Raw genomic sequence first — 55,535 nt, 5'->3', positions numbered from 1 at the left:
ACGCTCGCGCTCGGCGCGGGCGGCAGCCTCGCGTCGACGGGTACGGTGAACGTGAACGGCGCGGGCGCGACGCTCGACCTGAGTGGCGCGTCGGGGGCTCAGACGATTGGCGGATTGTCGGGCGTGGCCGGGTCGAACGTGAACCTCGGCGCGAATGCGCTGACGCTGAACAACACCGTCAGCAACACGTTCGGCGGCGTGATCGGCGGCACGGGCAGCGTCACGCTCACGGGCACGGGCACGGAGACGTTGACCGGTGCGAACACGTACACGGGCGGCACGACGATCAACAGCGGCACGCTCGCACTCGGCGCAGGCGGCAGCCTCGCGTCGACGGGCGCCGTGACGCTCGCCGGCGCGGGCGCGACGTTCGACGTCAGTGGCGCATCGGGGGCGCAGACGATCGGCGGCCTGTCGGGCACGACCGGCACGAACGTGAATCTCGGCGGCAACACGCTGACGCTGAGCGGCAGCGGCAGCAACACGTTCGGCGGCACGATCGGCGGCACGGGCGGGCTGACGATTGCGGGCGGCGGCACCGAAACGCTGACAGGCGCGAACACGTACACGGGCGGCACGACGATCGGCGGCGGCACGCTGGCGCTCGGCGCGGGCGGCAGCCTCGCGCCGACGGGGGCGGTCAACCTCGCCGACGCGGCCGCGACGCTCGACGTGAGCGGCGCGTCGGGCGCGCAGACGATCGGCGCGCTGTCCGGTGCGGCCGGTTCGACCGTGAACCTCGGCGCGAATGCGCTGACGCTGAACGGCAGCGGCACCAATACGTTCGGCGGCGTGATCGGCGGCTCGGGTAGCGTCACGGTGGCCGGTACGGGCACGCAGGTGCTGACCGGCACCAACACGTACACGGGCGGCACGACGATCGCGAACGGCAGCACGCTGCAACTCGGCAACGGCGGCACGTCGGGTAGCGTCGCGGGCAATATCGCTGACCAAGGCGCGCTCGTCGTCGACCAGTCGGGCAACGTGACGCTCGGCGGCGCGCTGTCCGGCGCGGGTTCGCTCACGCAGGCCGGCAGCGGTCAGCTCACGCTGACGGGCACGAGCACGCTGTCCGGCCCGACGACGGTCAGCGGCGGCACGCTGGCCGTCAACGGTTCCCTCGCGAGCTCCCCGGTGACCGTGCAGAACGGCGCGACCGTGACGGGCACGGGCACGATCGGCGGCCTGATCGTCGCGGGCGGCGGCACCGCGTCGCTGCTGCAGGCCGGGCAGGCGCTCAACGTTGCGGGCAACGTGACGTTCCAGCCGGGCTCGACGCTGCAGGTCGCCGTGAATCCGCAGCAGAGCGGCAGCCTCGCCGCGACCGGCAGCGCGACGCTGAACGGCGGCAACGTGAACGTGATTGCGAGCCAGGCGACGTACCAGCCCAATACGACGTACACGATCGTGAGCGCGGGCGGCGGCGTGCATGGGCAGTTCGCGGGCGTGAGCTCGACCTATGCGTTCCTCACGCCGACGCTCGGCTACAGCGCGAATCAGGTGACGCTGACGCTCGGGTCGAACGGCAAGTCGTTCACGTCGGCGGCAGCGACGCCGAACGAAGCCGCCGTCGCCGGCGCGCTCGGCACGCTCGGCGCGAGCAATCCGCTGTACAACGCGCTGCTCGTCACGGATGTGCCCACCGCGCAGAGCGCGTTCCGGCAACTCGACGGCGAGCTGTACGCGAGCGCGAAGAGCATGCTGCTGAACGACAGCCGCTACGTGCGCGAGGCCGTCACGGACCGCGTGCGCCGCGGCGTCGGCGCATCGTCCGGGCCGCTTGCCGCGCTGTCGGCGGGCGGCGCGGCACTGTGCGACGACACGGGCAGCGGCGCGGCGCGCGACAAGACGGTGCCGCCGGGACAGCACCTCGGCTCGCAGGCGAACTGCGCCGGCAATACGCCGTACCTTCCGGTGGTCTGGGGCCAGGCGTTCGGCGGCCGCAGCCGGCTTGCCGGCGACGGCAACGCGTCGACGATCAACCGCAGCCAGACGGGCTTCATCGCCGGTGCGGACATGGCGCTCGACGATCACTGGCGCGCGGGTCTCGCGGGCGGCGTGTCGCACGGCTCGCTCGACAACGACACGGCATCCGCTTCGTACAACAGCTACTACGTGTCGATGTACGGCGGCGCGCAATACGGCGCATGGGGCGTGCGTGGCGGCGTCGCGCAGACGTGGTACCGGATCGATGCCGAGCGCAATCCCGCATTCGCGGGCTTCAGCGACCACGACTCGGCCGGCTACAACGCGAACTCGACGCAGGTGTTCGGCGAAGTCGGCTATGCGCTGCCGGCGGGCGCGGTCGCGTTCGAGCCGTTCGCGGGCCTCGCGTTCGTGCGCCTGCATACCGACGGCTTTACCGAAAGCGGCGGCGCGGCCGCGCTGACGACCGGCTCCGATACGAACAACGTCACGTTCTCGACGCTCGGCGTGCGGGCGGCGACGGATCTCGGCCTGCTCGCGAAGGGCACGCTGACCGCGCGCGGAATGGCCGGCTGGCGGCATGCGTTCGGCAGCGCACAGCCGAACGCGACGTTCGCGTTCGCATCGGGCGGCGGATCGTTCCAGATCGCGGGCGTGCCGATCGCGCGCGACAGCGCGGTGCTCGAGGTCGGCGTCGATGCGAGCGTCACGAAGCACCTGACGCTCGGCGTGTCGTACAGCGGCCAGTTCGGCAGCGGCGTGCGCGACAATGCGGTGCTCGGCAACCTCCTGTGGAAGTTCTGACCCGCCAGTGACACAGCCCCGCACGGCATCGAAGCGGTGCGGGGCCGTGATGTGCGGCACGGCTGCCGCCCGGGCCGGCGGGACAACCCGGGCCGACGCGCATCGTCAGAACGCGGTCGACCAGTTCACGAGCACGGTGTCGCGCTGTTCGAGCTGATAGCCGTTCAGGCTCTGTGACACTGGCGTCAGGTACTCGACGCCGATCCGGTGGCCTTTCAGCGGCCCGGAGCGGAACACGGTGTTCAGGCCCACGCCGACTTTCAGCACGCGGCCGCCGTAGTTGCCGGTCACATCGTCCGGGCTCGCGCGATGAATCGGGCCGTTGTATTCGCCCTGGATCGCGCCTTGTGCGGTGTAGTTCAGGCGCGCGGACGCACTCAGCCACGGCAACACCCGATACGCGCCCCATGCATTGGCCTCGAAGCGGTTGCCGACGCGATAGCCCGACGTGTTCGCACCCTGCATCGGCAATTGCGCGAGTGCCTGCGCGCCCCAGCTCCAGCGATTGTTCTGGCCGGTGTAGGTGACGCTCGGGATCGCATCCCAGGTACCGGTGCCCATCTGCATCCCGTAATGAACGAACGTGCCGTCCGCGTTGCGGCGCGACACCGAGCCGGTCGGCATGCTGATGCCGAGACCCGCGTGCAGGTGATGGCGGCCGTCGTCGTAGAGGCGGAAGAGCCCGGCGACGACCGTGTCGCCGAGCCCGGATGCGCCGTGCGACATCTCGCCGGCCCCGTGGCCGTGCCCACCGTGCCCGCCGCCGTGGCCACCCGACAGCCCGCTCATCGTCATCGGCATGTCCATGAACATCGGCATCACCATCAGGTTGAAGGTGTCGCTCGGTGCGTACATCAAGTGCAGCATGTGCATGTTCATCTGCATGCCGGTCGGCTTCATCGAGTAGCCGGCCATCGCGAGCGCGTGGTCGTCGACGGTCTTGCCGCCGTGTTTCAGGTCGCCGCCCGTGGCGTTGTGCGTGAAGCTGTAGCCGATCATCCAGCCGCCTTGCTTGTGCATGTGATCGTACATCACGCCGGCGGGCGCATGGCTGTCGGGCGTCGGGCCGGCGTCGGGCGCGTCATGCGCGGCGGCGGGCGTTGCGGCGAAGGCGGCGGCGAGCGTGGCGGCCGCGGCTAGCGACAGGGTGTGGCGCTTGAGCGCCGGGGAAATCTTGAACATGGTTTCTATTTCGAATGAGACGGGGGTTGCAATGCCGGCGCGCAGCGCGGCCCGTGCGCAGGCGCGACAAGTCGCGGCGCAGCCGGGTGGCGCGAGGCCGGAAAATGAAGTGCCGGTGACGGCGCTGACTCAAACGGACGCGGGCGGGCCGCGCGAGAAGGCATGCTGCCGCGGCAGGAAATGTTTCGTCGTACGTTCTAATTCGGTGGCGGGAGGGTCGGCGAACCGCACATGCGCGGCGGAATCGGGCGGCAGCACGGGGAGGCCGAAGCTGCCTGCGTGCACGTGGCAGAACGGGCAGTCGCCGCCGTGGTGGAGGTCGTGCGCGGCGCCGTCGGATGGTGCGTGGCTCGTGTGCGCGTGCGGTGTGTCGTCGGGCGGCGCATGGTCGGCGTGACCGTGGGACGAACCGTCGATCGCGCCGCATCGTGCGCCGTGCGCAATCGGCCCGCTCGCGGATGATCGCGGCGTGCGTCCGTCGGCCACGAGTTGCCGCCCGGCCGGCGCCGTGCGATCGAGCGCCGCCTGCACCGACGTGATTGCCGGCGCGAGTGCGTTTAGCAGAACCGCGAAGATCGCGATCGATGCGGCGCGGTGGAGCCGGCGGCGGTGGGCGAACATGGCGACGATGCGTGCGTTGGCGTCGAGGCGGGTTTCAGCCGCCCATGCCGAGGTCGCGGCCGATCCCGTGGCCGATATCGGCGCGCGCGTTGCGCTCGGCGTCCAGGATCGCGCTCAGCTTCGACTCGAAGCCGAACGTCGACGTGACGAGGAAGCGGCGAGCGCGCGAGGGCGCAGGTTGCCGCGCACGAAGTTCGTAGTAGCCATCCCAGCGCTGATTGGCGCGCTGGAGCGCGAATACGCCGTATTCGCGGTCGTTGTACCGGACGAATTGCATTTTGCAGACCTTGGGAGGCGAGCGGCATGTGCAGGCTCGCCGCGATGGCGGGACGTGCGAGTCGCCGATCGGGATGCTGCCCTCGGTCAGGCGTCGGGGCGGCATCGTTGGACAGGACGCAATTTTTCTCGACGCGCGTCGAAGCGACCATCAATGTCAAGAAAGTCTCAATGGCACGCAGCCGGCGACGGGAGTCGGGATCGCGGTGGCTGCGCCTGCGTCGCGATCTGTCCTATCCTGTGCGAAATGCACGATGGCACGACGCGCGCCGCGCGTCCCGCACGAGACAGGAGCATCGATGGCGACTCGAACTGACGAATCGAACCCGGAAGCGGCACGAGCCGCGCCCGACTTCACCGCGGCTGCGCCGGATGCCGCCTTTATCGCGCCCGAGGCCGACCCGCAGGCGGCCGCGCGCAACAACCAGTATGTGCTGAAGGCCGGCGACGCGTTCGTCGTCAGCGACGCGCTGGGCGACGTCGGCGGGCACGACGACGGGCTGTTCGTCGACGACATGCGCGTGCTGTCGAAATGGCGGCTGACTTTCGGCGGGCGGGCGCCGTCGCTGCTGTCGGGCGCGGCGAGCGCCGACAACGCGTCGTTCACCGCGCACCTGACCAACCGGCCGCTGCCGCCGCTCGGCGGCCGCGAGACGCCCGAGGGCGTGATCCACATCGAGCGCACGCGCGTGCTCGCGAACAACGTGATGTACGAGGCGCTGACGCTGACGAACTACGGCGCGACCGAGGCCGAGGTGCCGCTGTCGCTGTCGTTCGCCGCGGATTTCAAGGACATGTTCGAGGTGCGCGGCACGCACCGTGAAACGCGCGGCACGATCGCGCAGCCGAGCCTCGACGCGAGCGCGGTGCGGCTGTGCTATGACGGCCTCGACCGTGTCGAGCGCGCGGTGTTCGTGCAGTTCTCGCCGGAGCCCGATGTGCTGTCGGTCGATCGCGCCGACTACTCGCTGACGATTGCTGCACAGGCGTGCGTATCGATCTACGTGAGCGTCGAGGCGACAGTCGGGCCGTCGCAAGGCGCCGCGCCCGCCTGCGGCCGCAACGCGTTGCGCACCGCGCTCGTCGCCGTGCACCGCTCGATGCGCGCGCGGCGCGAGACGATGGCCCGGGTGCACACCGGCAACCCGCTGTTCGACGCGTGGCTCGACCGCTCGCTGGCCGATCTCGGCCTGCTGACCACGAACCTCGATACGGGGCCGTATCCGTACGCGGGCATTCCATGGTTCTCGACCCCGTTCGGCCGCGACGCCGTGATCACGTCGATGCAGATGCTGTGGCTGCAGCCGTCGCTCGCGCGCGGCGTGCTGCGCTTTCTCGCGTCGCGTCAGGCGCAGGAGGTGTCCGCGTTCCACGACGCGGAGCCGGGCAAGATCATGCACGAATTCCGCAAGAGCGAGATGGCCGCGACGGGCGAGGTGCCGTTCGCGCTCTACTACGGCGGCGTGGACACGACGCCGCTGTTCGTCGTGCTCGCCGGCGCGTATGTCGAGCATACGGGCGACGACGCGCTGATCGACGAGCTGTGGCCTGCGCTCGAGCGCGCGATCCAGTGGGTGAGCGACAAGTGCGACCGCAATCCGTATGGGCTGCTCGATTACCAGCGCACGTCGGAGCGCGGCCTCGCGAACCAGGGCTGGAAGGACAGCCACGATTCGGTATTCCACGCGGACGGCCGTTTTCCCGACGGGCCGATCGCGCTCGTCGAAGTGCAGGCGTATGCGTGTGCGGCGTTCGACGCGATGTCGGAATGCTCGCGGCGGCGCGGCCATGCGGCTGACGCGACGCGCTACGCGCTGCGCGCGAAGCAGTTGCGCGAGCAGGTCGAGGCGCTGTTCTGGATGCCCGAAGCCAGCTTCTACGGGATTGCGCTCGACGGTCGCGGCGAGCTGTGCCGCGTGCTCGCATCGAATGCGGGCCATCTGCTCGCGTTCGGGCTGCCGGAGCCGGCGCGCGGCGCGGCGGTCGCCGACGTGCTCGGCTCGACGCTGTTCCAGACCGGCTGGGGCGTGCGCACGCTCGCGGCCGGCCAGCCGCGCTTCAACCCGATGGCGTATCACAACGGCTCGGTGTGGCCGCACGACAATGCGCTCGCCGCACGCGGGCTCGCGCGCTACGGCGACAAGGCCGCCGCGCTGAACCTGCTGGGCGCGCTGTTCGAGGCCGCGGTGAGCTTCGAGATGCGGCTGCCGGAACTGTTCTGCGGGTTCCCGCGCCGGCGCGGCGAGCCGCCGACCGCGTATCCGGTTGCGTGCCTGCCGCAGGCGTGGGCGGCGGGCGCGCCGTTCATGATGCTGCAGGCGTGCCTCGGCGTGAGCGTCGACGCGGCGCGCCACGAGGTGCGCGTCGAGCGCCCGGCGCTGCCGGAAGGCGTCGACTGGCTGCGGATCGACGGGCTCGCGGTGGGCGACGACAGCGTGTCGCTGACGTTCCGCCGCGTCGACGGGCAGGTAGTCGCGGCGGCGGAGCCGGGGCGCGTGAAGGTCGTCGCAGTGCTGTAGGCACGGAACGCGCTGAAGGTGCTGAAGGCGCTGAGGGCGCTGCAGGCCGGAAACACGCTGCCTGCGCGAACGTTGAGCGAAGTCGTGCCACGTTCGCGCGGGCGGCATAGAATCCCGACATGACCCTTGAACCCTCCCGGAGGCACACGATGACGACCGACAAGCGGCCCGACGACGGCGAGCAGAAGCTCGAGCATCTCGAAGCGGCGGTCAACCACGTGCACGAGTCGATCGAATCGCAGAGCATCGCGGTCGGTGCGGCGAAAGGCATTCTCTTCAGCCTGATCGAAACGCTCGGCGCGCTGATCGGCGATCCCGACCTGCCCGAGCATGCGCGCTCCGGTTACGAAGCGCTGCGCAACAAGGCGAACGAGTTGCGCAGCACGCTCGAGAAGCACTGAGTTAGCACGCGGCGGAGCGAACGCTTCGTCGCGCTTTCCCGAGCTTCGGCGCGTTCCCGCTTTTCCCTTCCGATTCTCCCGGCCGATATCTCGTGCCCGATTCTCCCGGCCGATTCTCCTGCCCATTTGCGCGCGTGCGGCGCAAAGCCCCGTGCGTTCAATGAGTTACGCCGCGCATGCGCAGGATATCCACAAGCTTGCCAACACATTCTGTGGAGAACGCACGCCGAGCGGGTGACGCGGGCGCCGCGAGTCGCGATCGACGCACGCGTGCCTTGCCGCTGCCGCGCCCGTGTCCGTGCACCGAATATCCCGTTGCATCAAGGTGTTACGCGATGCGTCGGCAGGATATCCACAGGCTTGCCAACAAAATCTGTGGAAAAGGGGCACGCAATTGTGTCGCCACGGTTGGCAATGTGCGGCACTTGCGCGGCGTTTTCCGCGCGGCCTGCCCGATGCGTGCATCGCGGCGGGAAATCATGCGCGATCAATGAGTTAGGTGCCGGGTACCCAGGATATCCACATCCTTGCCAACAAAAATTGTGGACAAACGGCCGATGCGGAGCGCGGTCGCGGGTTCACGCATGCGGCGCCGCGTCCGCCGCTTCGCCGACGATCCAGTCGCGAAACAGCGTCATCGCGGGCGTGAGGGGCTTCGACTTCAGCGACGTGAGCCAGTAGCCGCCCGCCTGCACGTCGATGTCGAGCGGCCGCACGAGCAGGCCGAGCTGCAGCTCGCGCGTGAACATGCACGCCGGGGCGAGCGCGACGCCCGCCCCCTGCATCGCCGCCTCGACCATCAGCCGCGACGAGTCGAACACCGGGCCGTTGACCGTCCACGGCTCGAGCTGCGCGGCCGCGAACCAGCCGAGCCACTCGTCGGTGCGGTACGAGCGCAGCAGCGTCTCGTTCGCGAGATCGTCCGGCCGCGTGACGCGCATGCCGATCTCCGGTGCGCACAGCGCGGTGAGCGGCGCGTCGAGCAGGCGCTCGTTGCGGGTCGCCGGCCAGTTGCCAACGCCGAAGCGGATCGCGAAATCGAGCCCTTCGGCGGCCAGGTCGACGACGTTGTTGTTGGTGCGCAGCCGCAGCTCGACGAACGGGTGGGTGTCGCCGAAGCGCTTCAGGCGTGGCATTAGCCAGCCTATGGCAAACGTGCCGACGACGCCGAGCGACAGCACCTCGTGGAAACGCCCGCCGTCGAACTGCTTGAGCACCGTCTCGATCCGGCTGAACGCGTCGCTCAGCACCGGCAGCAGCGCGCGGCCCTCGTCGGTGAGCCCGAGCCCGCGCGGCAAGCGCGTGAACAGCGTGCAGCCGAGCCGTTCCTCGAGCATCCGGACCTGCTGGCTGACCGCAGCCTGAGTCACGCTCAATTCGAGGCCCGCGCGCGTGAAGTTCAGGTGGCGCGCGGACGATTCGAACGCGCGCAGCGCATTGAGCGGAAGGTGGGGGCGGAGCTTCGTCATAAGAAAATCTTTCGTCAGCGCTCAATTATCGTTGCTTGTCAGCTAACCGTAAAGTCGGGATAGTTCGGGTCGCCGGGCCGGCATCGAACCACCATTCCACCACGAGACACACGACATGACCCATTCATCACAACGTCGAACCCTGCTGCTGGCCGCCGCGACGGCGCCGCTCGTCCTGGCCGTGAGCGCGTGCGCTTCGCCTCGGGCGGGCACGGCGTCCGGCGCGTCCGCGGAGTCCCCGGATGTATTCGCGGCGCTCGAACGTGAGGCGGGCGGACGCCTCGGCGTATGCGCGATCGACACGGCAACCGGCCGGCGCGTGCAGCATCGCGCCGACGAGCGGTTCCCGTTCTGCAGCACGTTCAAGGCGATGCTGAGCGCGGCCGTGCTCGCGCAGAGCGTCGAGCGCCCGGCGCTGCTGCAGCAACGCGTGACGTACCGGCAGGCCGATCTCGTCCGCTATTCGCCGGTGACGGAGCGGCACGTCGGCGCCGGGATGACGGTCGCCGAGCTGTGCACGGCCGCGGTCCAGTACAGCGACAACTCGGCCGCGAACCTGCTGCTGAAGCTGATCGGCGGGCCGCCCGCGCTGACCGCGTTCGCGCGCTCGATCGGCGACGATACGTTCCGCCTCGACCGCTGGGAGACCGAGCTGAACACCGCATTGCCGGGCGATCTGCGCGATACGACGACGCCTGCCGCGATGTCGGCGAGCCTGCGCGTGCTCGCGGCCGGCGACGCGTTGCCCGCGCCGCAACGGGCGCAGCTCGTCGACTGGCTGCGCGGCAACACGACCGGGGACAAGCGGATTCGCGCGGGCGTGCCGGCCGGGTGGCAGGTCGGCGACAAGACCGGCACCGGCGACTACGGGACGACGAACGACGCCGGCGTGTTGTGGCCGCCCGCGCGCGGGCCGATCGTGCTGACGGTGTACTACACGCAGGCACATGCGGACGCGAAGGCGAAGGACGACGTGATCGCGTCGGCGACGCGCATTGCGATCGCGGCGCTCGGTTGATCGACGCGTGACGCGCTGCGTGCCGCGCATCGTGTGTGCAGCGCCGCGCAGTGCCGTGCCGTGCCGCAAACCTGATGCATGCGTCGAAACGTTGTGAGATCAACCACTTAGGTCACGCATGCTCAGGATATCCACACGCTTGCCAACAAAAACTGTGGAAAAGACGCGGGCGGGTACGCGAGCATGCGAAGCACGAAGCACGAAGCACGAAGCACGAAGCACGAAGCACGAAGCACGAAGCACGAAGCACGAAGCACGAAGCACGACGCTCGTCGCGGGTCGACGGCGGGTGGAATCAGGTCTGCACGCCGCGTGCCTCATTCGTGACGATGCAAGGAAACCCTTTCCGATCAAGCGCTTGGTTGGGCTATGCGCAGGCTATCCACATCCTTGCCAACAAAATCTGTGGACAACCGACCCCGCCGCGAACATGGCGTCGTCCGCGAAGCGCAGGGCGATGTGTGCGCTGCATCGCACCCGCCGCGAGCGGTCCGATGCTTCGCAATGAACGGAGCAGTCAGTCGCGCCGGTCGTCGACGATGGGCCAGCGCGCGAACGCGAACACCCAGAGCATGATGATGTTCAGCAGCGGCACGATCATCGTCAGCACCCACCAGCCCGAGTGACCGGTGCGCCGGACGATGCGGACATACGGATAGATGCAGATCACGAAGATGACGAGCGTGACGAACAGCTTCACGGCGGAGAAATGGTGCATCGGGTGCATGGCCTTCCCCTCGAACAGGTGTTGTCGTTGTGCTGCGTGAACAAGGCGGGATGCGGTGACGGGTGTGTCGTGTGCGCCGCGAACGGGGCGATCGGCCGGCCGCGACTAGCGCGATCTTGACGCTCGCGCGTGCCAGCCGTCAAGCCGCTACGGTCTGAGCCGGATGCGCGTCGAATCGCCTGCGGCGTCGCCGCTCGGTGCGTTGCACTGCCGCATTCGTGACGCCGATCGTGTTTCGCTGCGCGATCAATGAGTTATCGCACGCTTGCGCAGGATATCCACAAGCTTGCCAACAAAATCTGTGAGTAAGTGCCGTGTTGCGCCATCGTGCGTGCCGGCGATGGCGGCGGGGGTAAGCAACGGTGCATCGCCGGCGCATCATGGTGCGGGCGAGGCAAACGCGGCGCGCGCCGGTCCAGATTCGCACGCAGCGCCTGCATCACGCGTGCCAAAGCCCGTCGGATCAAGGACTTGGCGAAGTGGTGCGCAGGATATCCACAAGCTTGCCAACAAAATCTGTGGACAAATCGCGCACCGCGTCGGCCTCAGGCCGGTGCGTCGAAGCGCACCGTGACGGTGAGGCCGCGGCCGCCGGCGGTGGTGGCGAGCGTCACCGCCGCGCGATGCTGCTCGGCGATCCGCTTGACGATCGACAGGCCGAGCCCGCTGCCCGAGTTCGTCGCCGTCTGCGCGCCGGTGCCGCGATAGAACCGTTCCCACACGTTCGCGTGCTCCGCTTCCGGAATGCCGGGGCCGGTGTCGGCCACCTCAAGCACCGCGGCGCCGCCGTCGATACGCGCACTGACGTCCACGCGCGCGCCGTCGCCCGCATAGCGGATCGCGTTGTCGACGAGATTGTTCAGCAGCACGCGCAGCGTGTCGGCGTTGCCTGCGACCTTGACGGGCGTCGTGACGATCGCGCCGAGATCGACGCGATGCGCGTCAGCGACGCGCGCGCGGTCCGCGACCACCGAGCGGCACAGCGCGGCGAGATCGACCGGCGCGAACGCGGCCGTCTGCGCATCGGGCTCGAGGCGCGCGAGCGTCAGCAACTGCTCGGCCAGGTGGCCGAGCCGCGTCGTGCCCGCATGGATCTGCGCGAGGATGCGCTCGCGTTCGTCCGCCGTCGCCGCGCGCCGCAGCAGCTGCGACTGGATCGACAGGCCCATGATCGGCGTGCGCAGTTCATGCGCGGCATCGGCGATGAAGTGCCGCTGCAGCGTGAACGAGCGGTCGAGCCGCGAGAGCAGGTCGTTGATCGCTTCGGCGAGCGGCTGCACTTCATTCGGCATCGCCGCGACGTCGACCGGTTCGAGATTGTTCGCGTTGCGCCGCTTGAGGCCGGCGGCGATCGCGGCGAGCGGCCGCAGCCCCGCGCCGATGCCGAACCACAGGCCGATCGCGAGCACCGGCAGCATCGAGAACACGGGCCACAGCAGATGCACGGCGATGCCGGCGATCGCTTCCCAGCGCGCGCGGCGCGCCTGCGCGAGACGGATCGTCGTGCCGCCGCGCTGCGTCACATAGGTGCGCCACGGCGCGCCGTCGACGTCGACGCTCGCAATGCCGGCTTGCGTCGGCGGCGGCAGCTCCGAATCGAGGTCGGTCGAGTAGACGAGCTTGCCATTGCGCCAGACCTGCAGCAGCACCGCGTCGGGATCGTCGACCTTGAAGCCGTGGTCGCCTGCCGCATGGCTCTTGAACGACAGCTCGCCGTTCGGGCCGACGACGATCTGTTTCGACATGCTGCGCATCTGGTCGTCGAGCAGATCGTCGAGTTCGCGCAGCGCGCCCCAGTAGGTGCCCGCGCTCGCGAGCAGCCCGATCACGCACGCGGCCGGCATCAGCCACAGCAGCAGGCGGCGCCGCAGCGACACGCCGCGCCAGCGTGTGACCGCGTGTTGCAGGCCCGTCATGCGCCGTCACCGATCCGGTAGCCGACGCCGCGCACCGTGCGGATCATGTCGTGGCCGAGTTTCTTGCGCAGGTTGTGGATGTGTACCTGCACCGCGTTGCTTTCGACTTCCTCGCCCCAGCTGTACAGGCGTTCCTCGAATTGCTCGCGCGAGATCACCGCACCCGGCTCGCGCATCAGTTCGTGCAGCAGCACGAACTCCTTCGGCGACAGCGGCACTTCGTCGTCGTTGAGCCAGACCTGGTGCTTGACGGGATCGAGCCGCAGCGGGCCGATCGCGAGCGTCGTCTGCGCGCGGCCCGCATGACGGCGATTGACCGCGCGGATGCGGGCGAGCAGTTCCTCGAGCGCGAACGGTTTCACGAGGTAGTCGTCCGCGCCGGCGTCGAGGCCGGCGATGCGGTCGGACAGGCCGTCGCGCGCGGTGATGACGATCGCCGGCAGGTTTTCGTCGCGGCGGCGCAGCGCGGCGAGCACCGATAGCCCGTCGCGGTTCGGCAGCCCGAGATCGAGCAGCAGCAGGCCGTAGCCGGTCGTCGTGCGCAGCGCGAGCGACGCGGCTTCGCCGTCCGTGACCCAGTCGACCGCGAAGCCTTCCAGTTTCAGACCCTGTTCGAGACCGCTGCCGATCAGCGGATCGTCCTCGACGAGCAGTACGCGCATGTGTTCGTGTTTCTCCATGGTGGCGCCGTACGGGCGCCCGGTCTGCCTATGATAAGCGCGCGCGTCTTAGGGGGAGCTTAAGCGTGGCGTGGGGCGATGGCGGGGGATGTCCGGCGGGCGGGGCGGAAGTGCGATCGATGTCGGTGGCGGTAGTCGTGCGTCGCAATTGGTCACCGCGTCGCCGGTTAGGTCGGAACATTATCCCGGGGCGATCATCTTCGAGCAACGTGCCGTCGGCTATCGGTCTCCATGCCAACGTGCGGCCTCAGAGATCGGTACCGGTCCAATGCGGCATCGCGCCGCGTCGCCGCGGCCTTCAGGTTTGCTTAATCTTACGGTCCGTAATCTTCGGTGGCCACGTTCATCGGGAACGCGGCGCCATCACAAGAAAAGGAACGACATCATGAAGCAACTCGCCAGAATCCTGACGATCGCGCTCGCCGCGCTGCCGGCCGCCGTCTACGCGCAATACACGGGACCGTCGACGCTGACGACAACCACCGTGAAGGAGCTGCTCGCGAACGGCAAGGACGATCAGCACGTGCTGCTGCAGGGCCGCATCGTCAAGCACGTCGGCGGCGAGGATTACGACTTCGCGGACGCGACCGGCACGATTCGCGTCGAAATCGACGACAAGCTGTGGGCCGGCGGCCAGCCCGTCAGCGACAAGAACGAAGTGAAGCTGACCGGCGAATTCGAGCGCAAATGGTCGGGCCGCGTGAAGGTCGATGCCGACCGGATCGACGTGGTGCGCTGACCGGCGCGCGCGGGGCCGGTGATACCATGAGCGACCGGTTCCCGTTCTCAACAAGATGGCTGCCAATTTCGACGAACTCGCGTCCCGGATCCGGGCGCAATTTTCCGTGCTGAGCCCGCAATTCCAGGCGGGCGCTGCGTTTCTGCTCGATCATCCCGACGAAGTTGCCGTGTCGTCGATGCGCAAGGTCGCGCAGCGCGCGCAGGTGCAGCCCGCGTCGCTCGTGCGGCTCGCGCAGCAACTCGGTTTTCCCGGCTGGAACGAACTGCGCGACCTCTGCGTCGCGCGCGTGCGCACGCGCCCCGAGCCGCTCACGCAACGCGCGCGCTCGCTCGTGCGGCCCGACGCGAAGGCGTCGCTCGCGCAGGATCTGCTGGCCGCGCAGCAGCACAATCTCGCCGCGACCGCCACGCAGAATGCGCAGGCGCTTGCCGAAGCCGCGAAGCTGATCCGCAAGGCATCGCATGTGCATGTCGCCGGTTTCCGTTCGTGCTATCCGGTCGCCTTCGGGCTCGTCTACGGCTACCGGCTGTTCCGGCCGACCGTGTCGCTGCTGGCGGGCGTCGCCGGTTCGCTTGAAATGGAGCTGCGCACGATCGCGAAGCACAGCGCGACCGTGATCGTCAGCTTCGCGCCGTATTCGGCCGAGGCGATGCGCGTCGCGCAGGCCGCGAAGGAGCAGGGCAGCCGGATCGTCGCGATCACGGACAGCGCCGTGTCGCCGATCGCGCTGCATGCCGATGCGCAGCTGATCTTCACGCATGACAGCCCGTCGTTCTTCCCGTCGCTCGTGGCCGCGCATGCGCTCGCCGAGGCGCTCGTCGCGCAGCTGCTCGCGCTCGAAGGCAGCGATGCGATCGCCGCGCTCGAACGCGCGGAAGTCGAGCTGCACGCGAAAGGGGCGTACGTGGTTTGAGGCAGCGGGGGCGGTAAAGCGGGGCTGTGAAGGGCGCTGTAAAGGGGGCAGTGAAGCGCACGCATCGATATTTCACCGCATCCCGAAACGTCGTCGCGGAGCACCCGCGTATGCTTGGGCTTCCCTTTCCGACGGAGCCCGCAATGACCCCCACGACGACTCATTCCGACCTTCAGGCCAGCCAAGCGCACGCCTTCCGCGCGCTGCACGCGCAACCTGGCGCATTCATCCTGCCCAACCCGTGGGACGCGGGTTCAGCGCGGCTGCTCGCGATGGCCGGCTTCCGCGCGCTCGCGACGACGAGCGCCGGCTACGCATTTTCGCGGGGCCGTCCGGACAATGCGATCGGCCGCGACGAAATGCTCGCGCACATTGCGGATCTCGTGGCGGCGGGCGGGCTGCCGGTGAGCGCCGATCTCGAGAACGGCTTCGGCGACGCACCGGACACGGTCGCCGAAACGATCCGGCTCGCGGCCGAGGCCGGCGCGGTCGGCGGCTCGATCGAGGACGCGACGGGCCGGGTCGATGCGCCGATCTATTCGCACGATGCGGCGGTCGAGCGCATCGCGGCGGCGGTTGACGCGGCGCGCGCGCTGCCGTTTCCGTTCACGCTGACCGCGCGTTGCGAAAACTACCTGCACGGCCGCCGCGATCTCGACGACACGATCGCGCGCCTCGTCGCGTATCGCGACGCGGGCGCCGACGTGCTGTATGCCCCCGGTTTGACCGATCCCGGCGAGATCGAAGCGGTGACGCGCGCGGTCGATGCGCCGGTGAACGTCGTGATGGGATTACAGGGCGCGTCGCTCAGCCTCGATGCGCTCGCCGCGCTCGGGGTGAAGCGCGTGAGCGTCGGCGGCGCGCTGGCGCGCGCGGCGCTCGGCGCGTTCCTGCGCGGCGTGACGGAGATGGTGCGTGACGGCACGTTTTCGTTCGCGGAAGCAGCGGTGCCGGGACGCCTGCTCAATCAATGGTTCGCCGCGGAGAACAATCCGCCCGTCTCGTTCGGGGAATGATGCCGAAAACCCGTGGGATCGATTCCAGCCCGGCCATCGATCGACGTGAATCAATTCAGATTGCTTTCGATTAAATGATGACTTAACAGATGGGATGCATGACACGTTCATTACATCCCGCTTTTTTTATTCCGGATTATTCTGAATTTCATGTCAATGGCCTTGACGCATCCTGAAAAAGTGCTTGTCGGGCGGGCATTTCCGGTATTTTTCGAGGTTTTTCGCATTCGGGAGTTGCCGGTTCATTTTGTGATTGATAATCTTCATTCCATCTGAAAAATACCGGCGCGCGTGCTGCCGGAAATCAATATAAACGTACTGAGAGAGCCATGACGATCCGAGATATGTTCCGTACCCGGTTTCGAGTCGGCGACGTCGTCACGCTGAAAACCGGCGGGCCGCGCATGACGGTCACCTACGCCGGGCCGGTCGTCTTCGACGAGGCCGACTGGCTGATCTGCCAGTGGTTCGACGACAGTGGCCACTTCCGCCAGGAGATGTTCCATCACGAGGTGGTCGTGCCGGAGCCGCGTGCGATCTCGGCCGGGCGCGTACGCGTGCGCATGCTGGGGCAGCGCTGCCGGTCGGCGGCATAAGCGGCGGCATGGCGGCCCCGGCGAGGGGATCGCACGGGCGGTGACGGCGGGCGCGTTCGGCGCGTGGCTGCGGCAGGGGGCTTGGGTGGCGTGGGCGGCACGGGCGATGTGCCGCCGCGCGACGCGTTGAGCTGGCGCTACCGGGCCTCGACCAACGTCAGGATGCCGAAGTTCGAGGCGGCAGCACGGTAAAGAACGGAAACGGGAACGGCGCTAGCGGCAGCCTTGCTTCTCCGCCCATTGCTCCTGGGCAGCGACGCGGCGCTGCACGCGTTCGACGAGGCCGGCGGAAAAGGTCCGCATGCTGATGCCGCGGCGCTTCGCGAGGATCGCCTGCGCGACGTCGGCTTGCGGGTTCGGCTGGCAGGCCCAGTACAGCGTCATCAGCCAGCCGATGACCGTCCATCCGAACAGCGCGTTGAACAGCGCGATCGTCAGCTTGTCGTGACGGCGGCGCCGGTCGGCGATGATGGCCGGCAGAAAGTAGAGTGCGATCGCGGCGACTGAACCGGCGGCTTGAATCAGGACTTCGGTCTGCATGTTGCTGCTCCATCCGGACTGCAATGCGGCTGATTGTCGCGCGATTCGCGTTTTCGTGCTGGCAACTAATTGTTGCGTTTTTGATCACGATCCGGCGGCTTCGGGCGCGGCCTCGGCCGCCGCACCGTTGCGGAGCCTGAAACCCTCGTCGAGCCAGCCGGTGACGCCGCCGATCATCAGCTTGACGGGCCGCCCGAGGCGCGCGAGGCGGATCGCGGCGCGGGCGGCGCCGTTGCAGTGCGGCCCGGCGCAATAGACGACGAACAGCGTGCCGGCCGGGTAATCGGCAAGCTTGCCCGCCACGATCTTGCGGTGCGGCAGGTTACGTGCGCCGGGCACGTGGCCGGCGGCGAACTGGTCGGGACTGCGGACGTCGAGCAGCACGAAATCGGGGGCGCCCGACGCGAGCGCGTCGTGGACGTCCCAGCAGTCGGTTTCGAAGCGCAGCGACGCTTCGAAATGCGCGAGGGCGGCAGGGCTGTCGGCGGCGGGGACGTCGGTAACGTACGACATGCGAAGGGTCTCCTGAAGGGCGTGCGGGACACGCTGAAAAGCACGGTGAAAAGTGCGGTGAACGGCGCGTTGAAGATGGGGCCAGTATCGCGGTTCAGCGCGTCGGACGGCAGTGGCGTGATCGACAAGTTCCGGTAACATCGCGCCATGAAAAATCATCTCGTCGTCGCGCTCGCCTACGATCGCCTCTGCACCTTCGAATTCGGCTGCGTGGTCGAACTGTTCGCGCTCGACCGTCCCGAACTCGGCGTCGACTGGTATCGCTTTGCAGTGTGCGCGAGCGAGCCGGGGCCTGTGCGCGCGGCGGGCGGCATCACGGTCGCCGCGCCGTACCGGCTCGCGATGCTCGATCGTGCCGATACGATCGTGATTCCCGGCTGGCGCGATCCGGACGAGCTGCCGCCCGAGCCGCTGCTGAAGAAGCTGCGGGCCGCGCACCGGCGCGGCGCGCGGCTGTGCACGATCTGTTCGGGCGTGTTCGTGCTGGCGGCGGCGGGCGTGCTCGACGGTCTCACCGTGACGACGCACTGGCGCTACGCGGATCGCCTGCAGGCGCGCTATCCGGCGCTGCGCGTGAATCCGGACGCGCTGTATGTCGACGAGGGGCAGATCGTCACGTCGGCCGGCTCGGCGGCCGGGCTCGACATGCTGCTGCATCTCGTGCGCCGCGACCACGGCGGCGCGATCGCGAACCGCGTTGCGCAGCGGCTCGTGCTGCCGCCGCATCGCGACGGCGGGCAGGCGCAGTTCGTGCCGCGCCCGGTCGCGCCGGGCGGCAGCGACCGGCTTGCGAAGCTGATCGACTGGATGCGTGCGCACGCGGCCGAACCGCACACGCTCGCGTCGCTTGCCGCGCAGGCGGCGATGAGTCCGCGCACGCTGCAGCGGCAGTTCGCCGACGCGACCGGTTTGTCGCCGGTCGCTTGGCTGATCCGCGAGCGCGTGAACGTCGCGAAGGACATGCTCGAAGCGAATCCGGCGCTGCCGCTCGCGCAGGTCGCGGCGCGCGCGGGGTTCGGCTCGGAGGAATCGCTGCGCCGGCATTTCCGGCGCATCGCGGCGACGAGTCCGGCCGCTTACCGGAAGGGGATGGATCGTGGCGTAAGATCCTGATTGCGCGTTCAGCGCGTATTGGCGTCGCTTGCGGGTTGCTTGATGCACGCGATCCGATACACGCCATCCTCGACCTCCACGCCATGCGTATCGTGCGTGAAGCCGGGGAAGCGCAGGTCGAACTGTTCGAGCGCCTTCAGGTAGCCGAGCAGCGGCCCGTCCGCCGGCCCTGCGTTCTCGCCCGGCATCAGCAGCGGAATGCCCGGCGGATACGGCACGACGCCCGTCGCGACGGTGTGGCCTTCCATCTCCGACAGTTCGAGCATCTCGATGTCGTTGTGCACGAGATGCTCGTACGCCTCCGCCGGGCTGTAGTCCGGCTTAGGCAGCGTCGAGAAGCCGCGCGACATCATCTCGGTCGTCTTCAGGTCGCTCATCGCGTTGAACATCAGGTCGCACAGGTCGCGCAGGCCGAGCTTGCCGTAGCGGTCCGGATAACGCGCGACGAGATCGGGCAGCGCCTGTTCGAGCGGCGCATTCGCGTCGTAGTCGCGCTTGAAGTCGAGCAGCGTGTTGACGAGCGTCCCCCACTTGCCCTTCGTCACGCCAAGCGAGAACAGGAACAGGATCGTGAAGTCGGTCGTCTTCTCGACGACGATGCCGTGCCGGTCGAGATACGCGGTCACGACCGACGCCGGGATGCCGACCGGCATCAGCCCGCCGTTCGGCGCGACGCCCGGCGTGACGATCGACACCTTGATCGGATCGAGCATGCAGTAGTCGTCCTCGATGTCGCCGAAGCCGTGCCACGCGTCGCCCGGATGCAGCACCCAGCACGACGGATCGGTGACGAGCAGCGCCTCGTCCGCTTCATGGAAACGCACGCGCCGGCCCGTCTTGCGGTCGACCACCATGTCCGGCTGCCAGCCGTCGAAGAACCAGTCGTCGTTCTCCTCGCATTCCGCATGCAGGCGGCCGAGCATCTGCCGGAACGCGACCGCCTCGCGGATCGCATCGGTCGTCAGCGCCTCGCCGCCGGGGCCGTCCATCATCGCGGCGCTCACGTCGTTCGACGCGATGATCGCGTAGTTCGGCGACGTCGACGCGTGCATCATGTACGCCTCGTTGAAGCGCGCATGCTCGATCGGGTTGCGGCCGTCGCGGATGTGGATGAACGACGCCTGCGACAGCGCGGCGAGCAGCTTGTGCGTCGATTGCGTCGCGAACACGGTCGGCTTGCTCGCGTCGTGCCGCGCGGGGTCGCCGTACATCGCGTGGCGGTCGCGGTAGATCGGGTTGAAGCGCGCGTAGCCGTACCACGCTTCGTCGAAATGCAATCGGTCGACGCTCTGGCCGAGCAGGTCCTCGACGCGCGCGACGTTGTAGCAGAGGCCGTCGTACGTCGAGTTCGTGATCAGCGCGTGCACGGGCGTCGGGTCGATGCCGTCGCGGCCCTTCACGAGCGGGTTGTTTTCGATCGACAGCCGGACAGCCGCGGCCGTCAGGCGCTCGGGCATGATCGGCCCGATGATGCCGTACTGGTTGCGCGACGGCACGAGGTAGGTCGGAATCGCGCCCGACATCGTCATCGCGTGCTCGGCCGACTTGTGGCAGTTGCGGTCGCACAGCGCGACCTGGTTGCGCGTGACGCTCGCCATCAGGATCACGCGGTTCGACATCGACGAGCCGTTCGTCACGTGATACGTGCGGTGCGCGCCGAACACGCGCGCCGCATAGCGCTCGCTTTCGCCGATCGGGCCCGAGTGGTCGAGCAGCGAGCCGAGTTCGCCGACCGAGATCGACAGGTCGGAGCGGAACAGCGATTCGCCGAAGAATTCGAAGTACGCGCGGCCGACGGGCGATTTCAGGAATGCGGTGCCGCCCGTGTGGCCCGGCGTGTGCCACGAATACTCGTAGACCCGCGAGAACTTCGCGAGCGCGCGGAACATCGGCGGCAGCACGGTTTCGCGGTAGCGTTCGATCGCGGCGACGATCCGGCCGCCGATGAACGCGGTGGTGTCCTCGAGCATCCAGATGAAGTCGTCGGCCTTGCGCATCGCGTCGACCGGCACTGCAGCCGCGCTCGCGCGGTTCGCGAGCAGGAACACGGGCACGGTTGCATTGCGCGCGCGCATTGCGTCGAGCACCGATTGCGCGGGCGCATGGGCCGGATCGTTGCCGAGCTCCCAGTTGAGCAGCAGGCACTGGATCGCGGGATCGGCATTGACGACTGCGCGCGCATCGTCGGCGGACGTCGCGATCACGACGTCGACGAGCCGTGCGCGCAGTTCCTCGGCGAGCGCCGTCGCGGCGCGTCCGGTCGCGGTGCGTTCGTCGATGTCGTGCTGCACGAGCAGCGCCTTCATTCCGAGTCGGCGAAACGCCTGTTGGGTTAAGGAAGCGGTCATGTCTTAGTCCCCCGTTTGCTGGGTTGCTTGGACGCCCGCGGCGGCAGCCGGCGAGCGGGCGTGAAGGATGTCGGCGTCGTGGCGGCCCACGGAAATCCAGAGCGTCGCGGCGAGCGCGGCGATGGTGACGGCGAGCGCGAAATAGCGCACCCAGCGCGGCGAACGGCCGCCCGGATGCACGTGGGTTTCCTCGATTTCGCGCTGGCGGTTGATCGACAGCTCGTAGAAGACGATCGTCGCGACGACGAAGATCAGCGACCAGCGCGTCTGCTGGCCGTCGGAGCCGACCATCGCCCACAGCGCGTAGACGGCGCCGATCAGCCCGACGATCGTATAGAACGTGAACTGGTGCGACGGCATCTTGCCGTAGCCGAGCACCTTGATCGCGATGCACGAATAGATGTACGGCAGCAGCGTCATGATCACGGCGATCGACGCGATCTTGCCGAACTGCTCGCTCGCGCTCGGCGACATCGTCGCGAGCACCTGGGCCGACATGATCACGGCGACGATCGCGAGGCCGGCCGACGGCACGTTCTTCGAATTGACGCGCGCGAACACGCCGGCGAACAGGCCGTCGTCGGCGGCGGCCTTCGCGGTCTGGCCGACCAGCAGCGTCCAGCCCGCGAGCGAGCCGAGGCAGCCGAGCGCCGCGCACAGCGCGACCGCGTTCGCGGCGGTGTCGCCGAGCGCGAGGCGCGCGGCGTCGGCGAACGGCGCGCTCGACGCGAGCAACGCCTTGTTCGGGATCATCCCCATGATCACGGTCGAACTGAGCACGTAGCAGACCGCGGCGAGCACGACGCCGCCGACGGTCGCGATCGGCACGTTGCGCGACGGGTTCTCGACCACGCCCGCCGACACCGACGCGCTTTCGACGCCGATGAACGCCCACAGCGTGAAGTTCAGCGTCGCGCCGATCGCGCTGAAGCTGTTCGTGCCGGACACGTTCCAGCCGGCGAAGTAGACGTCCTTGCTGAACCAGAACCAGCCGAACACGGCCATCCCGAGGATCGGCACCAGCGCGAAGATCGTCGTGACCGACTGCACGCGGCCGACGACGTTCGGCCCGAGGATGTTTGCGTACGTGAACAGCCAGATCACGAAGATCTGCGCGAGCGCGAACACGAGCGGATCCTTCAGCACCGGGAAGAAGTGCGTGAGGTAGCCGAGGCCCGCGACCGCGAGGCCGACGTTGCCGAGCACGTTCGCGATCCAGTAGATGAGGTTCGTCTGATAGCCCATGTACGGGCCGAACGATTTGCGCGCATACGCGTACGGGCCGCCCGCGGCCGGGTCGATTGCCGCGAGCTTCGCGAACACGAGCGCGAGCGACACCGCGCCGACGACGGTGATCAGCCAGCCGAAGATCGCGATGCCGCCGGTGGCGGCGAGGTTCGCGGGCAGCATGAAGACGCCGGAGCCCATCATGTTGCCGGCGACCATCAGGGTGGCGGGAATCACGCCGATCTTCGGCGCGGACGACGCGGCCGCTGGCGCGGCGGCGGATTTGGACGAGGACGAGCTGGCATCGGACATGCGAGGCTCCTTGAGAAGACTTAATGCGGTTGAGGTGGCGAGGCCCGGCGCCGGTCGACGATTCCGGCGCGGATCGTCGTTTTATTGAACGTTTGCATGTTATCTCTTAAATGAACGTGAACAACGATAAGTGACGAAATTTAATATCTTGAATATTGATGGAGATCATTGAGGCGGATGAAATGCTTTGGGGCGGCCTTGTGTGGCGGGTTGTGGCACGGTTGGACAGGGCTGGCGGGCGTTTCGAGGTATTGGGGCGTGGCTGAAAATTCAGCGTGGCGTAAATCGAGAGGATGATCGATTTTTACGAACCGGTTAATCCGTTTCGTGAATTGAATAAGGCCGCAATCCTTGATTGAATTTGTCGATTATTATCGAGCCCATTAAAGTGCACCGCCGGCGCGCGTGATGGTTTCTTCCGAATGAGGGCGCCGATGGCGATGCTGCCTTCCCGTTTGCCGCTGGTTCAGGCGCCGATGGTCGGTTCCCTGAGCCCGCTGACGATCGCCGTCTGCGAGGCGGGCGGACTTGGCTCGCTAGCGTGCGCGGCGCTCGCGCGCGACGAAGACGCGGGTGCGCTGACGCGCCGCCGGTGGGACGACGCGCTCGCATGTGCGGCGGGCCTCGGCCTGATGCTGCCGCGGGCCGTGTGACGCGCGTCTGATCCGCTTCGGCCAGCCTCGACCCGCTTCGACCGCTTGGAAAGGGGCGCGGGCGGGCGGCCGTCGGCGTATCATCTCGGTTTTCGTCAGCCCGATCCAGGCACCCACCATGACCTCCGTCGACACTACCCCCGTCCTCGACCATGACAAGCTCGTTACCTTCGTCGAGCGCAAGTGGAACGATGAAATCCTCCATGCGTTGACCGACTACATCGCGATTCCCGCGAAGAGCCCCGCATTCGATCCCGACTGGGAGAAGCGCGGCTACCTCGAGCGGGTCGTCACCGATGCCGCGCAATGGGCCGAACGCCAGCCCGTGAAAGGCCTGAAGCTCGAGATCGTGCGCTTGCCCGGCCGCACGCCGGTGATCTTCTTCGAGACGCCCGCGACGCGCTCGGGCAGCACCGACACGATCCTGCTGTACGGCCACCTCGACAAGCAGCCCGAATTCGACGGCTGGCGCGCGGATCTCGGCCCGTGGACGCCGAAGTTCGAGAACGGCAAGCTGTACGGCCGCGGCGGCGCGGACGACGGCTACGCGATCTACGCGAGCCTCGCGGCGCTCGGCGCGCTCGACGAGCAGGGCGTCGAACGGCCGCGCTGCGTCGGCCTGATCGAGACCTGCGAGGAGTCGGGCAGCTACGACCTGCTGCCGTACGTCGACGCGCTGCGCGACCGGCTCGGCCAGGTGTCGCTCGTCGTGTGCCTCGATTCCGGCGCCGGCAACTACGACCAGATGTGGCTCACGACGTCGCTGCGCGGGCTCGTGTCCGGCGACCTGCAGGTCGAGGTGCTCGAAGAGGGCGTGCACTCGGGCGTGTTCGGCGGCATCGCGCCGTCGAGTTTCCGCGTGATGCGCCAGTTGTTCGAACGGCTCGAGGACGCGAAGAACGGCAACCTGTTGCCGGGCGCGTTCCATTGCGAGATTCCCGATAGCCGCCTGCGCGAAGCGGACGCGACTGCCGCGATTCTCGGCGATGCGGTATGGAAGGGCTTGCCGTGGGCGTGCGGCGCGGACGGCAAGCCGGTGCTGCCGACCACGACCGACCCGCGCGAGGCGCTGCTGAATTCGACGTGGCGGCCGTCGCTGTCGGTGACGGGCGCGGCCGGCATGCCGCCGCTTGCCGATGCGGGCAACGTGCTGCGTCCGCGCACCGCGTTCAAGCTGTCGCTGCGCCTGCCGCCGCTCGTCGATGCCGCGCAGGCCGTGCAGCAGCTGAAGGAACTGCTCGAACTCGATCCGCCGTACAACGCGAAGGTCACGTTCAAGCCCGACGCGGGCGCGGCGACCGGTTGGGCTGCGCCCGATCTCGCGCCGTGGCTCGCGTCGTCGCTCGATGCCGCGTCGCGCCGCCACTTCGGTGCGGACTGCGCGTATATGGGCCTCGGCGGCACGATTCCGCTGATGAACGTGCTGCAGGCGGGCTTCCCGGCCGCGCAATTCATGGTGTGCGGCGTGCTCGGGCCGAAGTCGAATGCGCATGGTCCGAACGAGTTCCTGCACGTGCCGTATGCGAAGAAGCTGACGGCGGCGGTCGCCGACGTGATCGCTTCCGCACGCTGAGCACCGATCCGACCACGGGTCCGGCCACGGACCCGGACTACGAGAGGACACGCCGATACGCGAACCGCTGACGCCCGGTACCGAGTCGATGCGCGAGTTCATGCGCGAGCACTCGTGCGCGTGCTCGCCGAACCGCTGCACGCGCGGCGCGTGAGGCGAGGCGCGCGGTGCGGTAGCGGGGCGGACCGGGCGGAATAGCGTGTCACCACGATGACGCGTAACGCCGGTAGCTTACTATCGCACCGCACCGCACCGCACCGCACCGCACCGCACCGCACCGCACCGCACCGCACCGCACCGCACCGCACCGCACCGCACCGCACCGCGCGCGCTTCACAACGGCCGGTTCGGCGTTTATGATCGGCGCGATCACATTGGCACACGACATGGCCGGTTGCCGGGCAAACCCGCACCAGCCGCCGCACCCGGCGCGCAGAACGCCGCGCAACATGCATCCCCACTCGTATCCAGACGGAGACAGCCGATGCTCGTCCTGATTCTCGGTTTAGTGATCTTCCTTGGTGTGCATTCGATCCGCATCTTCGCGGACGACTGGCGGTCCGCGCAGATCGCCCGGCTCGGCGAAAAAGGCTGGAAAGGCGGCTATTCGATCGCGTCGATCGTCGGGTTCGTGCTGATCGTCTGGGGCTACGGCCTCGCGCGCGCGAGCGCGACCCTGCTGTGGGTGTCGCCGGTCGGCGTGCGGCACCTGACGGGGATGCTGACCGCGATCGCGTTCGTGCTGATCGCGGCGGCGTACGTGCCGGCCAATCGCATCAAGACGCTCGTCGGGCATCCGATGTTGGCCGGCGTAATGGTGTGGGCGGTCGCGCACCTGCTCGCGAATGGCACGTTGCACGCGGTCGTGCTGTTCGGCGCGTTCCTGGTGTGGTCGTTCGTCGATTTCATCGTGTCGCGCGCGCGCGATCGCCGCAATGGCGTGCGCTATCCGGCGGGCAGGACGTCGGCCGACGTCGTGACGGTCGCCGCCGGCCTCGTGATCTGGGCCGGGTTCGCGCTGTTCCTGCACGGCTGGCTGATCGGCGTGCGGCCGTTCGGCTGAGCGGTGTGCGGCCCTTCGGCTTGGCGGGCCTGCGGCGGCGCTGCCGGAAAGCCGGGCGCCGCGCGTGACTTGCTGCTCACGCAACGAAGTACCGCGAACCGGCGCGTCACGAGCGCGAGATCGCAGGGGCGCGCGTCACAGCGGCTTGACGAACAGACCGATGGTCAGCGCAACGCCGATGCACACGATGCCGATCCGCAGAATCCGTTCGTTGACGCGATGCAGCGCCCACGAGCCGCACAGGCCGCCGACGATCGCGCCGCCGCCGAGCGCGAGCGCGGCGGGCCAATGCAGGTGCGGCGAGGTCAGGAACAGCACGACAGCCGACGCGTTCATCACGCCCGCGAGCGCATTCTTCGTCGACGCCGCGTGACGCGGCGACAGGCCCGCCATCGTCAGCGCGGCCATCATCAGGAAACCGATTCCCCCGCCGAAGTAGCCGCCGTAGATCGCGATCACGAACTGCGCGACGCCGGTCGTGACGGGGCCGAGATGGACCGTCTCCTCGCTCGGCTTGCGGAAGAAGCTGCCCCATGCGAATACGAGCGTCGCGAACAGCACGAGCCACGGCACGAGCCGCGAGAAGATCGACGACGGCGTCTTCAGCAGCAGCAGGCCGCCGAGCGCGCCGCCGACGATGCTGATCAGGAACAGCGTGCGAAACGGCAGCTTGCCCGCGCCGCGCACCATGTGGCGGCTTGCCCAGCCGGTCGTGACTTGCGCGGGAAACAGCGCGACCGTCGACGTGATGTTGGCGGAGAGCGGCGACATGCCCGACACGATCAGCGCGGGCAGCGTGACGAACGAGCCGCCGCCCGCGAGAGAGTTTTGCAGGCCGGCCCAGAGGCCGGCGAGGATGACGAGGGTGAGCATCGGAGCGGGAGCGGAAGGTGGGCCGGAGCCTGGCAGCACAGCGGGGCTGTCCGGGCGCGGCGGACGCACGATGGTAATGCAGGATCGCGGGAGCGGGAAGTGTTGCGCCGTGGTGTGATCCGCCGTGCCGGCGCGTTCCGCGCATCCCGGTGATGTGCGGCGGCATCGCCGGCCATTTCGCCGGCCATGCCGGCTTCGGCGTGCGCCGAACTCAATCGGGCCGCCGCGATCGCGTGCCCGGCACGTCGGCATCAACGTCGGCAACATCGTCTGCCTCACCGCGCGGATACACGATCGTCCCGTCCGCCTGAACGACGGCCCCCGGCGTGAGGCGCGCGGGTTCGAGGCGGCCCGGCCCCATGATGTGGAACACCGTCTCGCCGCGCGCGATCAGATAGTCGGCGACGATGCGCCGATGGCAGCGCCACCACACGGCTTCCGCACACATGACGGCACAGCGCTGCCGGTGTCCTTGCGCGACCAGATGGTCGAGGCCCGCGCGGAATTCTGCGGAAAGCGCGTAGTCGGCGTAGCGATGAAAGCTGTCGTTCGTCCAGAAACCGTTGACGTCGTCGGGCACCGTCCGGGTCTTGCCGCGCAGCCCGCCGAGTGCGGCGACGTGTTCGTAGCCGATGTCGAACGCGGCCAGCGCAACCGGCAGCGTCGTTTCGTTGAACTGCGGATTGGTTCGCGATCGCGGCATCTTCCTGACGTCCGCGAGCAGGCCGATGTCCGCGCTATTCAGCAGGCCGACGAAATCGGCAAGCGTGCGGTCGGAATGCCCGACCGTGAAGAACGGCAGTTTCATGATTCGCTTTCGCCGGACATAAGCGTGAGCGCACGGCCCCGATGCGCGGCGATGTGATCGGTCTTGTCGCTCTTGATCTCGTATTGCGGATCGTCCGGCGACGCATGATGCCGATAGCCCTTGTAGTCGAAGTCCTCCGAATGGATCGCGACGATCTTGCCCGTCACGTGGCCGGCCTCGGAATTCCACCGGACCCGGTCCCCCAGCTTGAACGTCGTCGTCATCGTGAGCCTCCTTCTGCCATGCGTACGGCACAGGGTCGATGGGGCGAGCCGCTTGCCGCGCCACGCGCGCGAGTCATGCCGGCGTCGCCTGCTCGAATGCGGCTTCCGCGCGCAGGCTCGCGAGGTCGCGCCCGACGGTGGCGACCGCGAGCTGCTTGCCGTTGCGCCAGTAACTGACCGTGCAGTCGTGCGCGGCCGGATCGCCGTCGACGTCGATGCGATCCCAGTGTTCCGCATGGCCGACGTAGTTGATCGCGACGTCGTAGTGCTGGCTCCAGAAGAACGGCACTGCCGCGAAGCGCTGCCGCTGTCCGAGGATGTTCTGCGCGGCCACCGCGCCCTGGCGCTCGGCGACCACCCAGTGTTCGACGCGAATGCGCTCGCCGGTTCTCGGGTCCGGCCAGCGGGCGATGTCGCCGGCGGCGTAGATGCCCGGTACGCTTGTCTGAAGGAATTCGTCGACCGTCACGCCGCGATCCGTCGCAAGACCGGCCTCCTCGGCGAGCGCGAGGTCGGGGCGCACGCCGATTCCGACCACGACCAGATCGGCGGGCAGTGCGTCGCCGGTCGACAAGGTTACGCGATCCACTTCGATCGCGGCGACCGTCGCCCCCAGATGGAACACGACGCCGTGCGCTTCATGCAGCGCCCTGACCATGTCGCCGAGCGCCGCGCCGAGGATCCGCTCCATCGGACGCGCTTCGGGGGCGACCACATGCACGTCGAGCCCACGGGTCCGCAACGCGGACGCGACTTCGAGCCCGATGAAGCTCGCGCCCACCACCACGCATCGGCGTGCAGCGCCAACCTGCGCGATCAGCGCATTGCAGTCGGCCAGCGTGCGGAGCACCGCGACGTGCGCCAGCGTGGCGCCGGGGACCGTGAGCCGCACCGGTTCGGCGCCGGTGGCGAGCAGCAACGCGCCGTACTCGACCTCGCTGCCGTCCGACAACGTGAGGGATTTCCGGCCGGGCTCGAGACTGACCGCGCGCAGGCCGCAGTGCACTGAGATGTCGTGATGCGCGTAGAACGTTGGAGGATGCAGCGGCAGCCAGTCGGGCTGCGCGGTGCCGGCGAGATAGTCTTTCGACAGGTTCGGCCGGTCGTACGGCAACGCGCGATCGGCGCTCAGCAGCGTAATGGGGCCCTGATACCCTTGCCGCCGCAACGTGGTGGCCGCGGCGTTGCCGGCTGCGCCGCCGCCGACGATAACCACCGATTCGGGGTGCGCTGCGGCCGCCGCTGCCGACGGGATTGGCGTCGTTGCTGCCGGCAGCGCGTCGCGCACGAACACCTTGCCGTCTTGCTGCTCGACGCGCCAGCATTTCAGGTCGGTCAGCGCCGGCGCGCCGAGCACCTCGCCGGTATGCACGCTGAAGCACGCGTGATGCCACGGGCAGCGGAGCGTGTCGCCGACCAGCAGGCCGTCGGCGAGCGGGGCGCCGTAATGCGTGCAGGTTGCGCCGACCGCAAAGCAGGCGTTCGCCTGCCTGACGAGCAGCACCGGTTCATCGCCGACATGGCCCGCGATCATGCCGCCTTCGGGAACATCGGCCAACGGCACGCCCTGGGCAAGGTCGGGGTCGTCGGGGGACGGAGCGCGTTCGGTCATGGCGTCTCTCCTGGCTGGTCAGGAACAGCACCATTATCGACCTCGATTTCACCGGAGGAAAGGGACAGCCGGCGGGGCCGTCGGGACGGGCTTCGGCGTTCGATGACGGGTGCTGCGGGCCGGTGTCGGCCGGTTTCCGCCGATGCGCTGCCGCCGGCGCTGTCGTCCGCTCGCGGCGTGCGATCGTCGTCGAGGCCGCTTGCTGCGGTGCGATCGAGCGCGGGGAGCTGGTGCCGATCGCGCTCGACACGCCGGCCGCGCCGCTGCAGCTCCATGTCGCCTATCCGCAGCGCCGGCACCTGCCCGCGACGGTGCAGGCGTTTATCGATCATCTGGTGGAGGCGGCTGGCGACGCGCGGTGGCCTGACGACGCGTAATGGAAGGCGGCGGCTGCGGCTCGAAGCGCCTTTGCGGCCTGCTTCAGGAGCCGCAGGACCTCAAGCCTTGTTGCCGTCGCCTAGAATGAAAATTCCTCGAAAGCGAGGAATTTGCGCGTTGCAACGGCGATCCCGGTAACCACGGCGACAACAGATTCCGTGGACTGGCCGCGCGAGGTACGGCGGCTACTGCGTGCGTCGATGGCCCGAAGGGCATGCTGGCAAAGGCTTGGTGCCTGCTCTCGAGCGCGTTGGCATGCTGGAGGCTCCCAAATGCTTGCGCAGAGAAGGAACGCTCGAGCTATCGGCTACCCAATTCTGGAACACCATGTCGACCCTTGCCCGACTCATCTTGTCCGGCATCTTTGCGCTGGGCTTGGCCGGTTGCGGCCAAGATATTGACTTGCCGCCTATCGGCGCCGGCATGGTGTACGTGCAAGGAGCGGATGGGCATATGCATGAAGTGCCGCTTATGCCGCAACAGGTGTTGCGGGTATCGGAGTGGTTCGACGCCCATCGAACGGGATGGGAAGGCCTGGTGGCAACTGAGCCATTGAAACTCCGTGGTTTTGGCTTTGACGTGAAGTCATCCAGCGGGCGGAGGTACTCAGTCGATGTGCTCGTTTGGGCGTCCGGTGACGGGACAGTCTATGTCTACGGCCCAAAACCGAAGTTTCCTCTTAGTCGGAACTTGCCGGCAGAAGACATACGCGCGTTGCGTGCAGCCGTGGGCGCGCGCGTTGTAGCGCCCACACAGTAAGCGGGAATCCAGTCGAAGCGGACTCCTAAAAGGGCTGTTCGGAAAGAATACCGGTGAGGCTCGGACTGTCCAGTCGATTCGGGGCTTCATTGAACAACGGCGGTCGAAATGGCGAAGAACAATCTGATGCGGGCGTGGGCAGCTTGGCTCGCGGCCAGCATGCTGCTGTTGTCGTATTACGCTCTGTGGATTGTTGCAACCGAGCCTCGCATGGTTACGATGGTCTTGCAGCCCAAGAGCAATATTCATGTGTCGGGATGAGCGAGTCCTCATTGCATCATCACTTCAAGGCAATCAACCGCCTTACGCCGATGCGGTATCAAAAGCAACTCCGACTGTACGAGGCACGTCGGCTGATACAGATCGAACGTCGGAACATTGGCAGCGCCAGCTATGCGGCGGGCTATCAAAGCCGCTCGCAGTTCAGTCGCGAATACAGCCGGCTATACGGGATGTCGCCACAGCAGCACATGAATGGCGGCACTCATGCATGAATGATCTGCTACAGGAATCCCGGACCGAAATGAGCGTTAGTGTTTCGGAGCGACTTTCTCGATTCGAACGGGAGTAGCGGCTGCTCATGAATCGCACATGAAAGACGACGTCGATCCGCCCGTCAAGTCAAGGCGCGAAGGCGCGAACGAGGGAAGGCACAGCCAGCGCGACGTTCCCGTCGGATGAGCCTTCGGCGTGGAATTCGGAAGGAACCAGAGACGGTCCGATAGGTGAGCCGATAGTAGTCGGCAACGATGCAGCGCATTGAAGAACTTCCTACACGTCGTGATCGTGAGGCATGCGAACGAGGTCGATAGCGTCTCTCAATGTCGTAGCGCTTGCATCACGTTTCCTCGTCACTATGCGGGGCAACGCAAAGTAGGTGCGACGCACCGAGTCGCAATACTCTTCGTGAGCCTGCTCGCTTAGCCAGTCGAGCCGTTCGCTGTCCGCGTTACTGGCATGCGCTTCAAACAGGTGCCTGCGAAGGAGTCCGATCTCGCTGGCCGCTTGCCGAAGGGTATCAGCCGCGTCACCGGTCATGGCTTCCGCCAGCTTTCTCAAATGTTCAAGGTCGACAGACATATCAGGCTAATTCCTGCGCTTTCTGGCCGGAAGGCGAAACCGTCGTGTTTCGCATGAAAACGCCGCTCCGGTTCATCGTCATCCCGTTTCCGTCATGACAGCCCTTCGCAGGATGTCTTCGTATCGGATGAAGCCATTCTCATCGGACAGTTCGTCGTGCGTTACGCCATCTTGACCGGCGTATGCCAGGACGCCGGGTTGGTCCAGAAGGCGCCGCGCAGGCGATCGCTGCCAGGCAGTGCTGGCGGTTTGGCGGCGGTGGCGCGAACGCTTCTGCGCGGCGAAATCTTGCGGCCGCTCGAGTTGAGGCGTCTGATTATTTCGGCGAGCGTTCCGTCCGCCTGCCATTCGTCGAAGCGGCGCCTGCATGTAGGCGGCGACGGGTAGCTGCCTGGCAGCCTGGACCAGCCTTCGCCGGTCGAGAGCACCCAGAGCACCGCATTGAGAACTGCACGCGTTTCCGCGCGCGGCCGGCCGCGCCGCTCGCTCCGCGCTGGCTTCGCACGGAACAACGCTTCGACCAACTCCCACTCCTTGTCTCCCAATTCGTCGATCAGCATCATGTCTCACCTCGACAAAGCCAACTCTGCATTGCGGTCGCCCGCTCTCTTCGAACAAGCCAAGATGCCCGCTACAGCTTAACCAGGCCGTGAGAAGACGATGCCACGGATGGCGACGCATCGGTTACATCAATCCGCCGAGAGTGGTGCCCGATCCTGCAAGCGGACGCATATGCCGATCCATCTGCAGCTACCATTGTGAGGACTGGCACAACGCCAAAATTCGCGATTGGCCACGAAGGGCACGAGGGAGCGCATTTCTCCACGTCAGGGTTTTCGTACACCACGATCCTCGGCGTTCCTGATGAATCGACGAACGGTGGACAGGATGAAGAAATGGCGCATGCAAGGTGATCAAAGCAAAGTGGAGGAGGGGGAATTCTATGCCGCGAACAGAATGCTTACGACACTTGCGGTTGTGACGGCAATCATTGTCGTCATCGGTTTGCTCGGGATAACGCTGGTCGCATTGTGTGACGAAGACTGCGAAGCAAATTGGTCAAGCGTTTGCGTCCCATAACAATCGATGCACTCGCGGTCGTACTTTGATCGATGTCCTCTGTCACGCACTTCACACCCTACGAATCGTCTTTCGAGACGTCATTCGGCCACAGGTTCAGCATCACGACGAGCGCAACGATCGCTGCGGCGATGATCCCGATCCCCAACCACAGGACCCGCGTCAGGTCGAACAACAGGCCGTGGATGCACACCGCCGCGCCCGCCAGCGCAGCGAAATTCGCAAGCACTGCCAGCGCGATTCTCCATTCAGCTCGCACCATGACGTTCTCCCGAACGGTGCGTCGATTGCGCGCCGTTTACCACGGGTCTCCAACGCTTGTCGAACGCCGCCCCACGTGTAAAAGTGCGCCACCACCTTAAGTGGTGGCGCAAAGGCACTTCGACCCGGGGGTGGCCGAAGGCGCGGAGGTAAGGTTCGTCGCAGGAAGCGTTCGGTTGGCGTTCTGCGAGGTGACATCGTCAGCGCTCCGGTGCAGCCTTACTGCAAGGTGCATTTCGGCTCAAATGCGATGCAAGCCCAGCAGTGACATGCTGCAATACCTGCGAGATTCGACCACATACGAACGATGCCACGGATACCGACGTATCGGTTACATCGATCCCGCGAGAGTTGTGCCTGATTCTGCGAACGATGCACCGGCGGATCCATCCGCACCGGAGCGTCATGCCGGAGCCCGTCGAACTGCACGGAAGTTTTCGGGATCAGCGAGGGCAAAACCCGGCAGTTATCTCGGACTGCTGATGATCATGTGCTGCTGTGGCGACATCCCGTATAGCCGGCTGTATTCACGACTGAACTGCGAGCGGCTTTGATAGCCCACCGCATAGCTGGCGCTGCCGATGTTCCGACGTTCGATCTGTATCAGTCGGCGTGCTTCGTGCAGTCGGAGTTGCTTTTGGTACTGCATCGGCGTGAGGCCGGTGATTGCCTTGAAGTGGTGGTGCAATGAGGACTCGCTCATCCCGATCTGGTCCGCAAGTTCCGGGATGCGCAGCGGTTGCACGTAGTGCCTGCGCAGCCAGGCGATTGCCTTGGCGACGCCGTTGGCGGGACTGCCGGCCACGGCCAGTTGCAGCAGGCGTCCGCCATGCGGCCCGGATAAGAGCCGGTAAATGATCTCCTGCTCGATCAGTGGCGCCATCGGCCGGATGTCGCCAGGCGCATCCAGCAGGTGTAGCAGGCGAAGCGTCGCATCCTGCAAGTTGACGCTCGCACGGGCGACGATGACACTGCATGCGCCTTCGGTTGCCACGGCATGTGGCTGCAAATCCACCCTCGCGAGCACTTCGTGAAGACGCTCGGGGGAAATCGCCATGCCTAGTCCGAGACACGGCTGTTCCTCGCTAGCCTCTATCACCCGGAATGCCACCGGAACATCGAACGACACAAACAGATAGTCACCGGCCCCGAAATTCCGGATTGTCCCACCCAGTTCGATGCTCATTCTGCCCTGTACCACCATCCCGAACATTGGCGATTGCGGGCAATGGATCGACGGTGAACGAGATGTGTACCGCGATACCACGAGGCTGTCGATAGTCGTGGCGCTTTGACCTTCGGCTTTCGCATGCAGGGCGACCAGCCGGGCAATTTCTCTGAAGGTTTGGATATTCATGGCAGGCATCAGTGCCGATCCGGAACGTGTTCCACCCAATGGTAGCGGCAGATCGAACCATTTGGGTGTCTGTTTGCGGGATCAGGCACAACTCTCGCGGGATCGATGCAACCGGTGCGTCGGTGTCCGCGGCATCGTTCTGATGCGGTCGATTCCCACCGGTTTCGCATCATCCCGCTGCAGCACTTTTCGAGCGCTTCCGTTTCATTTCCCGCCTCACGCCTTACGCGCGTTTTAGTCGACGGCGCAAGAATCTGCTTCGCCCGGGACGGCAACCGGGTTTCCACAGCTGGCAGGAAGCAAGCTGGTGATCGCGACCATCGGACCATCGTTTTCGCGCTGGCCACGTTCACGTGACCTTGATCTCTGTCAGCGTGAAAAATCCGTCGAGGACAGTTTTTCCGCTTCCGGCAGTATCTGCGGCCAGCCGCCGGCCAGCGCCTGATACAGCGCGACCGCGGCGGTGGCGCTGCGCGTACGGCTGTCGGCTGCGGCATCCTGGGCGGAGAGCATCTGGCGTTCCGCGTCGAGGGTTTCGTACAGGCCGATCATCCCGGCCTGGTAGCGCACGCGGGCCAGCCGCGCCGCCTCCGCGCTGTCGCGCGCGGCGCGCTCGAGCTGCGCGTCCTCGCTGCGTGTGCGCGCGTCGCGGATCAGCGCGTTCTCGGTGTCCTCCAGCGCGAGCAGCACGGTCTGCTGGTATTGCGCGAGCAGGCCGGCCGCATCGGCGCGGCTCGCGGCGATGCGCGCGCGCACGCGGCCGATGTCGAGAAAGGACCAATCGACGCCGAGGAAGGCCGAATTCATGCCGGTGCCGCCATGAAATAGCGTGCTGGGGGTGAACGCCAGCGTGCCGATCAGCCCGCTCAAGGAAAACTTCGGGAACAAGTCGGCCGTGGCGACGCCGACCTGCGCGGTCGCCGAGTGCAATCGTTCTTCCGCCGCGGCGATATCGGGACGGCGACGGATCAGGTCGCCCGGCGTGCCGGGATCGATGCCCGCGGGCACGGCTGGCAGTGGCTTGGGTGCATCGAGTTCGGCAATCAGCGCCTCGGGCGGGCGGCCGGTCAGCACGGCGAGGCGATGCTCGGTCACTGCCACCTGTGCCTCGAGCGCTGGCGCGCGCGAGGAGGTGGTCTCGAACTGCGAGCGTGCGAGCGCAAGCTCGTAGTCGGTGTCGCTGCCGGCTTTGTAGCGCGCTGCGACGAGGTTCAGCGTCTCGCGCTGGTTGTTGGCGTTCTCGCGCGCGACGCGCAAGCGTTCCTGCAGGCCGCGCAGTTGCAGGTAGGTGCTCGCGGTCTCGCCCGCGATCGACACCTGCAACGCCGCGAGATCGGCGCGGCTGGCCGCGGTGTCAGCACGCGCCGACTCCACTTCGCGACGCACGCGGCCCCACAGATCGAGCTCCCAGCTCGCGTTGGCCTGGACGTCATAACTGCGGAACGAGCGCGGCGTACCGGGCAGGACTTGCGACACGGTAAGCGTCTGATGCCCGCCCTGCGCGCTGGCAGTGATGGTCGGCACGTAGTCGAACCTGGCCTCGCGCAACAGCGCGGCGGCGCGATCGTAGTGCGCCAGCGCACTGCGCAGATCGTTGTTCGCGGCCAGCGCCTGTTCGACGAGTCGGGTCAATTGCGGATCGCCGAACGCCTGCCAGAACTGCATGTCGGCTGGGACCGGCGCGGCGATGCCGGCGGTGCTCGACGCGGACGCGGCCTCGTTGCGCGCATACTGCGCGGGCGCCGGCAGGTCGGCGCGATGGTAATCGGGGCCGACTGCGCAGCCGGCCAGAGTCAGGCTGGCGGCGATCTGCAGGGACAGAGTTGAGTTGCGCATGGTGTTTGCGTCTCCACGGAAATCATTGGTCGGCCAACCAGCCGCATGCGCGTGCGCCGACGACTCGAGCATCGGCTCAAGCGGGAACCGCTGGCGGGCGTTGTCGTCGATGGCGCGGGCGAGCGCGCTCCCGGCGCCGATCGGCACGTCGGTGGACATCAACCGTGCGCCATGCTGCCCTTGCCATGCTGGACCAGCTTGCGGCCGGACATCTTGCGCAGTCCGACGTAGAACACCGGCGTGAGGAAGAGGCCGAACAGGGTCACGCCGATCATCCCGGCGAACACGGTGATGCCGGTGGCCGAGCGAACCTCGGCGCCGGCGCCGTGCGAGAGCACCAGCGGAACGGTGCCGGCGATGAAGGCCACCGAGGTCATCACGATCGGGCGCAGGCGCAGGCGGCAGGCTTCCAGCGCGGCTTCGACGATGCCCGAGCCCTGGAATTCCAGCTCGCGCGCGAACTCCACGATCAGGATCGCGTTCTTGCACGCCAGGCCCATCAGCACCACCAGGCCGACCTGCACGAAGGTATTGTTGTCGCCGCCAAACAGCTTGACGCCGGCCAGCGCCGAGAGCATGCACATCGGCACGATCAGGATCACCGCGAGCGGCAGCACCCAACTCTCGTATAGCGCAGCGAGCACGAGGAAGGCCAGCAGGATCGAGACCGGGAACACGAGCAACGAGGTCTTGCCCTGGGTGGCTTCCTGGAAACTCAGATCGGTCCACTCGAAACTCATGCCGTTCGGCAGTACCTTTGCGGCCACCTCGGTGATCTTGTCCATCGTCTGCGCGGAGGACAGCAGGGCGGGGTTGGCCTCGCCGACGAAATCGGCGGCCGGATAGCCGTTGTAACGGAGCACCGGATCGGGGCCGTAGCTCTGCTTGATGTTGACCATCGAGCCGATCGGCACCATCTCGCCCTGCGCGTTGCGCGTCTTCAGGTTGCCGATGTCCTCGACCTTTTTGCGGTAGTCGCCCTCGGCCTGCGCATACACACGCCAAGTGCGGCCAAACAGATCGAAATCGTTGACGTAGCTCGAGCCGAGATAGACCTGCAAGGTCTCGAACAGGTCGCTCAGCGCCACGCCCTGAGTCTTGGCTTTAAGGCGATCGACGTTCACGTCGAGCTGCGGCACGTTGGACTGGTAGCCCGAGAACGGGAATCCCATGCCGGGCACCTTCATCAACGCACCCTGCAGCGCGCCCACGCCTTGCTGCAGCACGCCGTAGCCGCTGCCGGCACGATCCTCGACGAACAGCGAATAGCCGGCACCGTTGCCGAGGCCGAGGATCGGCGGCGGCATGATCACGAAGGCCATGCCTTCCTTGATCGTGTTGAGCTTGGCCTGGATCCCGTCGGCGATCTGCTTGGCGCTGACGTGGCGCTCGTCGAACGTCTTCAGGATCACGAAGGCTATCGCGTAGTTGGGCGTGTTGGTGAACTGGGTCGGGTTCAGGCCGGCGAACGAAACCGCGTGAGCGACGCCTTCGGTCCCCAGGGCCATTTTGACCATTCGCTTTACCACCGCGTCGGAGCGGCTGATCGAAGCGCCCTCCGGCAGTTTTACGCCAGCGATCAGGTAGAGCTTGTCCTGGGTCGGGATAAAGCCGCGGGGCACGTTGTTGAACATCAGGACGGTGCCCGCAAGCAGTACCGCGTAGACCGCGAACGCCACGCCGCGGCGCTTGAGGATGCGCGACACCGAGCCCTGATACTCGTCCGAACTCGCCTTGAAGAAGCGGTTGAATGGGCCGAACACCCAGCCGAACGTGCGCTCGATCCCGCGCGAGATCGCGTCCTTGGGCGCGCCGTGCGCGTGCAGCAGCTTGGCCGCGAGCGCCGGCGACAAGGTTAACGAATTGATCGCCGAGATGACCGTCGAGATCGCGATGGTCACCGCGAACTGCTTGTAGAAAGTACCGGTGACGCCGGTCAGGAAGGCCATCGGCACGAACACCGCGCACAGCACCAGTGCAATTGCCACGATGGGCCCGGAAACCTCTTTCATGGCCTGGTGCGCGGCTTCCAGCGGCGTGCGCCCCTCCTCGATATTGCGCTCGACGTTCTCGACCACGACGATCGCGTCATCGACGACGATGCCGATCGCCAGCACGAGGCCGAACAAAGTCAATGTGTTGATCGAGAAGCCGAGCACGTACAGCACGGCGAAGGTGCCGATCACCGACACCGGCACCGCGATCAGCGGAATGATCGAGGCGCGCCAGGTCTGCAGGAACAGGATTACCACCAGCACGACCAACAGGATCGCCTCGCCGAGCGTGTGCACCACGGCCTTGATCGAATCGCGCACGAAGATCGTGCTGTCGTAGTCGGAGCGGTAGGTCATGCCGGGCGGGAACTGTTTGGCCAGCTCGTCCATCTTCGCGATCACCGCATCGCGGACGGCCAGCACGTTGGCGCCCGGCGCCTGGAACACGCCGATCGCCGTGGTGTACCTGGCGTCGAGCGCGCCGCGCAACGTGTAGTCGCTGGCGCCGAGTTCGATGCGTGCGACGTCGGCGAGGCGGACGACCTCGCCGCTGGTGCCGGTCTTGAGCACGATGTTGCCGAACTCCTCGGCCGATCGCAGGCGGCCCTGCGCATTGATGGCGACCATGAAATCGCTGCCGCCCTTGATCGGTTCGGCGCCGAGCTGGCCGGCCGAGACCTGGACGTTCTGATCCTGCATCGCGCGAACGACGTCGCCCGCGGTCAGGCCGCGCGAGGCAACCTTGTTCGGATCGATCCAGACGCGCATCGCATAGTCGCCGCCGCCGAACATGCGTATCTGGCCGACGCCGGGCAGGCGCTCGAGTTCGTCCTTGATCTTGATGTTCGCGTAGTTGCGCAGGTAGAGCGCATCGTAGCGGCCGTCCGGAGAGTACGGCGTGACCATGACGGAAAAGGTCGGCGACTGTTTCTGCGTGGTCACGCCAAGCGCGACCACTTCCGACGGCAGGCGCGACAGCGCCTGGGCCACACGATTCTGTACGTCGACCTGGGCCTGGCTGGGATCGGTGCCTGGCTCGAACGTGACCGTCAACTGCAGGACGCCGTCGGAGCCGGCCACCGATTTCATGTACATCATGTGATCCGCGCCGTTGATCTGCTCCTCCAGCGGCACCGAGACGGTGTCGGCGATCACCTTGGGATTGGCGCCGGGATAGGTTGCGGTCACGACCACGGTGGGCGGCACCACCTCGGGGTACTCGCTGATTGGCAGCAGCGGTATCGCGATCAGGCCGGCGACGAAGATCACGATGGACAGCACCGCCGCGAAGATCGGGCGGTCGATAAAGAATCTGGAGATATTCATGGGGCGCTTTCCTTACTTCGCCGCGGTCGAGACCAGTGCGGCAGAAGGCTCAGGCGGCGCGCCCATCACCACCTTGCTGGCGTTCACCGGCGCGCCCGGGAAGAAGATCTTCTGCAGGCCGGCGACGATGACCTTGTCGTTTGGCGCGAGCCCGGACTGCACGATACGCAGCCCGTCGGCCAGGCCGCCGAGCGTGACGTCCTTGCGCAGGGCGTCGTGCTTCGGTCCGACCACGTACACGTACTTGCGGTCCTGGTCGGTCATGATCGCCTTGTCGTCGATCAGCATCGCGCTGAACTCGGCGCTGCCCTCGAGCTGCACGCGGGCGTACAGACCCGGCGTAAACGCGCGGTCGGGATTCGGCACCACCGCGCGCAGGTTGATCGTGCCGGTGGCCGAGTCGACCTGGTTGTTGACGAAGTTGACCGCACCGGAATAGGGAAAGCCCGTGTCGTTGGCGAGGCCGACGCGCACCGGATTGGCCGAGCCCGGCCGCTGGCCTTTGCGCGCGAGCACCGCGTAGCGCAGATAGGTATGCTCGTCCAGCTGGAAGTAGACATAGACCGGATCCTGTGACACTACGCTGGTCAGCACGCTCTGGTCAGCCTGGACCAGATTGCCCACCGTCAGCATGGCGCGGCTGACGCGCCCGGCGATCGGCGAGCGTACCTCGGTAAAGCCGAGATTGAGCTTCGCGGTGGCCAGCGCCGCCTCGGCCGCGCGCACGTCGGCATCGGCCTGGGCCAGACCGGCGTGGCGCGTGTCGAATTCCTCACGCGAGATTGCGTTGGCCCTGATCAGCGTCTGCGCGCGCTGGTCCTGCGCGCTTGCCAGTTGTGCCGCGGCGCGTGCACGTTCGAGCTGCGCCGCCGCGCTGTCGTAGGCGGCCTTGTATGGGCGCCGGTCGATCACGAAAAGCAGATCGCCGGATTTGACCTCGTCGCCTTCCTTGAACGCGATGCGCTCGAGGTAGCCGCTGACCCGCGCGCGCACCTCGACCGCGTCGGTGGCGGCGATGCGGCCGGTGAATTCGTCCCACTGGCGCACGGGCTTGATCACGACCTGAGCCGCGCTGACCTCGACTGGCGGCGGTGCCGCCGTCTGCGCGCTGCCCTTGCTGCACGCGGAGAGAACGGCGGCCATCGCGGTGGCGGCAAAAAAGGAAAATCCCGCGCGCAACAGCGCGCGATAACGCTGGGAGTAAGGCACGAACATCTCCTCGACTTGAAATCGGAGCAAGGTCCGACGCGCTTGGGTCCATCAAGTGGGCCGCCGTTTGCGCGGCGCGCGGTCGGACTCGTATCGAAAGGGAACTCACGAAGCAATCTTGCGGCCAACGCCGGCGCATCGGTTACATCGATCCCGCGAGAGTTGTGCCTGATCCTGCATGCGCAAGCCGAGGGGGCGATCTGCAGCTGACCCGATCACCAGTCCCTATGATGAGTGCTTTCGATTCGATTCTCGATCAGCAGATATCACCACAATGGCGAGGCATGTTGGCCGCGCTTGCTGCCGAGTTCGAAACCCAGCTCGGCAATGACGAGCTGCGACAACTGATGGCACGAGTCGGTGCACGTTTCGCGGCGGCGCATCCGCTGCAGATGTGCAAATCGACCGACGATCTCGCGGCCGCGCTGAACGCGAGGTGGCATGACATGGGGTGGGGCTTCACCGAACTGGCCGACGAACGCGACTACCTGCGTATCACGCACTATGGCGCACCGTTGCGCGCGTTTGGCGGCGGCGCACTCACTTGGGCGCCTGCTTTCCTGCAGGGCTGCTATCAGGGCTGGCTGAGGTCCAGGGGCGCGGACGGCCTGAGCGTCGTTCAAGCGGGCAAGCGTGACGATGCATTTGCACTCGAGTTCCATCGGCAGCTGACAACAAATCGCTCGACTGCACCTGGGGAATGGAATTGGCCTGCTCCAGCTGCGCCGAGAATCAGAGCCGCTTCCGGCAGGAACGATATTTCCCTCACGATAACGGACGTTGATCCGTCGTTGAACGGCGAACGAGTAACCTTGGTGACGCTGCCTCCGCTGTCATTCAAGAGCGGGCAGGACCATTACCGTTGGCTTTGGTATGCGTGGTTCCTGTGTCCCATGGGAGGTTTGATTCTGGGCACCATCGGACTATGTTTGCTCTGGTTGACGTTGCGCGCACGGCGACGGCGAATGGCAGAGGAAGGTTAGATTCTCATTTCGCGCCGGTGATCGCCGAAGTCGCGATCCACGTATGCCATTGCGCGGCGAAGTCGAATTGCGGATCGATCGCCAGCGCGGCGTCGAGCGCTTCCGCCAGCGTGCTGCGTCGTTGCAGTGCGACGAAGGCCGTATGCGCAGCGTGGGAGTGAACGAGTACCGTCGGTTTCCACAATGGACGCACGACGAGCGCCCATGTCGCGACGTCGAGCCGCTTCGGGACGTTTCCGCCCGGCTGATGCGCGAACCAGATGTCGGTAATGGCGTAGTCCGAAGCAATCGCCGCGCATGCGGGGTGGATTGCGAGCTGCGCATCGAGCAGGCGCTCGTCGCCGAGTTCGTGCCATTGCTGCGGCGTGAACGAGGGCGCGTCGGCGGCGAAACAGGCGTCGTGCAGCGCCCATTCGAGGCGCGCGACGTGCGCAAAGTAGCGGAAGCGCGCGTCCTGCTCATACTCGCCGACAAAGGCAGGCAACGCATCGCCAAAGCGATTGAGATCGCCGCTGCGTGACGGATGCGCGCGCGCATAGGCAAGCGACAGCGCGTCGAACCACGCATCGCCGCCCAGCGCGAGCAGCACGGGATACGCGTTCGCGAGCGCTGCACGCCAGTGGGCGCGGACGTTGCCTCGGTACAGTCCGATCCTTTGGCGCAGATTGGCGTCCGAATCGGATCCCGGCGGCAACGGCTTCACGCGCGCGATCAGCGACGGCTCGTCCCGAGGATCGTCGAGTGCCTTTGCGAAGGACTGCTGAAGCGATTCAAGCCCGGTGGACATCGGTCGGCTGACCTCCGGATGGTGTCGTTTGGTCGTCGCCCGCGCAGCCGGCGCGAATGCGTGAGTCGCGCGCGAGCCGCGCTTCATCGACGAGCACGCTCAGCGGCGGAATGTCCGTGTCCCATTCGATCAGCGTCGGCACGTCGCCGAAGCGGCGCAGCGCATGTTCATAGAGGCGCCAGACCACCGGCGCGACGCGCGAACCGTGATCGTCGATGACGGCGGCATCCGTCACGCGATGACCGGCCAGATGAATCTCGCCGACCACCGCGGGCGGCAGCGCCTGCATTGCCGCGAGCGCGTCCTCGCGGTGATTGCACTGGTTCACGTACAGGTTGTTGATGTCGAGCAGTACGCCGCATCCCGTGCGGCGCGCGACTTCCGCGAGGAACGCGGATTCGCCGTAGCGGTCGCCATCGAACCGCAGCCATGTGGACACGTTCTCGAGCAGGATCGGCCGTCCGAGCAGGTCCTGCACCAAGCCGACGCGAGAGCAGACATGATCGAGCGCGGCATTAGTCAGCGGCATCGGCAGCAGGTCGTTCAGGTGTCCCGCGGCTGTCGCGCCCCAGCAGAGGTGCTCCGAGACGACCGTGGGTTCGATGCGCGCGACCAGCCGCTTCAGCCGGCTCAGATGCTCGGCATCGAGCGGCGCGGCAGAGCCGATCCCGAGGCCGACGCCATGCAGGCTGACCGGCAGATCCCGCCGCACGCTGGCGAGCACGTGCAGGTCGTAGCCGCCGTCGCCGAAGTAGTTTTCGCTATGCACTTCGACCCAGTCGACCGCCGGTCGCGCGCCGAGGAAATCGGCATAGTGCGCATGGCGCAGCCCGATGCCGACGCCGGACGGTGCGCGCGCGACAGGCGAGACGCCGATCATCTGATCCGCCCGAGGTGCACGCGATCGCGTTGCGGAATGCCGCGCATCATACGCCGACCGTGCCGCCCATTTTTCCGCAGGTGCCCTTCGGCACGTTCTTGAAATCTCCCTTGTCGTTGTCGACCTTGGCGTCGCCTGCGCAGTCGTGCACGCCGGTCTTGCTTGCGCAGTCGTTCTGGCCGGCTTTCGCGATGCCGAAGCATCGCTCCGTTTCGGCGGCCTGGGCAGCGGCGGCAGCGGTCGCGGCAACGCCGGCGAGCGCAACGGCAAGCAGGGCACGTCGGCTGAGATTCGGTTTCATCGTGGGTTCTCCCGTGTAATGAAGCGAGTACGCATTGAGGATTGGGCGCAAGGATACTGCGGCGCGACGAATTTCGTGTGATCTGCGGTGTGGGGCTGAAGCGGTCCAACATGGCCGCCGTGGCATGCCGCCTTGTTGCGAGTATGCCGCAATGTCTTTTTCGCAAGTGTTCGAGCAAACACCGATGCGGTTGCACAGGCAGTCGCGGCCGTCGGCAAGGCCGTCTGAAGGAGCGAGTGTGGCGTATCGGACGGGCATCACGTACACCCTCGTCAGCCGCCGGTCGGCGACGTATGCCCGAGCACCGCCGCGATCGCGAGCACCGCCACCATCACGAACGCCTCGACGGTCAGCCACGCGTCGAAGCGGGCTTGCGCCGCCGCGAAACCCGGACCCTTCTGCGGCGCTTGCGCGCACAGCGCGGGCAGGACCACCAGCCGGTTCCAGCCGCCTAGCGCCACCGCGGCGGCGACGCACGCGAGCTTCGCCGCGAGCAGCCGGCCCCACGGCATGCCGAGGAGCGGCGCGCTGGCCTGCGCGGTGTCCTGCATCACGTTATAGAGGCCCGTGATCAGCACGACGACGAGCGTTGCCGTTGCCAGATACGACAGCCCGCTGCAGAACGCGGCCTGTTGCTCCGCCATGTCGCGCATGATCGGCGCGGACCGGCGCAGCACCACCGCCGCGACGATCACGCTGCCGGCCCATAGCGCCGTCGCGCACAGATGGACGACATGGATGGCTTCGCGCACCGACAGGTCGCCCGCGTCGGCCGCGTGGCTGGCCGCGGCCTTGCCCGCCGCCCACGCGACGAGCCCCGCGGCGAACAGCGGCAGGCCGCGTCGGCCGGACAGGCGGCTCAGCGTCGCCAGCAGCGCGCCGGCGAACCCGACCGACCACACGACACCGTAGTGCGATGCCGTAAGCACGGCGGCGATCGAATGACCGGCCTCCGCAAGCGGTGCGCCGCTCATCACGGCTGCCTGCAGCCACAGGTAGGCGACGGCCGTGAGCGCCAGCGCGATCGCAAGGCCCGCCTGCCAGCCGCGCAATGTTGCCGGCGCGCCCATGCCGCTGCTTTTTGCCAACATGGCGCACGCGAGCGAGCCCGCCGCTGTCGCGAACAGCACGTCCTGTACTGCGGCGAGCACGATCTGCGCGGCGACGAGCGGCTCCATGGTCACTTCACCGTGAACGTGTAATGCCCCTGCGTGCGATGCCCGTCCGCGGCAATGGCAACCCATGACACTGTGTAGACGCCCGAAGTCAGCGGGTTCAGTGCCACCGACATGTGCTTCCGGTTCGATGAGTCGACGACGGCCTTGCCGCTGGTGACCGCGTTGCCATGCGCATCCGTGACGGTGATCGAGCTGAACGCGGGCTCGAGCCCGTCGTCGAAATCGATCGCGACGTCCTTCTGCGACGCGGGGACGGTCGAGCCGGCCGCCGGCGCCTGATGGGTCGGGTACGCATGCGCATGCGCGAGCTGGCAGCCGGCGAGCGCCAGCGCGGCAATGGCGGCGCGTGCAGTTGAGTGCGGTTTCATAAGAGAGCTCCTTGCCGTTCAGAACAGCGGCTTGCCGATCGAGTTCGGGAAGATGTCGTCGAAGTAGATATGGGCTTGCACCAGGATGCCCGTATGCGAGCCGGTCGCGCGGTTCACGGGGATCTGCGCCTCGATGCCGAACTGGCCGTAGCGGTTGATCCAGATTACGCCGGGGTTGATGGTGCCTGTCGTCTGCCCGGCGCACGCGCCCGCCGTGCAGGTGCTCATCGGGAATTCAACGACGGGGATCAGGTTCGCGAACGGCTGCGGCAGTCCGAGATCCTTCACCTGCGATTGCAGGTAAGGGATGTTGTATTGCACCGTCACGCCCCAGCCGAGCGAGTTCGGTCCGGTATCGGACGACGCGGTCGTCAGGTTCGGGCCGATCGTGCCGGTGACTGCAAGCGGCCGCAGATAGCCGAGCGACGCGGGCAAGTCGCCGAAACCCTTGCCGAAATAGACGGTCGGCGTGAACGTCGAATACGCGTTCGCGATCGCCTTGGCGCCAGTTCCGCCGAGAGTGGCGAGCAACCCTACCGACGCCATGAATTCGTGCGGCGCGTTCGTGTAGACGAGATACTTGACGCCGAGCGTGATGTCGTCCCAGCCCTTCGCGGTGCCATCCGGCGAGTTCTGGCTCGCGTAGTTGCTCGCGATGCTGAACGCGAGGTTCTTCGTGATCAGCTTGTCCCACTCGTACGACACAGTGTTGACGTTCATGTCGTCGCCGTTGCTGTCCGGCGACTTGATGTGGCTGAACTGCACGTTGAACTCGTCGCCGACGCCCGGATCGTCGACGGCCATCGTCGCCGGAAAGACGCGGTCGCCAACGACCGCGTGAGCAGTGGCGTCGAATGACGCGATGCTTGACGCAAGCGCGCATAGCGCAACGGCGCCCCATTTGAATGTGGTTCGCATGATTAGGTCCCGATTTTCAATGATTGAGAGATGTCGGCGCAACGGATGCGCGACGACCCGCGATGTCGTTCAACGACACCGCGGGAGAACCTCAACGAAGGTCAGGACAGGGCGGGAGGAGCGCGCGGTTGAGCCGGCGTCCGCACCGTGTAGGGGCGGAACGCCGCGACGACGACGGGGGGAGGAAAAGCGGGCCGCAGTGGCGCGACGCTCGATGCGACGGTGACGCTAGGCAGGGCCGGCGAGTGCGCAATCAGTCCGCAATACGGGCACGCATCGCCCAGCGGCGACGAATCGGAACCATGGTGGTGCCCGGCATGGGCATCCAGCGCAACCGCGACGGCCGGATGATGGTGATGCAAATGATGCGCGTGATGCTCGACATTGCCATTCGAGCCGCGCAGCACCTGGGACACCGTCGGCGCGACCACGCTCAGCAGGATGGCAAGCATCCCGAGGTAAGCCCCGATCTTCAGGCGGCGGCTGAACATGGCGGTGAAATAAAGCGTCGATTCAAATAAACAGTATGCGAAAAATCGACGCCAGATTACCCGGCGTTTCCATTAGGCGAAGACTGAAATCACCCAAATAAAACGAAGCTGAAGTGCCGGCGGACGCGTGAAAGCGTTTCCGCGACTTGACGGCAGCACGCGTCCGCCGCCGGCTTCAGGTCGCCAATGCTGCCCGGCACGCTTTGGCGCACGTGCGGCATGATTCCATGCAGGCCTTGCACGGCCCGTGCTGGTCCGCATGTTTCGCACACTCCGCCGCGCAATCGCTGCATGCATCCAGTGCGATTTTGGCAAGCGCCGGAACATGGGGCGAGTTCTGATAGGCAAGCTGCTGGAGCGCGGTGCAAAGAGAAAGCATTTGCGACACGCTCGTTGCACAGGCGGCCAGGTCCTGGTTCCCGCTGCCCAGCAGACGGATGCAGTGGTTCACACAGGCTTGTCCTGTCGACAAGCACGCGCCTGTCGAATCGGCAAGCGCCTGGTAGTGACCGCCATGATGCAGGTGAGAGGTTTCTGCGGGGGCGCTTTCCTGAGCCGAAACCCGTTCGATCGTTGCCAGTGCGGAAAGCGCCAGCAGACCGGTACCGAATAATGCGTCGCGTCTGTCCATGTGAGAATCTCCAGAGAAAATTCACCGCAACGACAACACGTCTGAAAGCCCGCATTCGCAGCCGCGGAGGAAAGCGGCAGGAACCGGCAAATCCTAACACCAATGGCGCGCTGATGGATCACTCGGGCTGATGCGCTTGCCGGACGCATCAGGTGCGGATCATGCAACTCGGCAATACAAAAAAATGCCGTGTTGCGCGGATCGCAATTTTCCGCGCGCCGCCGCCCGTTTCAACTAGAATGCACGCACTTTCCGGCACCCGCCATCATGACCGCACGTTCCCGCAACCGATTGACCGCCTGGCTTGGCCTGTTCGCCATGTGGCTCGTCGTCTTTGCGCCGATCGTGAGCCAGGGCCTCGCCGCTCGCGACGCGAATACGCCGACCGCACCGATCTGCTCGGTCGACCGGCAGCCCGACACCGACAATCACGCGCCGGCGGTCCACTTCGATGCGTGCGGATATTGCGATCTGCTCGCCCATCACGTGCCGGCGCCGGCATCCGCGATACCGCAACTGCACGCGGTCGAAAGCTACGGCATCGCACAACCTTCAGTTCCGCTTACGTTCGTCTCTCGGGACGTACGCCGGGCAGCACGCCCCCGGGATTCACCGTCCTTCATCTGACGCAACCATTTCCGGCCATATAAAGCGCTTCCGCCGAATTGCGCGGAACGCCTTTGGCCGCTCGTTTGCAATTCGGACACGCCGCATCGTGCATCCGCGACACGCGGATCGCGCGTGCGCGTCCATGCCAGATGAAAGTTGGATGACATGCGAATCGAATCGAAGAAAACCGTCGACGCGGCCCTCGCCGCGCTCGTCTGCCTGACCGGCCTGACCCTGCCGATAGCCGCCCGTGCGTGCGCAACCTGCGGCTGCTCGCTGAGCACCGATGCCGCGATGGGCTATTCGGCGATGCCCGGCTGGCGCATCAGCCTGGATTACACCTTCCTTCCGCAGAACCAGTTGCGCAGCGGAACGAGCGCGGTGTCGCCCGGCGTGCCGGCGGCGATCAACGCGGCGGGCGGCAGCCAGGAAGTCGAGCACCAGACGATCAACCGCTACTGGAACCTCGGCATCAACTACAGCCCGAACCCGAAGTGGAACTTCGGCGCCATCGTCCCGTTCATCGACCGCGGGCACTCGACGTACGGCAACGCGACGCCGGATCAGCTCACCTCCGACAACCTGAGCGGCGCCACGAGCAAGGGGCTGGGCGACATCAAGCTGATCGCCAGCTATCAGGGCTTTCTGCCGACACACAATCTGGGCGTGCAACTCGGGGTGAAGCTGCCGACCGGAAAATACGGCGGCCAGAACGTGCTGACGGGTGCCACCGTCGGCCGCAGCCCGGTGTTCTTCTCGTCGGGCCCGAACAGCGCGGGCGGCCAGACGCTCGATACGAGCCTGCAACCCGGCACCGGCAGCACGGACGTGATCGTCGGCGCGTATTACTACCAGCCGGTCAGCCAGAACTTCGACGCATTCGTCAACGGCCAATTCCAGTCGGCCGTGATCGAGAATCTTCACGGGCTCGGCCAGGATTTTCGGCCCGGCAACCAGGCGACGGTCAGCATCGGTCTGCGCTACGAAGAGAACCCGAGGATCGTCCCGCAACTCCAGATCAACGTGACCCGCAAGAGCGCGGACCAGGGTGCACTTGCCGACACCGCCAACACGGCGGGCACGGTCGTCTATCTGTCGCCCGGTGTGACCGTGAACGTCGTGAAGAACCTGAACGTATATGCGTTCGTCCAGAAGTCGCTGTACAGCCGCCTCAGCGGCTATCAGCTATTTCCGCGCTGGTCGGGCACGGTGGGGGCGAGCTATGCGTTCTGACATGGACAGGTGGCCGCGCACCGGTTGCGGCCGGTCGCGGCGCGACTGGCTGCGCACGGCCGCAGGCGTGGCGGTGGGTGCCTGCGTCGGCGGCTGGCTGCCGGCCGCGCAGGCCGGCAGCCTGGCAGTCGGTCGTCCCGCACCGGGGCTGGTTCTGCACACGCTCGACGGACAAAGCATCGCTACCGAGGATCTGCGCGGAAACGTCGTCATCCTGACCTTTTGGGCGACGTGGTGCGAGCCCTGCCGAACCGAGCTGCCGCTGTTGTCCGCGTATGCCGCGCGTCATGCGGCGAAAGGCTTGCGCGTGCTCGGCTTCAGCCTGGACGGGCCGGAGAGTCTTGCGGATGTCCGGCAAGTGGCAGCCGGCTTGAGTTTTCCGGTCGGCCTGCTGGGCAGTGCTTACGCCGGTGCGTATGGCCGCGTCTGGCGCATTCCGGTGAACTTCACGATCGACCGGAACGGCCTCCTCGTCGACAACGGGTGGGATGATCCGAAGCCGGCCTGGACCGCTGATCGCCTCGAGCGCGTCGTCACGCCGCTGTTGCGTGGTTGATCGGCACCCGCGTCGCGCTGTGGTGGCCGCACGGAACAGCGCGCATCGGGCGTGCGTTGCGGCCTGATTCGTTCCGTGACGGCGCTTGTCGTTGCAATCAACCTGACCATACGAACAATGAGATGTTTCATTTATCCAGAATCGCCATCGCGCGTGCCTTGCAAAAAACGCAAGACTCGTTCGCGCACCTTATACGATCGATGACAACGGGGCGGCATGACCCCATGTATCCGGGCTGAGTCGTCTCGCGAATGTAACGGCGTAACGAGTTGAAACAAGCCTGTAGCGGATCGGCATTTTTTAGCAGGCTAGGATGTGTCGGACGGCCGGATAGCGACTCACGTCGATTGGAGAAGCGAATGCTCAGTCCCCACGAATTGTCCACGTTGCTGCTGGTGCAGCGTTCACCGTATCAAGTGGAAGTCCAGCGCCTCGATTTCGTGACGCTCGAGCGCCAGGCGCTCGTCGAGATCGAGCGGCGCGACAGCGGTGCGCGGATCGCCCGGTTGACGCAGCGCGGCTCGGAGTTGCTGCGCAAGCTCGGCGGGACTGACGCCGATCGCGCGATTCGACACGGATGACGCCCGCCTCGCGGCGGGCGTCTGTCTTGCGGCGGACGTTACCCAGCGCGCATGCCGGAACGGTGTTCACTGCCACGCGGGTGCAGGCGTGATCTGCGTCGTGTAAGCGGTGGCCGGCAGCAGCGTGATCGTCGAGATGTTCTGGCCGCCGTAGACCTCCTTCGTCGTGCCGAACGTGACGCCCGTCACCGGCACGGTGACCGATTGCCCGTCGGTGCGCGACGCGCTCACGACAATCGACTTGCCGGGCGTGAGCGTTGCCGCGACGCTCGACGTGTCGTACACCATCCGCTGGACCGCGAGTGTGCCGATCGTCGACAGGTAAGGACTCTCGATCGGCAGGTTCTTGTAGTACGCGTTGTACTTCGTGAAAGTCGCGTTCAGCAGGTCGCCAAGCAGCGTGCTGGTGCCGCTGTACGCGCGCAGGTTCGTCTGGTGGAACATCATCGGCCGGTTGTCGTACGTGAGGAGGTAGACGACGAGCTGGTCGGACACCTTGTCGATCACTTGCGCGTAGGTCAGGTCATAGCCCCAGCGGGTCGGGTCGATTCCGTTCGCACCGTAGAAGTAGTTGTATTCGGCCACCCATTCGGACGGCTGAGACACGTTGTAGAACAGCGCGGTCGCATAACGCGGCACTTCGAAGATACGTTGGTTCACGCAGTTGTACTTGCCCGCGTTGAACGCCGGAAGCGGCCACGCCACGCCATTGTTGTTCACCGGGCATCCGGACGTGCCGACGGGCGGAGTCGGCTTCGAGCTGTCGGACACGAGCACCTGCGTGCCGAACGATACGAGCGCGCCGAGCGTCGTTGCGTTATACAGCCCCGAGATTTCCGGCGTCACGAGCGTGCTCGTGCTGAAGGTCCTGAACCGGAACCGGTTCGCGACCTTCAGGTTGTTCTGCATCTCGGTTGTGACTTGCGCGGCGGTCGTCGTGTACGGCGGATCCAGCAGCTCGTGGTCGTACGTGTGGCTGATCCATTTGAAGTTGTACTGGAGCAACCCGACCTGCGGCGACAGCGAGTCGGTGCCGCTCGGCGGATAGTCGCCCAGGCCATCGTATCCCTTGCTATAGCCTGAGCCGTTGAACGCCATCGTCAGCTTGACCGCGGACGCGTTCGGGGTCGACAGGTTGATGCCCGACTGCCACGAGACAATGTTGTCAAAGTCCGCGCCGGTCGTCCGGTATTCGCAGCCGGTGAGGCCGGTCGCCGGATTCGTCGAGCCGACCGGGCTGCCAAGCGGGCATTCGCCGGGCGGGCTCGTGCTGGTGGTCGCGCCGGTCCTGACGTCATACCACAGGCCGGTGGCTTCGGATTGCGCGTACGGGTAGATCTCGTCGGGAATGCCGTTGTCGTCCACTTGCGGATCGATGTACACGTGGCGGCTGCCGAGGAACAGCCCGCGCGTCAGCCAGTTCGCGATCCCGTAGGACAGCGTGATCGAATGCGTCAGGTACTGGCTGTTGTCGAACATCAGCGACATCGTTTCGCGCGACACGCTGTCGCCGGTGAGCGGCGTCGTGTTCGCGAACAGGCAGGTCGCGCCGACCGAATAGGTGGCGCCGGACGAGGTCGCCTGCATGAACGGCGTGACGGTCGTGCCGGTCGGCAGCGGGCTGGCGGCCGACGCGAGATAGGTCCATGCGCCGGAGATCGTGAGCGGATTGGCCGTGGTGGTGCCCGCGTTCATGTACGGGAAGATCGCCTGGCCGGCGGCCGTCAGCAGCGACGGCAGCGGCGTCGCGGTCGTGTCCTGGTAGTTCACGTACTGCATGCAGCCGCTGTCGCTCGGCCACGTATAGAAGCTCGCGAGCCGCACGTTGTACTTGAACTGGTAGCGCGCGAGCGTTTGCGCGAGCGCACCGCCGGCGAACGGGTTCGTGTAGCGGTAGTCGCTGATCGGCAGGATGATGCCCTGGTACAGCGCGTGGTCGCCGTTTTCCAGCGTCGGCAGTGTCGGGTTGTTGGTGTCGTACGAGTAGATCGTGTACGGAATACCCACGCGATCGAGGATCGACTGGGCGGCGGCCAGTTCGGGTGAACTGCCGGCCTGCTGGCGCGCGATGATCAGGATCTTCAGGTCGATCTGGGCATCGCTCGGCACCGCATGACTGACGCTGGCCGCCGCGCAGAGTCCTGCCGCGACGACACAGCGCGTCAAACGCCCGAGCAGGCGGGATAGCGTTTGCAAAGCGCTCATGTCAAACCTCACGCATCGTGTCCGAAGCTTCGGACGAGTCCCCCGAGATTCAGAAAGCGGTGTGATGACTGTCTTTATTGATTCGAAGTCCGATTTGTTATCGATGACTTGTGGACGGTGTCGTCCGGATGCGGCCCCGATGGCGTTTGCTTTTGCTTGCCAAAGGACTGCGTGCTGGACAGCATCGCGCCGTCGCTGTGCGCGCGTTGCTTGCCGTCGGCGAATGCGGCCGGCGACGCAAGCGCGGCGGCCGCGACCAGGCCGGACAAAAGGCAGGGCAGCATTGCGCCCGCCCGACGTGAAGACCATTGAGGTCCTGGAGTGTGCATGGTCCTCTCCCAACGAGGCTGACGTCGCTCGACGTGTTGCAAAAATGATCGATGCGGGCGCAACGGGCTCGCGGAGGCACCGTGCCGGGCGCCTATCCGGGCGTCGGCGGGTTCGAAACGGCGCGCTCCCGGGGCAGCCGGCCATTCGATCGGATGTGCGAGAACCGTGCGGGGACGGGCTCTCGATCGACTGGGCGCGCGATGGCCTTGATGGGATCTTGCGTACGGTCGAGTCCACTCATACTGGAAGCGAACACCGTGCCATCCGACGCAAGCCATTGATTTTGCGCAAGTAACGCGTCGTAATCGTTTTCTGCCCCTAAAGAATGTTTCAGCGACGAAGCGGCGATCCGGATCGACGCGAATTGCGACGCCCGGCCTGCATGGCTTGAGGTATCAGGAAGCTTACGGATTGCCTGCGGCAACGCTCGCTGCCCGCAATCGTTCGATATCCAGAATGGCGATTTCCCCGGATTTCAGGCTGATGATCCCGTCGCTTTCAAGTTGCTTGAGCAACTGGTTCGTGGTTTGCCGTGACAGCGACACCATCGATGCGAGACGCTCTTGCGAGAGCCGGATTCGGCTCTGCGTCGCATTGAGGCCGCCATACCCTTCGGCGATCATCAGCAGGCGGCTTGCCAGGCGTTGCGCCGCGGGCAGCGAGGCCAGCGATTCGACGTTCCTGAACGACAGCCTGATGCGCTGCGCCATCAGCAGCGCAAAATCGCGCCAGTAGCGTGGCTCGGTGTCCAGCACGCTCAGCAGCGCGGCCTCCGGCACATGCATGAACAGCGCCCGGCTGGCGGCGATGGCATCGTGTGGACGCGGCAGCCCGTCGAACATCGAGATTTCCCCGATCCACGCAGTCGGGCCGAGCACCGCGTGCAGCATTTCCTTGCCGTCGGCGCTGACTGTCCCGATCGAAAGCGTACCTTCCAGCACCGCGTAAAGACCGTCGGATGGGTCGCCGCACCGATACAGCCGTTGCCCCTTTTCCAGCCGGAGCAGCGTCGCGTGGCTCACCAGGTAATCCCGCAGCTCGACGGGCAGGCCCCGGAACCAGGGCGTCGATTCGAGTTGGGGGCGATACGGGCGCAGCCTGGAATCCATGGATCTCTCGGCGTGTCGGCTATGCGACAGACTATACGTGGGGATGCCGAGATCATACGTCGACCGCTCTGGCGACGTGTCGAAGCCGGCCCACGCGCATCGCGTTGCGTCATGCCGGCCCGGCGCGCACGCGCCGCGCGCCACCGCAGTTTTTTCAATGGCTGTCCTCTTGAACAAGGAGTATTGACGTGGCCTCATCCGATACCAGTCTGAAGCAGTCGGTTTCTGCTGCCGAATGGGAAGCACGAGTCAACCTCGCGGCCACCTACCGCCTCACCGCGCTGTTTGGCTGGGACGACCTCGTGTTCACCCATATCTCCGCTCGCGTGCCGGGCCCGGAGCACCATTTCCTGATCAACCCGTACGGCATGATGTTCGACGAGATCACCGCGTCGTCGCTGGTCAAGGTCGACCTCGACGGCCGCAAGGTGTCCGACTCGCCGTATGACATCAATCCGGCCGGCTTCACGATCCACAGCGCGGTGCATGCGGCGCGCGAGGACGCGCACTGCGTGATGCATACCCACTCGGTCAACGGCGTTGCCGTGTCGGCGCAGGAAGCCGGCCTGCTGCCGCTTTCCCAGCAGTCGCTCGGCGTGCTCGCGTCGCTCGGCTATCACGACTACGAGGGCATCGCGCTCAATGAGGACGAGAAGCCCCGCCTCGTGCGCGACCTCGGCAGCAACACGTACCTGATGCTGCGCAACCACGGCCTTCTGACCGTCGGCGCGACGCCGGCCGACGCATTCGTCGCGATGTACTTCTTCGAAGCGGCGTGCATGATCCAGGTCCGCGCGCAGTCCGGCGGCTCGACGCTGCTGCCGATCGCGCAACCGATCCTCGACGGCATCAAGCGGCAGATCGCCGAGGTGACGCGGGGCGTCAGCGCGGGCGCGCTCGTGTGGCCGGGGCTGCTGCGTCGGCTCGAGCGCCGGAACCCCGGGTATGCGGACTAGCGCAATGACACAAGCGCAGCGAGCGGCACGAGCGTGATGGGCCTGCCTCGCCGTTCATCACGCCGCGCGTCGTAGCGCATCAAACGATGGCTTCCCGACACGGGAAGTCCGGCCATCGGCGCCATGCCGCCGATGGCCCGCTCCGATTTCCGGTTCATTCCCGAGGTGGCCGAACCGCAAGGTCGCCGGCATCCTGATCCGGGGAATCCATGCTCCCGAACTACCCGAACGGGTAGCGATCACCCGCGTTCCCGAAACCTACACTACCTCCCCGACAGACGCCGCGAAGCGACGCGGCCTTCTCTGTTCTTCTCCGTGTATTCGGCCACGAACCGACGCGCATCGGCACGAAGGGCCGGCGCGCGCATGCGAGATACGGCATTCCAACAGCAAAAAAACATCAGGAGACGAATCGGATGAAGTGCTTGCCATTCCACACCCGCCTCGCCGTCGCGGCCGCCGTGTTGGCCGCGG

53 protein-coding genes and 3 pseudogenes (2 of these 56 running past the window's edge) are annotated in these 55,535 nt (G+C 66.4%); 23 read left to right on the top strand and 33 right to left on the bottom strand.

From position 1 onward, the window contains the following. Positions 1-2,730 (top strand): annotated as a pseudogene (locus ACV22Z_RS03100) (autotransporter domain-containing protein) (it extends 3,535 nt beyond the left edge of the window). A 105-nt stretch (positions 2,731-2,835) separates the two neighbouring features. Here the strand turns inward: ACV22Z_RS03100 and ACV22Z_RS03095 are convergent. The 3 genes from ACV22Z_RS03095 to ACV22Z_RS03085 form a co-directional block, all read right to left on the bottom strand. Next, on the bottom strand, positions 2,836-3,912 hold the full coding sequence (locus ACV22Z_RS03095; protein WP_448074838.1) for a hypothetical protein: 1,077 nt from the start codon (positions 3,910-3,912) through the stop codon (positions 2,836-2,838). A 129-nt stretch (positions 3,913-4,041) separates the two neighbouring features. Beyond that, positions 4,042-4,533, bottom strand: a complete 492-nt coding sequence (locus tag ACV22Z_RS03090; protein ID WP_448074837.1) for a DUF2946 family protein — start codon at positions 4,531-4,533, stop codon at positions 4,042-4,044. 34 nt (positions 4,534-4,567) lie between these two features. Then, entirely contained in the window at positions 4,568-4,810 is a 243-nt protein-coding gene (locus ACV22Z_RS03085) for a hypothetical protein (protein ID WP_448074836.1), read from the bottom strand. Positions 4,811-5,063: 253 nt separating this feature from the next. Between ACV22Z_RS03085 and ACV22Z_RS03080 the strand changes: the two genes are divergently transcribed. Next, complete coding sequence (locus ACV22Z_RS03080; protein WP_448074835.1) at positions 5,064-7,328, top strand: amylo-alpha-1,6-glucosidase; 2,265 nt, start codon at positions 5,064-5,066, stop codon at positions 7,326-7,328. A 149-nt stretch (positions 7,329-7,477) separates the two neighbouring features. Next, entirely contained in the window at positions 7,478-7,729 is a 252-nt protein-coding gene (locus tag ACV22Z_RS03075; RefSeq protein ID WP_448074834.1) for a hypothetical protein, read from the top strand. Positions 7,730-8,307: 578 nt separating this feature from the next. Here ACV22Z_RS03075 and penR read toward each other — a convergent pair. Further along, complete coding sequence (gene penR, locus ACV22Z_RS03070) at positions 8,308-9,198, bottom strand: beta-lactamase transcriptional regulator PenR (RefSeq protein ID WP_448074833.1); 891 nt, start codon at positions 9,196-9,198, stop codon at positions 8,308-8,310. 115 nt (positions 9,199-9,313) lie between these two features. Between penR and blaPEN-bcc the strand changes: the two genes are divergently transcribed. Beyond that, positions 9,314-10,216 carry a PEN family class A beta-lactamase, Bcc-type gene (gene blaPEN-bcc / locus ACV22Z_RS03065; protein WP_448074832.1) on the top strand — a complete coding sequence of 301 codons (903 nt, stop codon included), beginning with the start codon at positions 9,314-9,316 and terminating at the stop codon, positions 10,214-10,216. A gap of 517 nt (positions 10,217-10,733) precedes the next feature. Here the strand turns inward: blaPEN-bcc and ACV22Z_RS03060 are convergent. From ACV22Z_RS03060 to ACV22Z_RS03050, 3 genes are all read right to left on the bottom strand, one after another. After that, positions 10,734-10,934, bottom strand: coding sequence for a hypothetical protein (locus ACV22Z_RS03060; protein ID WP_448075153.1), 201 nt, complete (start codon positions 10,932-10,934; stop codon positions 10,734-10,736). Between the two features lie 554 nt (positions 10,935-11,488). Continuing rightward, positions 11,489-12,859, bottom strand: coding sequence for a sensor histidine kinase (locus ACV22Z_RS03055; protein ID WP_448074831.1), 1,371 nt, complete (start codon positions 12,857-12,859; stop codon positions 11,489-11,491). After that, positions 12,856-13,521, bottom strand: a complete 666-nt coding sequence (locus ACV22Z_RS03050) for a response regulator (protein WP_448075152.1) — start codon at positions 13,519-13,521, stop codon at positions 12,856-12,858. The genes ACV22Z_RS03055 and ACV22Z_RS03050 overlap by 4 nt, the downstream gene beginning before the upstream one ends. Before the next feature lie 403 nt (positions 13,522-13,924). Between ACV22Z_RS03050 and ACV22Z_RS03045 the strand changes: the two genes are divergently transcribed. The 4 genes from ACV22Z_RS03045 (at position 13,925) to ACV22Z_RS03030 (ending at position 16,806) form a co-directional block, all read left to right on the top strand. Further along, positions 13,925-14,278, top strand: coding sequence for a YgiW/YdeI family stress tolerance OB fold protein (locus tag ACV22Z_RS03045; protein WP_448074830.1), 354 nt, complete (start codon positions 13,925-13,927; stop codon positions 14,276-14,278). Positions 14,279-14,333: 55 nt separating this feature from the next. Then, on the top strand, positions 14,334-15,194 hold the full coding sequence (locus tag ACV22Z_RS03040) for a MurR/RpiR family transcriptional regulator (RefSeq protein ID WP_448074829.1): 861 nt from the start codon (positions 14,334-14,336) through the stop codon (positions 15,192-15,194). 143 nt (positions 15,195-15,337) lie between these two features. Then, positions 15,338-16,210, top strand: coding sequence for an isocitrate lyase/PEP mutase family protein (locus ACV22Z_RS03035; RefSeq protein WP_448074828.1), 873 nt, complete (start codon positions 15,338-15,340; stop codon positions 16,208-16,210). Positions 16,211-16,539: 329 nt separating this feature from the next. After that, positions 16,540-16,806 (top strand): YodC family protein, encoded by a 267-nt coding sequence (locus ACV22Z_RS03030; RefSeq protein ID WP_448074827.1) that lies wholly within the window; start codon positions 16,540-16,542, stop codon positions 16,804-16,806. Between the two features lie 213 nt (positions 16,807-17,019). On the opposite strand, the gene ACV22Z_RS03025 is transcribed toward ACV22Z_RS03030, so the two are convergent. After that, positions 17,020-17,346: a superinfection immunity protein gene (locus ACV22Z_RS03025; protein ID WP_448074826.1), complete on the bottom strand. Its 327-nt coding sequence runs from the start codon at positions 17,344-17,346 to the stop codon at positions 17,020-17,022. 84 nt (positions 17,347-17,430) lie between these two features. Beyond that, entirely contained in the window at positions 17,431-17,859 is a 429-nt protein-coding gene (locus ACV22Z_RS03020; RefSeq protein WP_448074825.1) for a rhodanese-like domain-containing protein, read from the bottom strand. A 147-nt stretch (positions 17,860-18,006) separates the two neighbouring features. Here ACV22Z_RS03020 and ftrA point away from each other — a divergent pair, with 147 nt between their 5' ends. Beyond that, positions 18,007-18,972 carry a transcriptional regulator FtrA gene (gene ftrA / locus ACV22Z_RS03015; protein ID WP_448074824.1) on the top strand — a complete coding sequence of 322 codons (966 nt, stop codon included), beginning with the start codon at positions 18,007-18,009 and terminating at the stop codon, positions 18,970-18,972. Positions 18,973-18,980: 8 nt separating this feature from the next. Here ftrA and ACV22Z_RS03010 read toward each other — a convergent pair whose 3' ends face one another. Then, positions 18,981-21,320 (bottom strand): Orn/Lys/Arg family decarboxylase, encoded by a 2,340-nt coding sequence (locus ACV22Z_RS03010; protein ID WP_448074823.1) that lies wholly within the window; start codon positions 21,318-21,320, stop codon positions 18,981-18,983. A 3-nt stretch (positions 21,321-21,323) separates the two neighbouring features. Continuing rightward, the gene (gene adiC / locus ACV22Z_RS03005; protein ID WP_448074822.1) at positions 21,324-22,859 is read right to left on the bottom strand and encodes an arginine/agmatine antiporter; all 1,536 of its coding nucleotides are present in this window, start codon (positions 22,857-22,859) and stop codon (positions 21,324-21,326) included. A gap of 434 nt (positions 22,860-23,293) precedes the next feature. Here adiC and ACV22Z_RS03000 point away from each other — a divergent pair. From ACV22Z_RS03000 to ACV22Z_RS02990, 3 genes and pseudogenes are all read left to right on the top strand, one after another. Continuing rightward, positions 23,294-23,446 (top strand): annotated as a pseudogene (locus tag ACV22Z_RS03000) (2-nitropropane dioxygenase); the annotation flags it as partial. A 184-nt stretch (positions 23,447-23,630) separates the two neighbouring features. Continuing rightward, a complete protein-coding gene (locus tag ACV22Z_RS02995; protein ID WP_448074821.1) occupies positions 23,631-25,085 on the top strand; it encodes a M20 family metallopeptidase in 1,455 nt (484 codons plus the stop codon). A gap of 484 nt (positions 25,086-25,569) precedes the next feature. Beyond that, the gene (locus tag ACV22Z_RS02990) at positions 25,570-26,148 is read left to right on the top strand and encodes an NnrU family protein (RefSeq protein WP_448074820.1); all 579 of its coding nucleotides are present in this window, start codon (positions 25,570-25,572) and stop codon (positions 26,146-26,148) included. A gap of 135 nt (positions 26,149-26,283) precedes the next feature. Here the strand turns inward: ACV22Z_RS02990 and ACV22Z_RS02985 are convergent, their stop codons facing one another. The 4 genes from ACV22Z_RS02985 to ACV22Z_RS02970 form a co-directional block, all read right to left on the bottom strand. Then, positions 26,284-27,021 carry a sulfite exporter TauE/SafE family protein gene (locus tag ACV22Z_RS02985; protein ID WP_448074819.1) on the bottom strand — a complete coding sequence of 246 codons (738 nt, stop codon included), beginning with the start codon at positions 27,019-27,021 and terminating at the stop codon, positions 26,284-26,286. 211 nt (positions 27,022-27,232) lie between these two features. Then, positions 27,233-27,829 (bottom strand): DUF488 domain-containing protein, encoded by a 597-nt coding sequence (locus ACV22Z_RS02980; protein WP_448074818.1) that lies wholly within the window; start codon positions 27,827-27,829, stop codon positions 27,233-27,235. Continuing rightward, on the bottom strand, positions 27,826-28,053 hold the full coding sequence (locus ACV22Z_RS02975) for a DUF2945 domain-containing protein (protein WP_448074817.1): 228 nt from the start codon (positions 28,051-28,053) through the stop codon (positions 27,826-27,828). The genes ACV22Z_RS02980 and ACV22Z_RS02975 overlap by 4 nt, the downstream gene beginning before the upstream one ends. A 73-nt stretch (positions 28,054-28,126) precedes the next feature. Then, the gene (locus ACV22Z_RS02970; protein WP_448074816.1) at positions 28,127-29,665 is read right to left on the bottom strand and encodes an FAD-dependent oxidoreductase; all 1,539 of its coding nucleotides are present in this window, start codon (positions 29,663-29,665) and stop codon (positions 28,127-28,129) included. Between the two features lie 122 nt (positions 29,666-29,787). Here ACV22Z_RS02970 and ACV22Z_RS02965 point away from each other — a divergent pair, with 122 nt between their 5' ends. The 3 genes from ACV22Z_RS02965 to ACV22Z_RS02955 all read left to right on the top strand — a co-directional run bounded on the left by ACV22Z_RS02965 (position 29,788) and on the right by ACV22Z_RS02955 (position 31,296). Continuing rightward, positions 29,788-30,042 carry a LysR substrate-binding domain-containing protein gene (locus ACV22Z_RS02965; RefSeq protein WP_448074815.1) on the top strand — a complete coding sequence of 85 codons (255 nt, stop codon included), beginning with the start codon at positions 29,788-29,790 and terminating at the stop codon, positions 30,040-30,042. Positions 30,043-30,370: 328 nt separating this feature from the next. Next, positions 30,371-30,802, top strand: coding sequence for a hypothetical protein (locus tag ACV22Z_RS02960; RefSeq protein WP_448074814.1), 432 nt, complete (start codon positions 30,371-30,373; stop codon positions 30,800-30,802). A gap of 53 nt (positions 30,803-30,855) precedes the next feature. Then, the gene (locus ACV22Z_RS02955; protein WP_448074813.1) at positions 30,856-31,296 is read left to right on the top strand and encodes a helix-turn-helix transcriptional regulator; all 441 of its coding nucleotides are present in this window, start codon (positions 30,856-30,858) and stop codon (positions 31,294-31,296) included. 277 nt (positions 31,297-31,573) lie between these two features. On the opposite strand, the gene ACV22Z_RS02950 is transcribed toward ACV22Z_RS02955, so the two are convergent. The 7 genes from ACV22Z_RS02950 to ACV22Z_RS02920 form a co-directional block, all read right to left on the bottom strand. Next, positions 31,574-31,882: a hypothetical protein gene (locus ACV22Z_RS02950; protein WP_448074812.1), complete on the bottom strand. Its 309-nt coding sequence runs from the start codon at positions 31,880-31,882 to the stop codon at positions 31,574-31,576. Positions 31,883-32,043: 161 nt separating this feature from the next. Next, positions 32,044-32,445 carry a transposase gene (locus ACV22Z_RS02945; protein WP_448074811.1) on the bottom strand — a complete coding sequence of 134 codons (402 nt, stop codon included), beginning with the start codon at positions 32,443-32,445 and terminating at the stop codon, positions 32,044-32,046. A 575-nt stretch (positions 32,446-33,020) separates the two neighbouring features. Then, positions 33,021-33,224 carry a DUF2964 family protein gene (locus tag ACV22Z_RS02940; RefSeq protein WP_448074810.1) on the bottom strand — a complete coding sequence of 68 codons (204 nt, stop codon included), beginning with the start codon at positions 33,222-33,224 and terminating at the stop codon, positions 33,021-33,023. 465 nt (positions 33,225-33,689) lie between these two features. Further along, positions 33,690-34,580 carry an AraC family transcriptional regulator gene (locus tag ACV22Z_RS02935; protein ID WP_448074809.1) on the bottom strand — a complete coding sequence of 297 codons (891 nt, stop codon included), beginning with the start codon at positions 34,578-34,580 and terminating at the stop codon, positions 33,690-33,692. Positions 34,581-34,949: 369 nt separating this feature from the next. Continuing rightward, positions 34,950-36,416 (bottom strand): efflux transporter outer membrane subunit, encoded by a 1,467-nt coding sequence (locus ACV22Z_RS02930; RefSeq protein WP_448075151.1) that lies wholly within the window; start codon positions 36,414-36,416, stop codon positions 34,950-34,952. Positions 36,417-36,574: 158 nt separating this feature from the next. Continuing rightward, on the bottom strand, positions 36,575-39,736 hold the full coding sequence (locus ACV22Z_RS02925; protein ID WP_448074808.1) for an efflux RND transporter permease subunit: 3,162 nt from the start codon (positions 39,734-39,736) through the stop codon (positions 36,575-36,577). Positions 39,737-39,748: 12 nt separating this feature from the next. Beyond that, complete coding sequence (locus tag ACV22Z_RS02920; RefSeq protein ID WP_448075150.1) at positions 39,749-40,879, bottom strand: efflux RND transporter periplasmic adaptor subunit; 1,131 nt, start codon at positions 40,877-40,879, stop codon at positions 39,749-39,751. Positions 40,880-41,172: 293 nt separating this feature from the next. Here ACV22Z_RS02920 and bcsD point away from each other — a divergent pair. Continuing rightward, a pseudogene (gene bcsD / locus ACV22Z_RS02915) lies at positions 41,173-41,604 on the top strand (cellulose biosynthesis protein BcsD); the annotation flags it as partial. Between the two features lie 328 nt (positions 41,605-41,932). On the opposite strand, the gene ACV22Z_RS02910 reads toward bcsD, so the two are convergent. The 7 genes from ACV22Z_RS02910 to ACV22Z_RS02880 all read right to left on the bottom strand — a co-directional run bounded on the left by ACV22Z_RS02910 (position 41,933) and on the right by ACV22Z_RS02880 (position 46,767). Then, complete coding sequence (locus ACV22Z_RS02910) at positions 41,933-42,715, bottom strand: HvfC/BufC family peptide modification chaperone (protein ID WP_448074807.1); 783 nt, start codon at positions 42,713-42,715, stop codon at positions 41,933-41,935. Further along, positions 42,699-43,595 (bottom strand): MNIO family bufferin maturase, encoded by an 897-nt coding sequence (gene bufB, locus ACV22Z_RS02905; protein WP_448074806.1) that lies wholly within the window; start codon positions 43,593-43,595, stop codon positions 42,699-42,701. The genes ACV22Z_RS02910 and bufB overlap by 17 nt, the downstream gene beginning before the upstream one ends. A 46-nt stretch (positions 43,596-43,641) precedes the next feature. Further along, the gene (locus ACV22Z_RS02900) at positions 43,642-43,896 is read right to left on the bottom strand and encodes a BufA1 family periplasmic bufferin-type metallophore (RefSeq protein ID WP_448074805.1); all 255 of its coding nucleotides are present in this window, start codon (positions 43,894-43,896) and stop codon (positions 43,642-43,644) included. A gap of 272 nt (positions 43,897-44,168) precedes the next feature. Further along, positions 44,169-45,074, bottom strand: a complete 906-nt coding sequence (locus ACV22Z_RS02895; RefSeq protein ID WP_448074804.1) for a CopD family protein — start codon at positions 45,072-45,074, stop codon at positions 44,169-44,171. A 2-nt stretch (positions 45,075-45,076) separates the two neighbouring features. Continuing rightward, the gene (locus tag ACV22Z_RS02890; protein WP_448074803.1) at positions 45,077-45,442 is read right to left on the bottom strand and encodes a copper resistance CopC family protein; all 366 of its coding nucleotides are present in this window, start codon (positions 45,440-45,442) and stop codon (positions 45,077-45,079) included. Between the two features lie 18 nt (positions 45,443-45,460). Then, positions 45,461-46,360, bottom strand: coding sequence for a hypothetical protein (locus ACV22Z_RS02885; protein ID WP_448074802.1), 900 nt, complete (start codon positions 46,358-46,360; stop codon positions 45,461-45,463). A gap of 101 nt (positions 46,361-46,461) precedes the next feature. Beyond that, a complete protein-coding gene (locus tag ACV22Z_RS02880) occupies positions 46,462-46,767 on the bottom strand; it encodes a DUF2946 domain-containing protein (RefSeq protein ID WP_448075149.1) in 306 nt (101 codons plus the stop codon). Here ACV22Z_RS02880 and ACV22Z_RS02875 point away from each other — a divergent pair. After that, positions 46,663-46,881, top strand: a complete 219-nt coding sequence (locus tag ACV22Z_RS02875; protein WP_448075175.1) for a hypothetical protein — start codon at positions 46,663-46,665, stop codon at positions 46,879-46,881. The genes ACV22Z_RS02880 and ACV22Z_RS02875 overlap by 105 nt on opposite strands. A gap of 145 nt (positions 46,882-47,026) precedes the next feature. On the opposite strand, the gene ACV22Z_RS02870 is transcribed toward ACV22Z_RS02875, so the two are convergent. Continuing rightward, positions 47,027-47,482: a four-helix bundle copper-binding protein gene (locus ACV22Z_RS02870; protein ID WP_448074801.1), complete on the bottom strand. Its 456-nt coding sequence runs from the start codon at positions 47,480-47,482 to the stop codon at positions 47,027-47,029. Positions 47,483-47,671: 189 nt separating this feature from the next. Here ACV22Z_RS02870 and ACV22Z_RS02865 point away from each other — a divergent pair, with 189 nt between their 5' ends. The 4 genes from ACV22Z_RS02865 (at position 47,672) to ACV22Z_RS02850 (ending at position 50,461) form a co-directional block, all read left to right on the top strand. Continuing rightward, positions 47,672-48,109, top strand: a complete 438-nt coding sequence (locus tag ACV22Z_RS02865; protein WP_448074800.1) for a DUF2946 domain-containing protein — start codon at positions 47,672-47,674, stop codon at positions 48,107-48,109. 147 nt (positions 48,110-48,256) lie between these two features. Next, positions 48,257-49,324, top strand: coding sequence for a transporter (locus tag ACV22Z_RS02860; RefSeq protein ID WP_448074799.1), 1,068 nt, complete (start codon positions 48,257-48,259; stop codon positions 49,322-49,324). After that, on the top strand, positions 49,314-49,880 hold the full coding sequence (locus tag ACV22Z_RS02855; protein WP_448074798.1) for a peroxiredoxin family protein: 567 nt from the start codon (positions 49,314-49,316) through the stop codon (positions 49,878-49,880). The genes ACV22Z_RS02860 and ACV22Z_RS02855 overlap by 11 nt, the downstream gene beginning before the upstream one ends. A 359-nt stretch (positions 49,881-50,239) precedes the next feature. Next, positions 50,240-50,461: a hypothetical protein gene (locus tag ACV22Z_RS02850; RefSeq protein WP_448074797.1), complete on the top strand. Its 222-nt coding sequence runs from the start codon at positions 50,240-50,242 to the stop codon at positions 50,459-50,461. 66 nt (positions 50,462-50,527) lie between these two features. On the opposite strand, the gene ACV22Z_RS02845 is transcribed toward ACV22Z_RS02850, so the two are convergent. From ACV22Z_RS02845 to ACV22Z_RS02835, 3 genes are all read right to left on the bottom strand, one after another. After that, positions 50,528-52,666: an Agd3-related carbohydrate deacetylase gene (locus ACV22Z_RS02845; protein ID WP_448074796.1), complete on the bottom strand. Its 2,139-nt coding sequence runs from the start codon at positions 52,664-52,666 to the stop codon at positions 50,528-50,530. A 74-nt stretch (positions 52,667-52,740) separates the two neighbouring features. After that, a complete protein-coding gene (locus tag ACV22Z_RS02840) occupies positions 52,741-52,950 on the bottom strand; it encodes a hypothetical protein (RefSeq protein WP_448074795.1) in 210 nt (69 codons plus the stop codon). 450 nt (positions 52,951-53,400) lie between these two features. Next, positions 53,401-54,105 (bottom strand): Crp/Fnr family transcriptional regulator, encoded by a 705-nt coding sequence (locus ACV22Z_RS02835; protein ID WP_448074794.1) that lies wholly within the window; start codon positions 54,103-54,105, stop codon positions 53,401-53,403. A 188-nt stretch (positions 54,106-54,293) separates the two neighbouring features. Here ACV22Z_RS02835 and ACV22Z_RS02830 point away from each other — a divergent pair, with 188 nt between their 5' ends. Continuing rightward, on the top strand, positions 54,294-55,061 hold the full coding sequence (locus ACV22Z_RS02830; protein ID WP_448074793.1) for a class II aldolase/adducin family protein: 768 nt from the start codon (positions 54,294-54,296) through the stop codon (positions 55,059-55,061). Positions 55,062-55,477: 416 nt separating this feature from the next. Next, positions 55,478-55,535, top strand: the beginning of a protein-coding gene (locus ACV22Z_RS02825) for a porin (RefSeq protein WP_448074792.1). Its footprint extends 1,028 nt past the window's final position; only the first 58 of its 1,086 coding nucleotides appear in the window; the start codon lies at positions 55,478-55,480; the stop codon falls past the right edge of the window.

This window comes from Burkholderia sp. PU8-34 (genome assembly GCF_053427725.1).
Note: the sequence above shows the minus strand (reverse complement) of the source record. Positions and strands in the feature narration are given on the sequence as shown.

What these genes read in the sequence shown, in the direction of transcription:
- ACV22Z_RS03095 (WP_448074838.1), bottom strand. Translation starts at nt 3,912, where the DNA reads ATGTTCAAGATTTCCCCGGCGCTCAAGCGCCACACCCTGTCGCTAGCC.
- ACV22Z_RS03090 (WP_448074837.1), bottom strand. Translation starts at nt 4,533, where the DNA reads ATGTTCGCCCACCGCCGCCGGCTCCACCGCGCCGCATCGATCGCGATC.
- ACV22Z_RS03085 (WP_448074836.1), bottom strand. Translation starts at nt 4,810, where the DNA reads ATGCAATTCGTCCGGTACAACGACCGCGAATACGGCGTATTCGCGCTC.
- ACV22Z_RS03080 (WP_448074835.1), top strand. Translation starts at nt 5,064, where the DNA reads ATGGCACGACGCGCGCCGCGCGTCCCGCACGAGACAGGAGCATCGATG.
- ACV22Z_RS03075 (WP_448074834.1), top strand. Translation starts at nt 7,478, where the DNA reads ATGACGACCGACAAGCGGCCCGACGACGGCGAGCAGAAGCTCGAGCAT.
- penR (WP_448074833.1), bottom strand. Translation starts at nt 9,198, where the DNA reads ATGACGAAGCTCCGCCCCCACCTTCCGCTCAATGCGCTGCGCGCGTTC.
- blaPEN-bcc (WP_448074832.1), top strand. Translation starts at nt 9,314, where the DNA reads ATGACCCATTCATCACAACGTCGAACCCTGCTGCTGGCCGCCGCGACG.
- ACV22Z_RS03060 (WP_448075153.1), bottom strand. Translation starts at nt 10,934, where the DNA reads ATGCACCATTTCTCCGCCGTGAAGCTGTTCGTCACGCTCGTCATCTTC.
- ACV22Z_RS03055 (WP_448074831.1), bottom strand. Translation starts at nt 12,859, where the DNA reads ATGACGGGCCTGCAACACGCGGTCACACGCTGGCGCGGCGTGTCGCTG.
- ACV22Z_RS03050 (WP_448075152.1), bottom strand. Translation starts at nt 13,521, where the DNA reads ATGCGCGTACTGCTCGTCGAGGACGATCCGCTGATCGGCAGCGGTCTC.
- ACV22Z_RS03045 (WP_448074830.1), top strand. Translation starts at nt 13,925, where the DNA reads ATGAAGCAACTCGCCAGAATCCTGACGATCGCGCTCGCCGCGCTGCCG.
- ACV22Z_RS03040 (WP_448074829.1), top strand. Translation starts at nt 14,334, where the DNA reads ATGGCTGCCAATTTCGACGAACTCGCGTCCCGGATCCGGGCGCAATTT.
- ACV22Z_RS03035 (WP_448074828.1), top strand. Translation starts at nt 15,338, where the DNA reads ATGACCCCCACGACGACTCATTCCGACCTTCAGGCCAGCCAAGCGCAC.
- ACV22Z_RS03030 (WP_448074827.1), top strand. Translation starts at nt 16,540, where the DNA reads ATGACGATCCGAGATATGTTCCGTACCCGGTTTCGAGTCGGCGACGTC.
- ACV22Z_RS03025 (WP_448074826.1), bottom strand. Translation starts at nt 17,346, where the DNA reads ATGCAGACCGAAGTCCTGATTCAAGCCGCCGGTTCAGTCGCCGCGATC.
- ACV22Z_RS03020 (WP_448074825.1), bottom strand. Translation starts at nt 17,859, where the DNA reads ATGTCGTACGTTACCGACGTCCCCGCCGCCGACAGCCCTGCCGCCCTC.
- ftrA (WP_448074824.1), top strand. Translation starts at nt 18,007, where the DNA reads ATGAAAAATCATCTCGTCGTCGCGCTCGCCTACGATCGCCTCTGCACC.
- ACV22Z_RS03010 (WP_448074823.1), bottom strand. Translation starts at nt 21,320, where the DNA reads ATGACCGCTTCCTTAACCCAACAGGCGTTTCGCCGACTCGGAATGAAG.
- adiC (WP_448074822.1), bottom strand. Translation starts at nt 22,859, where the DNA reads ATGTCCGATGCCAGCTCGTCCTCGTCCAAATCCGCCGCCGCGCCAGCG.
- ACV22Z_RS02995 (WP_448074821.1), top strand. Translation starts at nt 23,631, where the DNA reads ATGACCTCCGTCGACACTACCCCCGTCCTCGACCATGACAAGCTCGTT.
- ACV22Z_RS02990 (WP_448074820.1), top strand. Translation starts at nt 25,570, where the DNA reads ATGCTCGTCCTGATTCTCGGTTTAGTGATCTTCCTTGGTGTGCATTCG.
- ACV22Z_RS02985 (WP_448074819.1), bottom strand. Translation starts at nt 27,021, where the DNA reads ATGCTCACCCTCGTCATCCTCGCCGGCCTCTGGGCCGGCCTGCAAAAC.
- ACV22Z_RS02980 (WP_448074818.1), bottom strand. Translation starts at nt 27,829, where the DNA reads ATGAAACTGCCGTTCTTCACGGTCGGGCATTCCGACCGCACGCTTGCC.
- ACV22Z_RS02975 (WP_448074817.1), bottom strand. Translation starts at nt 28,053, where the DNA reads ATGACGACGACGTTCAAGCTGGGGGACCGGGTCCGGTGGAATTCCGAG.
- ACV22Z_RS02970 (WP_448074816.1), bottom strand. Translation starts at nt 29,665, where the DNA reads ATGACCGAACGCGCTCCGTCCCCCGACGACCCCGACCTTGCCCAGGGC.
- ACV22Z_RS02960 (WP_448074814.1), top strand. Translation starts at nt 30,371, where the DNA reads ATGTCGACCCTTGCCCGACTCATCTTGTCCGGCATCTTTGCGCTGGGC.
- ACV22Z_RS02950 (WP_448074812.1), bottom strand. Translation starts at nt 31,882, where the DNA reads ATGTCTGTCGACCTTGAACATTTGAGAAAGCTGGCGGAAGCCATGACC.
- ACV22Z_RS02945 (WP_448074811.1), bottom strand. Translation starts at nt 32,445, where the DNA reads ATGATGCTGATCGACGAATTGGGAGACAAGGAGTGGGAGTTGGTCGAA.
- ACV22Z_RS02940 (WP_448074810.1), bottom strand. Translation starts at nt 33,224, where the DNA reads ATGGTGCGAGCTGAATGGAGAATCGCGCTGGCAGTGCTTGCGAATTTC.
- ACV22Z_RS02935 (WP_448074809.1), bottom strand. Translation starts at nt 34,580, where the DNA reads ATGAATATCCAAACCTTCAGAGAAATTGCCCGGCTGGTCGCCCTGCAT.
- ACV22Z_RS02930 (WP_448075151.1), bottom strand. Translation starts at nt 36,416, where the DNA reads ATGCGCAACTCAACTCTGTCCCTGCAGATCGCCGCCAGCCTGACTCTG.
- ACV22Z_RS02925 (WP_448074808.1), bottom strand. Translation starts at nt 39,736, where the DNA reads ATGAATATCTCCAGATTCTTTATCGACCGCCCGATCTTCGCGGCGGTG.
- ACV22Z_RS02920 (WP_448075150.1), bottom strand. Translation starts at nt 40,879, where the DNA reads ATGGCCGCCGTTCTCTCCGCGTGCAGCAAGGGCAGCGCGCAGACGGCG.
- ACV22Z_RS02910 (WP_448074807.1), bottom strand. Translation starts at nt 42,715, where the DNA reads ATGTCCACCGGGCTTGAATCGCTTCAGCAGTCCTTCGCAAAGGCACTC.
- bufB (WP_448074806.1), bottom strand. Translation starts at nt 43,595, where the DNA reads ATGATCGGCGTCTCGCCTGTCGCGCGCGCACCGTCCGGCGTCGGCATC.
- ACV22Z_RS02900 (WP_448074805.1), bottom strand. Translation starts at nt 43,896, where the DNA reads ATGAAACCGAATCTCAGCCGACGTGCCCTGCTTGCCGTTGCGCTCGCC.
- ACV22Z_RS02895 (WP_448074804.1), bottom strand. Translation starts at nt 45,074, where the DNA reads ATGGAGCCGCTCGTCGCCGCGCAGATCGTGCTCGCCGCAGTACAGGAC.
- ACV22Z_RS02890 (WP_448074803.1), bottom strand. Translation starts at nt 45,442, where the DNA reads ATGAAACCGCACTCAACTGCACGCGCCGCCATTGCCGCGCTGGCGCTC.
- ACV22Z_RS02885 (WP_448074802.1), bottom strand. Translation starts at nt 46,360, where the DNA reads ATGCGAACCACATTCAAATGGGGCGCCGTTGCGCTATGCGCGCTTGCG.
- ACV22Z_RS02875 (WP_448075175.1), top strand. Translation starts at nt 46,663, where the DNA reads ATGGTGGTGCCCGGCATGGGCATCCAGCGCAACCGCGACGGCCGGATG.
- ACV22Z_RS02870 (WP_448074801.1), bottom strand. Translation starts at nt 47,482, where the DNA reads ATGGACAGACGCGACGCATTATTCGGTACCGGTCTGCTGGCGCTTTCC.
- ACV22Z_RS02860 (WP_448074799.1), top strand. Translation starts at nt 48,257, where the DNA reads ATGCGAATCGAATCGAAGAAAACCGTCGACGCGGCCCTCGCCGCGCTC.
- ACV22Z_RS02855 (WP_448074798.1), top strand. Translation starts at nt 49,314, where the DNA reads ATGCGTTCTGACATGGACAGGTGGCCGCGCACCGGTTGCGGCCGGTCG.
- ACV22Z_RS02850 (WP_448074797.1), top strand. Translation starts at nt 50,240, where the DNA reads ATGCTCAGTCCCCACGAATTGTCCACGTTGCTGCTGGTGCAGCGTTCA.
- ACV22Z_RS02845 (WP_448074796.1), bottom strand. Translation starts at nt 52,666, where the DNA reads ATGAGCGCTTTGCAAACGCTATCCCGCCTGCTCGGGCGTTTGACGCGC.
- ACV22Z_RS02840 (WP_448074795.1), bottom strand. Translation starts at nt 52,950, where the DNA reads ATGCTGCCCTGCCTTTTGTCCGGCCTGGTCGCGGCCGCCGCGCTTGCG.
- ACV22Z_RS02835 (WP_448074794.1), bottom strand. Translation starts at nt 54,105, where the DNA reads ATGGATTCCAGGCTGCGCCCGTATCGCCCCCAACTCGAATCGACGCCC.